Annotated in this window: 42 protein-coding genes and 1 riboswitch; of the genes, 6 read left to right on the top strand and 36 right to left on the bottom strand. The window is 73.3% G+C overall.

Annotation, left to right across the window (positions count from 1 at the left end; genetic code table 11):
- Positions 1-25: 25 nt before the first annotated feature.
- The 31 genes from ACI8AF_RS23150 to ACI8AF_RS23000 form a co-directional block, all read right to left on the bottom strand.
- Entirely contained in the window at positions 26-997 is a 972-nt protein-coding gene (locus tag ACI8AF_RS23150; RefSeq protein ID WP_456542116.1) for a ThuA domain-containing protein, read from the bottom strand.
- Positions 994-1,770 (bottom strand): TIM barrel protein, encoded by a 777-nt coding sequence (locus tag ACI8AF_RS23145; RefSeq protein ID WP_456542115.1) that lies wholly within the window; start codon positions 1,768-1,770, stop codon positions 994-996. The genes ACI8AF_RS23150 and ACI8AF_RS23145 overlap by 4 nt, the downstream gene beginning before the upstream one ends.
- Position 1,771: 1 nt before the next feature.
- Complete coding sequence (locus ACI8AF_RS23140; protein ID WP_456542114.1) at positions 1,772-2,824, bottom strand: sugar phosphate isomerase/epimerase family protein; 1,053 nt, start codon at positions 2,822-2,824, stop codon at positions 1,772-1,774.
- Positions 2,821-3,234 carry a C-glycoside deglycosidase beta subunit domain-containing protein gene (locus ACI8AF_RS23135; protein WP_456542113.1) on the bottom strand — a complete coding sequence of 138 codons (414 nt, stop codon included), beginning with the start codon at positions 3,232-3,234 and terminating at the stop codon, positions 2,821-2,823. Before ACI8AF_RS23135 ends, ACI8AF_RS23140 begins: the two co-directional genes overlap by 4 nt.
- Entirely contained in the window at positions 3,234-4,121 is an 888-nt protein-coding gene (locus tag ACI8AF_RS23130; RefSeq protein ID WP_456542112.1) for a ThuA domain-containing protein, read from the bottom strand. The genes ACI8AF_RS23135 and ACI8AF_RS23130 overlap by 1 nt, the downstream gene beginning before the upstream one ends.
- A gap of 124 nt (positions 4,122-4,245) precedes the next feature.
- The gene (locus tag ACI8AF_RS23125; protein WP_456542111.1) at positions 4,246-5,250 is read right to left on the bottom strand and encodes a Gfo/Idh/MocA family protein; all 1,005 of its coding nucleotides are present in this window, start codon (positions 5,248-5,250) and stop codon (positions 4,246-4,248) included.
- Between the two features lie 43 nt (positions 5,251-5,293).
- Positions 5,294-6,031, bottom strand: a complete 738-nt coding sequence (locus ACI8AF_RS23120; protein WP_456542110.1) for an SDR family oxidoreductase — start codon at positions 6,029-6,031, stop codon at positions 5,294-5,296.
- A gap of 5 nt (positions 6,032-6,036) precedes the next feature.
- Positions 6,037-7,026 (bottom strand): sugar phosphate isomerase/epimerase family protein, encoded by a 990-nt coding sequence (locus ACI8AF_RS23115; RefSeq protein WP_456542109.1) that lies wholly within the window; start codon positions 7,024-7,026, stop codon positions 6,037-6,039.
- Positions 7,023-7,970, bottom strand: coding sequence for a sugar phosphate isomerase/epimerase family protein (locus tag ACI8AF_RS23110; RefSeq protein WP_456542108.1), 948 nt, complete (start codon positions 7,968-7,970; stop codon positions 7,023-7,025). Before ACI8AF_RS23110 ends, ACI8AF_RS23115 begins: the two co-directional genes overlap by 4 nt.
- Positions 7,967-8,941, bottom strand: coding sequence for a sugar phosphate isomerase/epimerase family protein (locus ACI8AF_RS23105; RefSeq protein WP_456542107.1), 975 nt, complete (start codon positions 8,939-8,941; stop codon positions 7,967-7,969). The genes ACI8AF_RS23110 and ACI8AF_RS23105 overlap by 4 nt, the downstream gene beginning before the upstream one ends.
- Positions 8,938-9,903, bottom strand: a complete 966-nt coding sequence (locus ACI8AF_RS23100; protein WP_456542106.1) for a sugar phosphate isomerase/epimerase family protein — start codon at positions 9,901-9,903, stop codon at positions 8,938-8,940. The genes ACI8AF_RS23105 and ACI8AF_RS23100 overlap by 4 nt, the downstream gene beginning before the upstream one ends.
- Positions 9,904-10,002: 99 nt before the next feature.
- Complete coding sequence (locus ACI8AF_RS23095; RefSeq protein ID WP_456542105.1) at positions 10,003-11,412, bottom strand: MFS transporter; 1,410 nt, start codon at positions 11,410-11,412, stop codon at positions 10,003-10,005.
- Complete coding sequence (locus ACI8AF_RS23090; RefSeq protein ID WP_456542104.1) at positions 11,413-12,195, bottom strand: nuclear transport factor 2 family protein; 783 nt, start codon at positions 12,193-12,195, stop codon at positions 11,413-11,415.
- 105 nt (positions 12,196-12,300) lie between these two features.
- Positions 12,301-13,605: a C-glycoside deglycosidase beta subunit domain-containing protein gene (locus tag ACI8AF_RS23085; RefSeq protein ID WP_456542103.1), complete on the bottom strand. Its 1,305-nt coding sequence runs from the start codon at positions 13,603-13,605 to the stop codon at positions 12,301-12,303.
- Positions 13,602-15,113 carry a GMC oxidoreductase gene (locus ACI8AF_RS23080; RefSeq protein ID WP_456542102.1) on the bottom strand — a complete coding sequence of 504 codons (1,512 nt, stop codon included), beginning with the start codon at positions 15,111-15,113 and terminating at the stop codon, positions 13,602-13,604. The genes ACI8AF_RS23085 and ACI8AF_RS23080 overlap by 4 nt, the downstream gene beginning before the upstream one ends.
- Positions 15,110-16,615: a GMC oxidoreductase gene (locus ACI8AF_RS23075; protein WP_456542101.1), complete on the bottom strand. Its 1,506-nt coding sequence runs from the start codon at positions 16,613-16,615 to the stop codon at positions 15,110-15,112. Before ACI8AF_RS23075 ends, ACI8AF_RS23080 begins: the two co-directional genes overlap by 4 nt.
- On the bottom strand, positions 16,612-17,628 hold the full coding sequence (locus ACI8AF_RS23070; RefSeq protein WP_456542100.1) for a sugar phosphate isomerase/epimerase family protein: 1,017 nt from the start codon (positions 17,626-17,628) through the stop codon (positions 16,612-16,614). Before ACI8AF_RS23070 ends, ACI8AF_RS23075 begins: the two co-directional genes overlap by 4 nt.
- Positions 17,625-18,035, bottom strand: coding sequence for a C-glycoside deglycosidase beta subunit domain-containing protein (locus tag ACI8AF_RS23065; RefSeq protein ID WP_456542099.1), 411 nt, complete (start codon positions 18,033-18,035; stop codon positions 17,625-17,627). Before ACI8AF_RS23065 ends, ACI8AF_RS23070 begins: the two co-directional genes overlap by 4 nt.
- Before the next feature lie 11 nt (positions 18,036-18,046).
- Positions 18,047-18,433: a C-glycoside deglycosidase beta subunit domain-containing protein gene (locus ACI8AF_RS23060; RefSeq protein ID WP_456542098.1), complete on the bottom strand. Its 387-nt coding sequence runs from the start codon at positions 18,431-18,433 to the stop codon at positions 18,047-18,049.
- A complete protein-coding gene (locus ACI8AF_RS23055) occupies positions 18,433-19,431 on the bottom strand; it encodes a sugar phosphate isomerase/epimerase family protein (protein WP_456542097.1) in 999 nt (332 codons plus the stop codon). The genes ACI8AF_RS23060 and ACI8AF_RS23055 overlap by 1 nt, the downstream gene beginning before the upstream one ends.
- Positions 19,432-19,441: 10 nt before the next feature.
- Positions 19,442-20,656: an ABC transporter ATP-binding protein gene (locus tag ACI8AF_RS23050; protein ID WP_456542096.1), complete on the bottom strand. Its 1,215-nt coding sequence runs from the start codon at positions 20,654-20,656 to the stop codon at positions 19,442-19,444.
- A gap of 9 nt (positions 20,657-20,665) precedes the next feature.
- Positions 20,666-21,544 (bottom strand): redoxin domain-containing protein, encoded by an 879-nt coding sequence (locus tag ACI8AF_RS23045; RefSeq protein ID WP_456542095.1) that lies wholly within the window; start codon positions 21,542-21,544, stop codon positions 20,666-20,668.
- Positions 21,541-21,918 carry a C-glycoside deglycosidase beta subunit domain-containing protein gene (locus ACI8AF_RS23040; RefSeq protein ID WP_456542117.1) on the bottom strand — a complete coding sequence of 126 codons (378 nt, stop codon included), beginning with the start codon at positions 21,916-21,918 and terminating at the stop codon, positions 21,541-21,543. Before ACI8AF_RS23040 ends, ACI8AF_RS23045 begins: the two co-directional genes overlap by 4 nt.
- A gap of 2 nt (positions 21,919-21,920) precedes the next feature.
- Complete coding sequence (locus tag ACI8AF_RS23035; protein ID WP_456542094.1) at positions 21,921-22,913, bottom strand: hypothetical protein; 993 nt, start codon at positions 22,911-22,913, stop codon at positions 21,921-21,923.
- 1 nt (position 22,914) lies between these two features.
- A complete protein-coding gene (locus ACI8AF_RS23030; protein WP_456542093.1) occupies positions 22,915-23,991 on the bottom strand; it encodes a Gfo/Idh/MocA family protein in 1,077 nt (358 codons plus the stop codon).
- A 190-nt stretch (positions 23,992-24,181) separates the two neighbouring features.
- A complete protein-coding gene (locus tag ACI8AF_RS23025) occupies positions 24,182-25,015 on the bottom strand; it encodes a carbohydrate ABC transporter permease (RefSeq protein ID WP_456542092.1) in 834 nt (277 codons plus the stop codon).
- A gap of 28 nt (positions 25,016-25,043) precedes the next feature.
- Entirely contained in the window at positions 25,044-25,985 is a 942-nt protein-coding gene (locus ACI8AF_RS23020; RefSeq protein WP_456542091.1) for a carbohydrate ABC transporter permease, read from the bottom strand.
- A gap of 43 nt (positions 25,986-26,028) precedes the next feature.
- Positions 26,029-27,333: an ABC transporter substrate-binding protein gene (locus ACI8AF_RS23015; protein WP_456542090.1), complete on the bottom strand. Its 1,305-nt coding sequence runs from the start codon at positions 27,331-27,333 to the stop codon at positions 26,029-26,031.
- 272 nt (positions 27,334-27,605) lie between these two features.
- Entirely contained in the window at positions 27,606-28,874 is a 1,269-nt protein-coding gene (locus ACI8AF_RS23010) for an ROK family transcriptional regulator (RefSeq protein ID WP_456542089.1), read from the bottom strand.
- 99 nt (positions 28,875-28,973) lie between these two features.
- The gene (locus ACI8AF_RS23005) at positions 28,974-30,221 is read right to left on the bottom strand and encodes an ROK family transcriptional regulator (protein WP_456542088.1); all 1,248 of its coding nucleotides are present in this window, start codon (positions 30,219-30,221) and stop codon (positions 28,974-28,976) included.
- A gap of 54 nt (positions 30,222-30,275) precedes the next feature.
- A complete protein-coding gene (locus ACI8AF_RS23000; protein ID WP_456542087.1) occupies positions 30,276-31,733 on the bottom strand; it encodes an MFS transporter in 1,458 nt (485 codons plus the stop codon).
- Between the two features lie 61 nt (positions 31,734-31,794).
- On the opposite strand from ACI8AF_RS23000, the gene ACI8AF_RS22995 reads away from it, so the two are divergent.
- Positions 31,795-32,484 carry an alpha/beta fold hydrolase gene (locus ACI8AF_RS22995; protein WP_456542086.1) on the top strand — a complete coding sequence of 230 codons (690 nt, stop codon included), beginning with the start codon at positions 31,795-31,797 and terminating at the stop codon, positions 32,482-32,484.
- Here ACI8AF_RS22995 and ACI8AF_RS22990 read toward each other — a convergent pair.
- On the bottom strand, positions 32,463-33,101 hold the full coding sequence (locus tag ACI8AF_RS22990) for a TetR/AcrR family transcriptional regulator (RefSeq protein ID WP_456542085.1): 639 nt from the start codon (positions 33,099-33,101) through the stop codon (positions 32,463-32,465). The genes ACI8AF_RS22995 and ACI8AF_RS22990 overlap by 22 nt on opposite strands.
- A gap of 105 nt (positions 33,102-33,206) precedes the next feature.
- Between ACI8AF_RS22990 and ACI8AF_RS22985 the strand changes: the two genes are divergently transcribed.
- Entirely contained in the window at positions 33,207-34,412 is a 1,206-nt protein-coding gene (locus ACI8AF_RS22985; RefSeq protein WP_456542084.1) for an FAD-dependent oxidoreductase, read from the top strand.
- A 210-nt stretch (positions 34,413-34,622) separates the two neighbouring features.
- Positions 34,623-34,772, top strand: a riboswitch (cyclic di-AMP (ydaO/yuaA leader).
- A gap of 189 nt (positions 34,773-34,961) precedes the next feature.
- Positions 34,962-35,735: a hypothetical protein gene (locus tag ACI8AF_RS22980; RefSeq protein ID WP_456542083.1), complete on the top strand. Its 774-nt coding sequence runs from the start codon at positions 34,962-34,964 to the stop codon at positions 35,733-35,735.
- A gap of 324 nt (positions 35,736-36,059) precedes the next feature.
- Here the strand turns inward: ACI8AF_RS22980 and xylB are convergent, their stop codons facing one another.
- Together xylB and xylA are read right to left on the bottom strand one after the other, a co-directional pair.
- Positions 36,060-37,463, bottom strand: coding sequence for a xylulokinase (gene xylB / locus ACI8AF_RS22975; protein ID WP_456542082.1), 1,404 nt, complete (start codon positions 37,461-37,463; stop codon positions 36,060-36,062).
- Positions 37,463-38,629: a xylose isomerase gene (gene xylA, locus ACI8AF_RS22970; protein ID WP_456542081.1), complete on the bottom strand. Its 1,167-nt coding sequence runs from the start codon at positions 38,627-38,629 to the stop codon at positions 37,463-37,465. Before xylA ends, xylB begins: the two co-directional genes overlap by 1 nt.
- Before the next feature lie 80 nt (positions 38,630-38,709).
- On the opposite strand from xylA, the gene ACI8AF_RS22965 reads away from it, so the two are divergent.
- Positions 38,710-39,903 carry an ROK family protein gene (locus tag ACI8AF_RS22965; RefSeq protein WP_456542080.1) on the top strand — a complete coding sequence of 398 codons (1,194 nt, stop codon included), beginning with the start codon at positions 38,710-38,712 and terminating at the stop codon, positions 39,901-39,903.
- Between the two features lie 278 nt (positions 39,904-40,181).
- Here the strand turns inward: ACI8AF_RS22965 and ACI8AF_RS22960 are convergent, their stop codons facing one another.
- Both ACI8AF_RS22960 and ACI8AF_RS22955 read right to left on the bottom strand, forming a co-directional pair.
- The gene (locus tag ACI8AF_RS22960; protein WP_456542079.1) at positions 40,182-40,772 is read right to left on the bottom strand and encodes a dihydrofolate reductase family protein; all 591 of its coding nucleotides are present in this window, start codon (positions 40,770-40,772) and stop codon (positions 40,182-40,184) included.
- Between the two features lie 252 nt (positions 40,773-41,024).
- Entirely contained in the window at positions 41,025-41,207 is a 183-nt protein-coding gene (locus tag ACI8AF_RS22955; protein ID WP_456542078.1) for a hypothetical protein, read from the bottom strand.
- A 152-nt stretch (positions 41,208-41,359) separates the two neighbouring features.
- On the opposite strand from ACI8AF_RS22955, the gene ACI8AF_RS22950 reads away from it, so the two are divergent.
- Both ACI8AF_RS22950 and ACI8AF_RS22945 read left to right on the top strand, forming a co-directional pair.
- A complete protein-coding gene (locus tag ACI8AF_RS22950) occupies positions 41,360-41,581 on the top strand; it encodes a hypothetical protein (protein WP_456542077.1) in 222 nt (73 codons plus the stop codon).
- Between the two features lie 218 nt (positions 41,582-41,799).
- Complete coding sequence (locus ACI8AF_RS22945) at positions 41,800-42,420, top strand: TasA family protein (RefSeq protein WP_456542076.1); 621 nt, start codon at positions 41,800-41,802, stop codon at positions 42,418-42,420.
- The last annotated feature ends 306 nt before the right edge of the window (positions 42,421-42,726 follow it).

Here is a 42,726-nt window from a genome sequence, read left to right as displayed (position 1 = left end):
TTTTTAGATTATCGTGCCCTGGAGGTCAACGTCCGGGGCGTTGGGATGGGGCTGGGGGTGGGGCTGCAGGGGGCTGGGGCGGGGCGGCCGCGCCCGCGGCCGGCACGGAACGGTCGAACCGGGCGGTGTCGCCGGCGTAGTAGGGCCAGACCCGCCACCGCGCGGCGCCGGTCCGCTCCGGCGGGCCGAGGGTCACCTCGCCGGTGGCCGCCCACTCCACCCCGCGGACGAGCAGCGTCATGAACGGCAGCTTGCGGAAGGTGTCCCAGTCGTGCCCCAGGGTCACGCAGAAGCTGCGCCCGGCGCCCCACTCGTTGACCCAGGCCAGCGGCTGGTCGGTGTTCATGCCGTGCAGCGCCTCGAGCCCGCCCTCGGGGACGACCACCGGCGTGTGCGCGTTCGGCCAGCCCGCCCGGCGGTAGTCCTCCACGTCGTCGAAGACGGTGAGCAGCACCTGCGCCGAGGGGTCCATCCGCGCGCCGGTGAGGACGTCGTCGTTCACCACCGACCACTGCGCCTCGAGGCCCGCCGTGACCGGGTGCCGCGGCTCCGCCGTCCGGACGACGACCTCGCCCTGCGGGCGCGGGCGCAGCCCGCTCTCGCGGGACAGCGTCGCCCCGCGCATGCGGTCGAACTCCTCGGGCCAGCCCCACTCCGGCTCCTGCACCGACGAGCCGTGGAACCAGACCACGCCCTTGCCCTCGTCGCGCACGAAGCGCAGCAGCGCCTGCTCCGTCGTCGGGCCGAAGCCCTCGGCGACCGAGTGGTAGTCGTCGCGGCCCTCGTACATGACCAGGACGACGTCGAACCGGTCGAGCAGCTCATCGCCGATGCCGCGGAACTCCTCGAGCACCCGCACGCGGAACCGGCCGGTGGACTCCAGCAGCGTCGTCAGCAGGTTCGTGTGGTGGCGGAAGCTGCGGAACTCGTTGTCGTGCTCGACGCTGACCTTGCCTGTCGCGATGAGGACGTCGAGCTTCCCCGTGGGTTCCGTCATGCGTCCGCCGCGACCGACCGGATGTACTCGACCGACTTCACCGTCTCGACGGTCGGGAAGTACTCCAGGCCGATCGGGCCGTCGTAGCCCGACGCCCGGAGGACGGCGAGCTGCGCCGGCCAGTCGACCGACCCGCTGCCCGGCTCGCCCCGGCCCGGCGCGTCGGCGAGCTGCACGTACTTCACGAAGCCCGCCGCGTCGGCCAGCTCGGTCGCCGGGTCCTCGCCCTGGGCGATCGAGTGGTAGAGGTCGTAGAGGATGCCGAACCGCTCCGACCCGATGGCGCGGGCCACGTGCACGGCGTCCTCGGTGCGGTCGGTGAGCGCGCCGGGGTGGTCCACGCGCGAGTTGACGGGCTCGAGGACGAAGTCGACACCCGAGTCGCTGTGCCGCTCCACCGCCTCCCCGTACATGTCGATGATCACCTGGTGGTTCCGCTGCCGGTTCATCCCGGGGAAGCCCACACCCGAGGCGAGCACGATCCGCGGGCAGCCGAGCAGCTTCGCGTGCTCCACGGCGGTGTCCAGCCCCTCGTGAGCCGGCGTGAGATCGGTGCCCGGGAAGGTGAAGCCCATCCGCGGCCCGGCCAGCAGCGAGGTCAGCTGCACGCCGGTGTCGGCGAGCGCCTTGCCCAGCGAGTCGAGGTCCTTGTCGGTGGAGAACCACATCTCGACGGCGTCGAAGCCGGCGTCCGCGGCGGCGCGCACCCGGTCGCCGGCGTCGGCGCCGGCCTCGGTGAAGAGCAGTTCGATGTTGGCGGAGAGCTGGTACACGTCAGTCCTTCTGGCTGAGGGCGGCCGTGATCGACCGGCGGATGAGGGCGTGCTGCTTGCGGACGAGATCGACCGGGTCGGCCTCGTCGAGGTCGGCGAAGGCGTGGCCCTCCCACTCGCTGGAGAAGAAGCCCGAGTACCCGCCGCGGACGAACTCGGCGACGATGGCCGGGTAGTCGATCGCCGGCTCGTCGCCGTTCTCGTCGATGTCGTAGAACTTCGCGTGCACGTGGACGATCTGCGGCATGATGTCGGCCCACTCGGCGGGGTCGACGTGCCCGTGCATGTTGAACGCCAGGCGGGCGAACGAGCCGAGCGACTCCGGGGCGATGCCACGGGAGTGCAGGTACTCGACGAACTCCCCGTGCCGGGCGTTGATGTCGGCGTCGGTGGCCCAGATCTGCTGCAGGCGGTCGAGCTCTTCCGCGCCGAGGCCCATGCGCCCGAGCTTGCGCAGGATGGTCGGCGACATCGCGTGCATGGTGGCGCTGAAGTCGGCGACGAAGCCCAGCCGCGGCGAGCCGATCTGCTCGTACGTCTCGCGGATCTCGAGCACCTTGGGCGAGTTGGGCCCGAGCGGGGCGTGCAGCTCCCAGCCCATCGTGAGGTCGAGCTCCTCGGCCAGGGGCAGCAGCCGGCGGATCAGCTCCGGCTCGGCGCTCTGGATCCGCACCAGCGGGAAGCCGAGGGCGTGCGCGCTGCGGAACTGGGTGGCGGTGAACTCGTACTCCTCGTCCGGGGTCATGTCCCGGTCGCGGCGCCGCCCCATGTCGAGGTTGCAGCCGAACGAGCTCGGCACGAAGCCGTGCCGGTCGAACGCGTCCCGCCACGACCGCACGAACTCCGGGGTCACCTCGGGATAGGTGCGGATCGTCTGCGACGCGACGATCTCGATGCCCGGGCCGATGCCGGCGGAGTCGACGACGTCGAGCAGGCCGGGCAGGTCGTAGCGGCCGGCGGCCCACTCGCTGGTCAGCGAGTAGAGCGTGAGGCCGAGCTTGATGCCGGCGCCCTCGACGGCGGGCGCGGCGGCGGGTGCGGTCTGCGTGGTCATCGGGCGGCTCCTGCGTGCGCGACCAGCCTGCGCCGGTTGCTCGCGTGGTTGGTGACGTAGACCTGCGGGGCGATCTGCATGTAGGGCAGCCGGAGGTCGACGGTCACCTCGACGTCCACCCCGGCCCCCTCGGCCGGCGGCTCGTCCAGCGGCACCACCACGACGAGCCGGTCCTGGATGAACCAGAGGACGTCCCACTGGCCGGCGAGCTCGTCGACCCGGTAGGTCCGCTGCCCCAGCTCCACCCGCAGGTCGTCGGCCGGGACCTCGCGCCCCTCCACCGAGACCGCGATCGAGCTGACGCTCGACAGCCACAGGCTGCGGTACCAGGGCACGGTGAGCGCGATGCCGAGGCCTTCGGGCCGCCGGATCAGGCTGTCGTCGGACAGGACGGTGTCGCCGGTGGCCATCAGAGGGCCGCCTTCCGTTGCTCGTACATGTCGCGGACCATCGGTTCGAGGGTGGTGGGCCACCAGTCGCCGCCGGGCACGGGTTCGCCGAAGCCCTCGGGCAGGCCGAGGGTGACCTTCCCGGTGGCGGCCCACTCGCAGCCGCGGGCGAACAGGCCGCGGAACGAGGGGTGCGACACCGCCTCGGGGCCGTGCCCGATCCCGCTGGCGAACACCCGGCCCTCGCCGTAGCGGTTCGTCCAGACCAGCGCGTGCTCCTCGCCCATGCCGGGGAGCGCGTCCCACTCCGACGGCACCTGGGTGTAGCGGAGCGGGTTGTCCCAGCCCGTGACCAGCACCTCGACGTCGGCGTCGGGCGCCCACTGGAGGTTGACGTAGAGGTCGTCGTCGTAGTGCGGCACGAACTCCGGCATGCCGGAGGTGATCGGGTGGTCGGGCTGGACGACGTGCAGCCGGAAGTCGTCGATCGGCGCCCGGCGGCTGCAGTGCTCGCGCATGACGCCGCCGGCCATGGTCTCGAAGTCGTCGTCCCAGCCGGCGCCCATCTGCAGCGAGGCGTGGTAGACGACGACGCCCCTGCCGGCGGCGACGAAGTCGTAGAGCGCCTGCTCGGCACGGCTGCCCCAGCGCTGCTCCGGGGCGCGGCTCCACGGCTCGAACCGGCCGAAGTAGTTGAGGACGACGAGGTCGTAGGGCTCGAGCGTCTCCGGCCCCGCACCGCGGAACTCCTCGGTGATCCGGACGTCGAACAGCCCGGTCTCCTTGAGCAGGTCGCGCAGCATCGGCGAGATGGTCCGCCAGTCGTGGTGGATGTCGGTGTGACCGGTGACGACGAGCGCCTTGAGCTTGTCGTCACCGCCGAGCTGACGCTGGCCGATGTCCGGCACGGGCGATCTCCTTGGGTTGGCCATTTTTTGCTTGTTTCGTGCAGAAACATCCTGGCGCCTGGTGACGCCGGGCACAAAGCGTTCCTGTCGATGCCGGGGATCGGCCGGAGTGATAGCCCCGCGATCACGTCTCGCCGCGCCGGTCCCGCTCGTCGGCGAGGCGTTGCCGGAGCTGCTCCAGGACCTCGAGCACCTCGACCGTGGCGGCCACGGGGTGCGCGGGGTGCTCGATCTCGCCGGTGAGGATGCACTCGTCGACCGCTCGGAACATCGGTACGTAGCCGGCGCCCTCCTTCGGGAAGGTCAGTTCCTCGACCGTCGGCGGCGACGGCGGCCGCCCGGTCGCGACCGTCAGCGTGGTCGGCGAGAAGAGGGGCTCACCGAAGTCGATGGCGCCCCTCGTGCCCCCGATCCAGCCCCGGGGCGGAACGAAGAACGTGATCGACGTGACGAACTGGGCGAACGCACCGGAGGCGAACTCGAGGGTGCACGCCTCGTGCAGGTCGACCCCGTCCCGCATGGTCCCCGTGGCGGTGACCACCTCGGGCCTCCCGAGGAACGTGTGCGCCAGCGTGACCGCATAGACGCCGAGGTCGTACAGGGCGCCGCCGCCGAGGGCCGCGTCCCAGAACCTCGGCGGCCCGTCAGCGGGTACCGGATAGCCGAGACCGGACTGGACGAAGCGGGGCTCGCCGATCGTCCCCGACCGGACGATCTCCCGGGCACGCTGCAGGGCGGGGCTGAACTTCGTCCACATCGCCTCCATCAGGAACACGCCGTTCGCGGCAGCGATGCGGCCCAGTTCCCGCGCCTCGTCGGCGGTCATGGTCAGCGGCTTCTCGCACAGCACGTGCTTGCCGGCCAGGAGCGCCTCTCGTGCGTACGCGAAGTGCGTGCTGTGCGGCGTCCCGATGTAGACGGCGTCGACGTCGGCCGAGGCGCACATGCCGGAGTGGCTGCCGAACGCGTGCGCGAGGCCGAGGTCGGCCGCGAACGCGTCGGCCCGCTGCTGGTCGCGCGACGCGACGGCGACCACCTCGGCCGTCTCGCACAGGCGGAGGTCGCCGACCGTCCGCCGGCCGATGCCACCGGTGCCGACGAGACCCCACCGGACCTGGTTCGAGCTCACCGCCTGCTCCTCCCCCTCGCCACTCGGGGCGACGGCCGGACGATCACCCCCGGTACGTTCCGCCGAACCTGCTCGGCACCAGGTCGGCCCGCTCCGCTCCGGAGCGGATCACCTCGAGGACGACCTCGGCGACCAGCTCGGGAGGCTGCGGCTGCAGCTCGGGAGGAACCGGCGCCGGGCGATCCGCAGTCGGTCGCCCGTCGGCCCGCGACGAGTCGTGGAACTCGGTGGCGGTGATGAACGGGTAGACGGTGGTGACGGCGATCCCCGCGTCGGCCAGCTCGAGCCGGGCGACGCCGGAGAGCATGTTCAACGCGGCCTTGGATGCCGCGTAGGCACCGGCTCCGGGACGGACCACCAGCGTCGTGCCGGAACTGATGTTGACGATGCTGCCGCCCCCCTGGCGCCGCATGATCGGGACGACCAGCTGCATGGCGACCAGGGGCGCGACGACGTTCAGCTCCAGCACGGCCCGGAAGTCGGCCGGGTCGACCTCCTCCAGCGGGACGTGCAGCCCCTGACCCGCGTTGTTGACCAGCGCGTCGAGGCGGCCGTAGGTGTCGACCGCCGTCTGCACCGCCTGCGCGAGCTGCCCGGCATCCGTGACGTCGCAGGGCACGGCACGCGCGTCGGGCAGCTGCTCGGCGAGGTCCTCGATCCGTTCCTCGCGACGAGCGGCGAGCACCACGCGGGCGCCTGCGGCGGCGGCCGCCCGCGCCGTGGCGGCGCCGATCCCCGACGATGCGCCGGTCACCAGGACGACGGAGTTCTCGAGCTCCACCAGCCTCAGCCCCGCACCGTGTCGAGCGGCTGCTCGAGCATCGGGCGCAACTCGCGCTGCAGCAGGTAGCCGCCGAGCAGCGCACTGGCGGCAGGGTGCGGGCTCTGCTGGCTCTCGAAGGCGATCCAGCCCTCGTACCCGGCGGCGCGCAGCGCCCGGGTGACGGCCGGGAAGTCGACCAGGCCGTCGTCGTGCCCGGGCTCGGCGAACCAGCGCGGGACCTCCCGGGCGCCGCCACGGACCCGGACGGTCCAGTAGGCGTGCGGCTGCAGGTACTCCTCGGCGTCGTCGACGGCCAGGGCGTCCTGGAACTGCACGTGCCAGATCCGGTCGCCGTTCCGCTCGATCACGGCCAGCGGGTCGATGCCGCCGACGGCGAGCTCGCCGGTGTCGAGCGCGAGCCCGACCAGCGCGGGGTCCGTGCGGTCGAGCAGTCGGGGTACGTGGTCGCGGCGCAACGCGGAGAGGAAGTCCACGTGCAGCGCCGTCCGGACGCCGTGCTCGGCCGTGGCCCGGCCGACCGCCTCCCAGCAGGCGGCGAGCCGCCCGAGGGCGTCGTCGTCCAACGGGTCGACGTCCCCGGCGGGCGGGGCGGCGGGGACGAGCAGCACCGATCCGCCGAGCTCGGCGAGCGCACCGGCGAACCAGCGGGCCTTCTCGACGATGGCGGGCACGTCGTCCGCCGAGAGCGGCGAGAGCGGGCCGGTCAGGTGCTCCATCGAGCGCTGGCTCGGGTCGTAGGCCCAGCTCGACACCGCGTCCAGCGCGCAGGAGGCGAGGAACTCGCGGAAGCCGGCCAGCGAGCCGAAGTTGGCCTCGACCTGCTGCGGGTTGCCGAACGGTTCCCAGCGGCCGGTGCCGTAGGAGAGCTCGACGCCCTCGAAGCCGGCGATCGAGATCGTCTTCAGCGCCCGCTCGTGCTCCTCGCGGCGGACGAAGTCGTCGAACTGCGGCTTCCACTGGTTGAGCGCGTAGGAGAATCGGATCCCGCTCACGAGTAGATCCGTTCCAGCACGTTGACCGCGTACCAGCGGCTGATGGCGGTGCTCTCTGAGTAGTCTCCGCCCTGCTTGTTGGCCTTGTCGTGCTCGACGGTGATCCAGCCGCGGAACTCGTTGTCGCGGACCGCCGTCATCATCGCCTCGAAGTCGACGAGGCCGTGCGGCGTGCCCATCTCGTAGAACCACTTGCCGGTGGTCGGCGCCATGATCTCGGAGTCCGGCCGGTGCCGGTGGTCGTCTCCGGTGGCCCGGTTGCGGGTGTCCTTGAAGTGGAAGCCGCTGACCCGGTGCGCGTGCCGCCGGTAGAGCGCCACCGGGTCGAGCCCGGCGATGCAGTGCTGCGCGGTGTCGACGAACAGCGAGACGTGCTGCGGGTCGGTGTAGGAGTAGAAGGTCTCGATGTCCGGCTCGCTCTGGATGCCGCAGAAGAACTCGTGGTGGCAGGTCAGCCGCACGCCGTAGCCCGCGGTGATCTCGCCGACCTTGTTCCAGCACTCCGCGGTGTACTTGAGCTTGTCCTCGGTGATCGGCTCCATGTCGTAGTACAGGGTCGCCGGCATCACGATGATGCTGTCCAGCTGGATCTCCGACCAGCGGCCCATCGTCACCCGGAAGTCCTCGAGGATGTTCTCGTGCGTCTCCGGGAGGTGGGGCGCGTAGCTGCGGACGTCGTAGTCGGCGGCGTGGAACGTGTTCACGATCCGCTCCAACCCGTGGTCCTGGACCATCTCCTGGTACTTCGCCGGGCCGCCGTAGTCGCCGTACATCTGCCAGATGCGGAAGTCGAAGGTGTCGATCGCGTCGAACCCGGTCGCCTTGACCTGCTTGAGGAACGCCGACATCGTCCTGTGCGAGTGCCACTGGTCGACCGGGCCGGCCGGGCCGTTGCTGCGCCAGTGGTCCATGTACGACCACTTGATGTTCCGCTGAGCGCTCATGACTTCGGGATCCCGAGCTCGTGCTGCAGATACCAGCTGTTGAGCATGGCGAGCTCGGCCGGGTTGCCGCCGTGGTCGCTCTCGACCACGACCCAGCCCGGGTGGTTCCGCTCCCGCAGCGCGGCCACGAAGCCGGGGACGTCGACCAGGCCGCCCTCGGTGCCGAGCTCGAAGAACCAGCGCTCGATCCGGCGCCCGGCCCCGCCCTTGAGCATCGTCGACTCCGCACCCGGCATCCGGTACTCCTCGCCGGTGTCGGCGTAGCGGGTGTCCTTGAGGTGCACGTGGGTGACCCGCTCGGCGTTCTCGCGGTAGAACGCGACCGGGTCGATGCCGCCGACGGTCAGCTCGGCGGTGTCGAGCGCGAACCCGACGGTCGCCGGGTCCGTCGCGGCGAGCAGCCCGCGCAGCTCGTCGGCCGAGTGGATCGCGCCGAGGCAGTCGTAGTGCAGGGCGAGACCGATGCCGGCGGCCGAGGCCAGCTCGCCGATCCGGTTCCAGACCTCGCCGATCAGCTTGATCCCGTCGGCGTCGAGCGGCGGGGACATCCAGGCCGACCCGACCGGGCGGACGACGAGCTGCTCGGCGCCCACCCCGGCCACGAAGTCGACGAGCGGGCGGGACCACTCGACGATCGCGTCGTGGTCGGCCGGGTTCGCCGTCGACCGGAACGCGTACCCCTCCTCCTCCTCGGCGGGCTGCTGCGGGTCCCAGAACATGCTGGAGACGCCCTGCACCCGGGCCCGGCGCAGGAACTCGAGGAACCCCTGGTGCGAACCGTGGTTGAGCAGGATGACCTCGGGCCGGGCGATGTTGTCCCAGCGGCCGGTCCCCGACGCCAGCTCGACGTGGTCGAAACCGCAGGCGGAGACGGTCTTCAGCGCCCGCTGCTGCTCCTCGTGCCGGACGAAGACGTCGAGCCGGAAGTTCCACTGGTTGAGCGCGTACGACCAGCGCAGGCTGTCCTTCATCGCGCGGCCACCTCCGCCTCGGCCTCGGCCTGTGCCTCCGCGAGGACGTTGTCGATGTACCACTTGGCGACGGCGGTGGCCTCGGCGTAGCTGCCGCCGCCGAGCTCGGCCTTGTCGTGCTCCACGGTGAGCCAGCCGTCGTAGCCGGAGCGCACGATCTCCTTCATCAGGGTCGGGAAGTCGACCAGCCCGCCCTCGCCCATCTCGTAGAACCAGCGGGTCACCCGGGGCGCCATCAGCTCGGGGTCCGGCGGCGTGCGGTAGGCCTCGTGCTCGTCGACGTTCTTCGTGTCCTTGAAGTGGAAGCCGGTGCAGCGGTCGGAGTAGTCCCGGAACATCTGCACCGGGTCGACGCCGGCGATCGTGTGCTGCGCCGTGTCGCAGAAGAAGTAGACGTACTCGGGGTCGGTGTACCGGAAGAACGTGTCCAGCTGCTCACGGGTCCGGATCGCGCCCCAGAACTCGAAGTGGCAGGTCGTCTTCATGCCCTGCTCGAGGGTCAGCTTCCCGACGCGGTTCCAGAGGTCGGCGACCACCTTGATGGTGTCGTCGGTGACCGGCTCGGTCTGGTAGTAGGTCGAGGTCGGCATGACGATGAAGTTCTCGACGCCGGTCAGGCCCTCGCACATGCGCAGCGTGTTCGTGCAGTCGGCGACGATCCGGTCGTGCGTCTCCCGGACGTGCGGCGCGGTGTACCTCGTCGCGGACGGGTACGCGGAGAAGATCCCGGTGATCTTCTCGAACCCGTTGTCCTGCAGGAACCGCTCGAAGCCGGGCACCGAGCCGTACATCCCCCCGAGCGCGTGCAGGTAGAAGAAGAAGGTGTCGAAGCCCGTGAACCCGAGGGCCGACAGCTGCTTGACGTACCGGTCCATGTAGGCGCGGTTGAACTGCGGGGGCTGGGGCCCCTGCGGCGTCTCCGTCACCCAGTGGTCCATGTAGGACCACTTCGTCCACACCACGTGGTGTCCCCTCGATCGAACTATTTTTGCGTAATCCGTGCAGAAACATCCTGCTGCGTCGTGACCGCCGGCACAAACGGTTCCGGCCGATGTGCCGCATCAGCGGCGCTGATGACCCGCCCGCGGCAGCGCGAAGGCCGCCAGGCACGCGGCCAGCTGGAGCCCCGCGCCGGTGAGCAGGCCGACGGCGAACCCGTCGGTCGCGGTGTCGCCCACGGCGGCCGAGGCAGCGACGGCCACCAGCGCCGCCAGGCCGACGGCGCCGCCCACCTGCCGCGACGTCGAGAGCAGGCCCGACGCCAGTCCCGCCCGGTCCGGACCCAGCCCGGTCGTCGCCGTGACGGTCAACGGCAGCCCGGCCGCGCCGAAGCCGGCCATGGCCAGCGTCATCGGCACCACCACGTCCCACCAGTAGGCACCACCGCCGTCGATGCGCGACAGCCAGACGAGCGACACCGCGGCGAGCAGGGTGCCGAGCTGGAACAGATGGCGCGGGCCCAGTCGCTCGATCGCCCGGGAGCTCAGCCGGGCCCCGACGGCGATCCCGACCGCCCCCGGGGCCAGCACGAGGCCGGCGGTCAGGGGGTCGAGGTCCAGGACCTGCTGCAGGTAGAGGACGAGGAAGAACATCATCGCCGGCAGCACACCGCCGGTGACCGCGGTCAGGGAGTTGGCCACGGTCACCGGCCGGACCCGGAAGACCGACAGCGGGACGACCGGCTCGGCCACCCGGCGCTCGGCGACCACGAACAGCAGGCCGAGCACCACCGCACCGGCGAGACAGGACAGCGCCGGGCCCGACGTCCAGCCCCGCTCCTCGCCGAGGATCACCGCCGAGACCAGCAGCGCCGTCGCGGCGGTGACCGACACCGAGCCGGGCAGGTCCAGGCGACCGCGGACGTGGTCCGGCGACCGGCCGGTCAGCCCCCACGCCGCGACGACGGCGAGCACCGCGCCGAGCGGGACGTTGACGAACAGCACCCACCGCCAGCTCAGCAGGCCGGTCAGCAGACCGCCGATGACGCCGCCGAGCGCGCTGCCGGAAGCGGCCGCGGCGGTGAGCAGGCTCAGTGCCCGGGCGCGGGCCCGCGCGTCGGTGAAGCCGGTGGTGACGAGGCTGAGGGTCGTGGGCACGAGGACCGCTCCCCCGAGCCCCTGCGCGAACCGCGCGGCGACCAGCTGCCAGCCCTCCTGGGCCAGCCCGCCGGCGAGGCTCGCGACGGAGAACAGCAGCAGCCCGCCGAGGAAGGCGCGCCTGCGCCCGAAGAGGTCGCCGAGCCGCCCACCGAGCAGCAGGAAGCCGGCGAAGGTGAGCGTGTAGCTGCTCACCACCCACTGCAGCCCGGTCGCCGACAGCCCGAGGCTCTCCTGCATCGGCGGCAGCGCGACGTTGACGATCGAGGTGTCGAGGACGGCGATGAACTGCGCGGCACAGGCGATCGCCAGCAGTGCGCCCGGCCGCCGCGGCGGCGCCTGGACGGACGCCGCCGCGGTGTCGGTGACCTCCATTCAGCGGAAGGTGTCCTCGAACTCCGTGTAGGGCTGCGGTGGCTCGGGCTCGAGCGTCTGGACCCCGTCGTTCGCGTACGGGTGGTAGTCCGTCGTCGTCACCGGCTCGTCGACCGGGGGCAGGAAGACCGGGACGCCGTCGTCGCCGAACCAGGCCAACTGCGAGTCGTGGCTCTCCTGGTTGTCCTTGGCGAAGGAGATCCAGTCCCGGTTGAACGGGGCGCGGGCGACCTCGTAGCAACGGAAGTGCCAGATCCGCCACTCGCCGTCCTGCTTGACGAAGTCGACGCCGTACTTGCACCACACCCAGTGCGCCCAGACCGGCTTGCCGTCGACCTCACCGCCCGAGAGGACCCACGGCGGAACGCCCTTCGCGACCTCCGGGTCCATGAGTCCGGACTCCAGGCCGGCCATGATCCAGATGCCCTTGGCGGTCCGGCCGTCGGCGCCGACCTCGACGACCGGCGTGGTGGTGTAGTGGAACAGCAGCTTGCCGACCGGCCGGGGCCGCCCACGGTGGTAGGCGGTCACCGACTCGTAGGTCGTGTAGAGACCGACGTTGTTGTAGCGCGACCAGATGTCCGGCGTGCCGGGCTTCACCCAGAGCTCGTCGATGATGCGCTGGTCCTCGTACGCGTTGTGGTAGTGCATGTAGCGGTTGAAGACGTTCTCGACGGCGCCGCGGTCGTGCGCGCGCGTCGCCGCGCGCTCCGCGACGGCGAGCCGCTCCTCCAGTGCTGCCAGGCGCCGCTCGAGCGCCTGGGTCTCCTCGATCGTGGTCATGCCGGTTCCTTGCTCCTCTGTCGGATCGGATGGGGTGGGCTCACGAGGAGCGGGGCGGCCCGCGGAACGGCCTCGGCGTGATCAGCCGGCAGGAGGTGGGCACGGTCAGCCGTGATCCTCCGCCAGCGAGCGCAGCAGGGCGTGCTGGCGGCGGACCTGGTCGCGGCCGCGGCCGGGCTCGCGCCGGCCCTCGTACTCGCTGGACAGCCAGCCGTTCCAGCCGGCGTCCTGCAGGGTCGGGACGATGTCGCCCCACGGCACGTGGAGGTCGTGCAGGTCGTCGTCGATCTCGAAGAACTTGGCCTGGATGAAGTGGGTGTGCGGCAGCACCTCGACCAGGTCGGCCATGGGCACCCGCAGCGGGCGCAGCGGCGGCGGGACGTCGTCCTCGTCGTCCGTCCCGAGGCTCTCGGCGTTCTCCAGGACGGCGGCCGTCTGGAAGATGCCCGTGTCGATGAGCAGCTTGAAGTGCTCGGTGCCGGTCTTCTCGATGAAGTCGACGTAGCCCTGGGTCACCGGGTGCTTGATCGGCGTCGGCGAGTGGATCTCCGGGCAGATGACGACGTCGAGCTCGGCGGCCAGGTCGAGCGAGCGCTCGACGACCTGCTCCCAGATCGGGTGCGGGTCGAGGTCCCAGGAGGTGACGCCGAACTTCGGCCGCACCGACGTGAAGCCCAGCTGCTTCGCCAGCCGCAGGTCCAGCTGCAGCTGCTCGGCGCCCTCCTCGGCGGTCAGGTCGCGGCCGTGGAAGCGGGTGGTGTCCACCCAGGAGCCGAAGTTGGTCGGCGTCAGGCCGTACTTCTCGACCAGCCCGTGCCACGAGTCGACGAAGGCGGCGTCCGGGGTCGGGTAGTTCGGCAGGTTGCCCTCGCCGAGGATCTCGATGCCGGTGGCCCCGAGGTCGGCGATGTCGGCGAAGACGTCCTCCAGCGTCATGGAGGTGTAGACGTCGCCGGTGTAGCTGTAGGTGGAGACGCCGTACTTCAGGCCCCCCTCCGGGGCCGGCGGCACGATCACGCCCGAGCCCTGCGCGGTGAACTGCGAGCGCTCGATCATCGGCGGGAAGTACGAGCGGCGCAGGAAGACCGTCACCTCGAGGTGGTGCACGCCCACCGACAGGCCGCCGGGCTTCGGCACCGTGATGGTGGCCGGCTCGTCGAGCTGCCAGCGCAGGTCGGTCGACGCGCGCAGCTCGTCGAGGGTGACGGTGCGGCCCTGCAGCGTCCACAGCGGCACGTGGTCGGGGATCCGCTCGCCGTCGATCACGACCTCGATGCCGTCGAGCAGGCTGGCCGGGCCGCCGCGGTAGTTGGGGTTGCGCAGCCGGAACTGGAAGCCGGTGACCCGGCCGCCGTCGGCGACGTTGCGGAAGCCACGGCCCTGGATGATCGGGAACTCGAGCACGGTCATGCCCCTTCGCGGAGGTCGGTGGCCAGCGCCGTGGCCCCGCGGACGGCGAGGGCGACGCTGGTGAGGGTGGGGTTCATCGAGTTGGCGGTCGGGATGAGGCCGTTGCCGGCGAGCACCAGGCCGGGGACACCCCACACCCGCGAGAACGGGTCGCAGACGCTGGTGCCGTCGTCGGCCACGCCCATCCGGACGGTGCCCATGTAGTGCAGCGAGCTGCCGGCGGGCATCACCTTCGGCATGCCGTCGACGAACTCGCCGAGCGCGGCGGCCGCGCGGGCCTGGTGCTTGCGCGCCCGCTCGAAGTCCGCCTCCTCGACGTCGGTGAGCGCGTAGGCGATCCGGATGCCCGGCAGGCCGTTCTCGTCGGGCTGGTCGTCGTCGAAGGTCAGCCGGTCCTCGGGGCGCGGGCGCTTGCGGATGCCCCAGCCCATGCCGACGTAGCCGGCCGGGTTGTCGCGGAACCGGCTGCCCTCGGGCAGCGGCGCGGGCGAGACGGGGCTGTACATCATCTGCGCGGAGTAGGGGTGCCCGTGCTCCTCGTCGAACGGGATCGCCACGATCGCCCGGATGGGGTCGACCGCCGCGCCCGGCTCCGGCTCGGGCAGCACGTCGGGACGCACCGCGACGACGCCGAACAGCAGCGGGTGCTCGGTCAGGTACCGGCCCAGCGCCTCGGGCCGGATGCCGGAGGCCCAGAGCAGCTGAGGGGTGCGCAGCGCGTCGGCCGCCAGGACGACAACGTCGGCCCGGACCTCCTCCTCCGCGCCGGTGCGCAGGTCGCGCAGGACGGCGCCGACCGCCCGGTCGCCGTCCCGCAGCACCCGCACGCACAGCGTCTCCGGCCGCAGGGTGAACCGGTCGGCGTGCGCGCCCTCGGCCAGGGGACCCAGCACGACGTCGGTGCCGCTCCACCGCAGCGAGCCGTCGGCCCGCGGGTCGGCGGCCACCGGGAGCGGGCGGACGACGAGGCCGTCGGGCGCGAACTCGTCGCGGATCCGCTCGAGGATCGCCGTCGCCTGCGGGGAGTCGTCGAACGAGGGCCGGTGGACGTGCAGGAGTGCCTCGGCGGCCTGGACGTGCTGCTCCCACTCGCCGTCGTCGATGAACGGCACCTTCTCCGGGCCGGTGGGCCGCGGCGTGGCGCAGGTCCAGTGCACGCCCTGCCCGCCGACGCAGGTGGCGCCGGCCGCGGCCGGCATGCCGGCCGAACCCTCGGCGGCCCGGCCGATGAGGTGGGTGCCCTGGCGGGCGGTGATCGTGCCCTCGACGACGACGCCACCGGGGATGCCGGAGACGCCGCTCTCGGTGGCCCGGCCCTGCGACGCCAGCCGGGCGGCGGCCTGCTGGTCCGGGTCGGGGACGTTCTTCACGTTCATACCGGGCGGCGTGGTCACGACCGGGCCGGCCTCGACCATGAGCACCGACGCGTCGGGCACCTGCTCGAGGAGCAGCCGGGCGTAGGTGGCGCCGGTCGGCCCGCTGCCGACGATCAGGACACGGGGGGTCATGCGGAGGCCTCCTGGGGGACGGCGCCGTGCTCGGCGACGAGGGCGCGGGCGGTGAGGACGCCGAGCGCGACGGCGGTGAGGGTGGGGTTGCACGCGGTGGCGGTCGGGATGACGTTGTTGCCGCCGACGTAGAGGTTCGCCGTCCCCCAGACCCGGCCGGTCGGGTCGCAGACGCTGGTGCCGTCGTCGGCCGCGCCCATCCGGGTGGTGCCGAGGTAGTGCAGCGAGCTGCCGGCCGGCATGACGAACGGGTCGCCGAGCGGGCGGCCCAGCGCCTGCGCGGCCTCGGCGATCTCGGTCTTCGCGGCGGCGATCGACGCCTCGTCGGCGGCGCTGAGGGCGTAGTCGATGCGGATGGCCGGCAGGCCGTGCTCGTCGGCGGCGTCCTCGTCGAACCAGACCCGGTTCTCGGGCGAGAGCTCCTTCTTGCAGAACCAGCCGAGCCCGACGACCTGGCCGGGGCGCACGGTCACGCCCGGGTCGAGGGGTACCGGCGAGGCGTCCATCTGCATGACCTGGCCGTGGAACGGGCGGTCGGCGGCGTAGGGCACCCAGGAGACCCCGGAGACGGGCACGATCGCGCCGCCGCCGGGCGCCGCCGAGGCGGTCACCGGGAGGTCGGCGTCGACCGGGGCGTCGGCGGGCACGAACTTCTCGTCGAGCACCGACGCGGCCATGATCTGCGGGTGCTCGGTCAGGTACCGGCCGAGCGCCTCGGGGCGGACGCCGGAGGCCCACAGCAGCTGCGGGGTGCGGAAGGCGTCGGCCGCCACCACCACGGCCCGCGCGGTGACGGTCGACCGCTCCCCCGTGGTCAGGTCGACGACCTCGACGCCGGTGGCGCGATCGCCGTCGAGCAGGACCCGGCGGGCCAGCGTGCCGGCCCGCAAGGTCACGTGCGGCCGCTCCCACAGGTCGCCGGCGATGATCGCCGGGCCGGTCCAGTGCAGCGCGCCGTCCTCGCCCACGGTGACGGCGACCGGCATCGCGCCCACCGGGCGCCGGCTCGGCCGGTCGAACAGCTCGCCGAGGACCTGCTGCACGGCGCCGATCAGCGGCGCCCGGTCGAAGGCGTGCGTGGTGACGGCGAGCAGCTGCTCGGCGCGGCCGAGCGCCTCGTCGAGGACGGACGGGTCGACGCAGTCCGGCACCTCGTCGTCCACCGGCCGCGGGCACGCGGCGGTCCAGTGCGCGCCCATCCCGCCGACGTTGGTGGACATCGCGGCGTTGGGCATGCTCTCCGCCCCGACCAGCACGGTGCCGGGCCGGGCCGGCGTGCCGCCGGGCTGCGGGCCGGGACCCGTGGCGAGAGCCGCCAGCGCGGCGTCGCGCGCCTCGACGTCGGCGATGTTCTTCACGTGCCCGCCGGCCACCTCGCCGACGACCTGGCCGGCCTCGAGCACCAGCACCCGCAGCCCGGCGTCGGCGTCGGCCAGCTCGCGCGCCACCGCCGTCCCGACCGGGCCGGAGCCGACGACGACGACGTCGTAGGTCTCGCTCACCGGGCCACCGCCGGCTGCGACTCGAGCAGGCGCTTGAGCATGTCGTGCTGGGCGCGGACCTGGTCGAAGGCGTTGTACCGGTCGCTGTAGGCGTGCGCCTCGTACTCGCTGGAGATGAAGCCGGCGTAGCCCTGCTCGACCAGCACGCGGGCGACCGCGGGCCAGTCGATCGACGGGTCCTGCCCGTTCTCGATGCCGTAGAACTTCCCGTGCACGTGCACGACGTGCGGGAAGAACTCGGCCCAGCGCTCGGGCGCCATGCGCCCGTGCATGGTGAACAGCATCTTGAGGTTGCCCACCTGGGCCGGGGTGGCGCCGGCCTCGGCGGCGCGGCGCTCCAGCTCGGGGAACTTCTCGGCGGTCGGGCCGGGCTCGGCCCACAGCTGCTCGGTGAGCGCGGTCAGCTCCGGGGCGATGCCGGCGGCGCGGTGCGCGTCGTGCACCGCGCCCGGGACCGCCCGCATGCTCGAGCTCATGTCGGGGATGAACCCCAGCCACTCGGTGTCGAGGCGGGTGAAGGTCTCCTTCAGCGCGGCGACCGGCGCGGCCTCGACGGTCAGCGGGGCGTGGATCTCCACGCCGATCTTCACGCCGAGCTCCTCGGCCAGCGGGAGCAGCCGCTCGAGGGTGGCCGGTGAGGTCTCGACGCCCACCCGCGTCACCGGGAACCCGAGCGCGGCGGCACCGCGCACCTGGACGGCGACGTACTCGTAGGACTCGTCGTCGCTCAGCAGACGGCCCGGGTACAGGCCGAGGTCGTTGTTGATCGCCAGGCACGACGGGGTGAGCCCCGAGCGCTCGATCACCGAGCGCACCTCGCGGACCTGCTCGTCGGACGGCCGGGGCCAGCCCCGCAGCGACTGGAAGGCCACCATCTCCAGACCCGGGCCGAGGTCGCGGGCGGCGACCTCCTCCACGAGAGAGGCGAGGTCGCGGCCGGGCCTGCGCTGCTCGAGGGTGAGGCTGAACAGGGTGGTGCCGAGGCGCGGCAGCCCCGGGGCGGTGTCGGTCACGGTCGTGCTCCCGCGGCGGTGAGGGTCTTGTCGGTCGCGCTGGGCGCCACCAGCGGCACCCGGTCGGGGCCGGTGAGGATGTAGGGGATCGAGAGGCCGAGCAGCAGCTGCACGCGGTGCTCGCGCCCGGGCTCGGTCGGCACCCGCGTGTGCAGCACCACCGGGTCGGTCGTGAACCAGTACTCGTCGCCCTTGCCCGCCAGCTCGGCGAACTCGTGTCGGTGCCCGTTGACGGTCACCGCCAGGGTCGCCGGGTCGATCCGCTCGCCGTCGACGGTGAGGTCGACGCGGGCGAGCGAGGGCAGCGGCAGCGCCCGGTACCAGTGCGAGTAGACGGCGATGTCCAGGCCGTCGGGGGTGGCGGTGAGCGAGTCGGCGCGCACCACCTGGTCGTCCAGGGGTCCCATCGGTGTTCCTCTCAGGCGGCGAGCGTGAGCCGCTTGCTGTCCCGGCCGCCGCCGGGTACGGGCATGTACGAGATGCGCAGCCGGACGACGACCGTGACGTCGTGCGGGCCGGGTGCGAGAGGCTCGTCGGTCTCAAAGGCGAGCTGCGCCCGCTCGCCCATCTCCCAGCGGTCGTCGGTGACGGTCGGCAGCTCGGCGAAGGTGTAGGTGTGGCCGTGCACCGTGAAGGTGGTGCGCCCCGCCGGCACGGGCCGGCCGTCGAGCACCAGGTCGACGGCCTCGACCATCGACAGGGTGAGGCCGCGGTAGTACGGCATCCGGACCTCGACGACGCCGCCGGTGCGGCCGTCGTCCAGGGCGCGGAAGCCCTCCTCGCAGACGATGTACTTGTCGAACATCAGGCGTCCTCTCCCAGGAGGCGGGCGAACATCGCGTGCTGGCGGCGGACCTGCTCGACGGAGTCGACGGGGAAGGCGTCCTGGATGTGCCGGTTGCCCTCGTACTCGCTGGACAGGTAGCCGTCGAAGCCGCCCTCGACCAGCACCGGGACGATCTCGTCGTAGGGGATCGAGTACTCGTACTCCCGCCCTGTCGCCCCATCGAGGGCCATCTCGTAGAACTTCGCCTGGATGTGCCCGATCAGGGGCATGTGCTCGAGCATCGCCTCGGGCTCGGACCAGATGTAGTGCGTCGCCTGGCGGGCCAGCCCGAAGTCGACGGGGCCGCCGCCGCGGTAATTCACGACGTCCATCAGCGCGTGGCTGTCGCCGTGGTCGTCGTAGGTCCTGACGATCAGGTCGACCAGCTCGGGCTTGGCGCCGTCGCGCAGCGCGCGCTCGGCCACCACGCGCGGGAACCGCCGCACGTAGGTGCCCATGTCGGGCATCAGGCCCAGCGCCGGCGAACCGGTCCGGTACATGACCTCGAGGTGCTGCAGGATCCACGGGTGCTGGTAGTGGAACGGCGCGTGCACCTCCAGCAGCAGCCGCACGCCGGCGTCCTCGGCGTACGGGGCCGCGGCCTCCATCACCTCCGGCGGGGTGTTGATGATCGCGCGGACCACCGTCGCCCCCAGCCGGACGGCGATGTCGACGTCGCGGCGCACCGAGGCGACCTGCTCCTCCAGCGTCAGCCAGCGGTGCGGGTGCAGCTTGGTGTCGAGGAACAGGTCGGTGGCGACCGGCGTCGCCCCGTAGGTCTCCATCCAGCCGGACCACGACTCGACGAACTCGTCGGAGACGTGCGGGAAGCCCGGGATCATCTGCTCGGGGATGATCTCGATGCCGCGGGCGCCGAAGGCCGCGGCCTCCCGGATGCAGTCCTCGACCGACATCGTGCGGAGGAAGTACTCCTCCTGGAACGAGTAGAGGCTGACGCCCCGCTGCACGCTGCTCACGCCGTCCTCCTCAGGCGGTCGCGACCGCGAGCCGCGGCGCGGTCGGGGCGAGGGCCTGGCCGGTCGCCGGGTCGAAGAAGTGCAGGGCCGACGGCGGGACGGCGAACTGCGCCCGCGTGCCCTCGCGGACCCCGGCGCCGCCGTGCAGCCGGGCGAGGACCACGCTGCCCCGGCCGAGCCGGCGCAGATCCTCGGCGGCGGCCGCGTCGATGTCCTTCGCGATCTCGACGGTGGCGTCGTTGACCACCGGCTCGGCGTCCACCCGCAGGTGCACCAGCTTCTCCGGCGGGATGTTCTCGACCACCTCGACGTCGGCCGCCAGCCGCGGCCAGCTCGGGTCGGCGTCCGCCGCGTCGCGCAGCGCCTCGGGCCGGAAGCCGAGGGCGACCGGGGTGGCGTCGGCCCCGGCGAGGGCTGGGGGCACGGCCGGGACGGCGAGCCGCTGGGAGCCGACGGCGAGCTCGTACCCACCGGGCACCCGCAGCACGGTGGCCGAGACGACGTTCATCGGCGGCGAGCCGATGAACTCGGCGACGAACAGGTTGGCCGGCGAGTCGTAGAGCTCGTCGGGGGTGCCCAGCTGCTGCAGCACGCCCTTGCGCAGGACGGCGATCCGGTCGCCCATCGTCATGGCCTCGACCTGGTCGTGGGTGACGTAGAGCGTGGTGACGCCGTACTCGCGCTGCAGCCCGCGGATCTCGGCCCGCATCTGGCCGCGCAGCTTGGCGTCGAGATTGGACAGCGGCTCGTCCATGAGGAACGCCTGCGGGGTGCGCACGATCGCCCGGCCCATGGCCACGCGCTGCCGCTGGCCGCCGGAGAGCGCCTTGGGCCTGCGGTGCAGCAGCTCGGTGAGCCCGAGCGCCTCGGCCGCGCGCTCGACGCGCCCCTTCGTCTCCTCCTGGGGCACGCCGGCGCAGGTGAGCGGGAAGGCGATGTTGTCGCGCACCGACATGTGCGGGTAGAGCGCGTAGCTCTGGAAGACCATCGCGATGTCGCGCTGCGAGGGGTGCACGTCGGTGACGTCGCGGTCGCCGATCAGCAGCCGGCCCTCGGAGATCTCCTCCAGGCCGGCGGCCATGCGCAGCGCCGTCGTCTTGCCGCAGCCCGACGGGCCGACGAGGACGAGGAACTCGCCGTCGGCGACGGCCAGGTCGAGCTCGTCGACGGCCAGGGTCCCGTCCGGGTAGCGCTTCGTGATGCGGTCGAAGGTGATCGATGCCATGACAGCTCCTCAGACGGTGTGCTTGCGGAAGTCGACCCAGCCCGGCAGCTCCCACGGCCGGACCAGGGCCTCGCGCAGGCGGGCGGCCAGGTCGCCGGCGTCGGGCAGCGGGGCGCTGCGGCCGTCGCCGCGGGTGTAGACGCGGCAGGTGAGCGCCGGGGGCGCGTCGGACGGGAAGAGGTCGCGCCCGCCGACCCGGAAGGTGGGTGACCCGGGGAAGCCGAGCCGCTGCGCGTCGGCCCGGGTGCGGACCTCGCGGCGGGCGACGTGCACCTCTCCCCTGCCGAGCTCGGCGAGGGTCTCCTCGAGCAGCTCGGCGGCCTGGCCGTGCGTGGGGCAGCCCTCCCACCAGAGCAGCTCGACCCGCCACTTGATCGAGCAGCCGGCCGGCGGCGTGCTCGGGCGGGCGACCTCGCGACCGGCGAGGACGTCGTCGAGCGCCGCGCGCACCCAGCCCGCGCGCTGCGCGGGGTCGTCGTGGTCGCCGTCCGGGGCGCCGTGGTAGCGGACGACGCCGGCGCGGTCGACGACGAACACCTCGGGCGTGGCCGTCGTGCCGTAGGCGCGGGCGGCGGACTGCTCGGCATCGCGGAGGAACGGCCCGGCGAGCTCGCCGGCGGCGATCCGCGCCCGCATGCCGTCGACGCCGTCCTCGGGGTGGTCGGCCTCGTCGTTGCTGACGACCTGCAGCACGGCGACGTCGCGGCCGGCGTGGTCGCGGGCGAGGTCCTGGATGCGGTCGTGCCAGGCCCGGGCGTACGGGCAGCCGTTGGCGGTGAAGACGACGACGGTCGCCGCGTGCGCGCCGGGGTCGAGCCGGTGGACGGCGCCGTCCGGGTCGGGCAGCGCGAGCGGCGGGGCGGGGTCGCCGACGGTGAGACGGGTCATCGGACGGTGCCTTCCGTTCGGACGGTCGCGCGCTGCACGAGCGGCACGCCGGGGGCCTGCTGGATGTAGGGGATGCGGACGGCGAGGTCGACCTCGACCGCGTGCGCGTCCCCCGGGACGGCACCCGCGTCGAGGACGACGTCGAGGGCGTCGCGCAGGTCCCACCAGGCGCCGGTGCCGGCCGCCTCGGCGACCGGGCCGGTGAAGCCACCGGTGGCCACCTGCCGGACCGCGACGGGGGCGCCGTCGACCCGCACGTCGACCGACTCGAGGCAGGACAGCGGCAGCGAGCGGTACCAGGGCAGGCGCAGGGCGAGCCCCAGCCGGCCGTCGCGGGCCGAGAGCGCGTCGGGGCGCAGGGTCCCCTCGGTCATCGTCACGCGGTCACCGCCGTCTTCTCGCGGAGCTCGCGGAGCAGGGCGACGTGCGCCGCGGTGAGGGCGACGGCGTCGACGTCGGCGCGGTCGAGCAGCTCGTGGCCGCCCCACTCGCTGACCAGGGCGCCGTCGTAGCCGGCCGCGTCGAGAGCGGCCAGCCACGCGCCGTGCGACTCCCGGATCGCGTCGACGTCGGCGTCCCAGTACTTGGCGTGCGCGTGCCGGACGAGCGGCAGGACGTCCTGCCAGGCGGCCACGGTCGACCGGCCGCAGCGGCCGAGGACGCCGGCGACGAGGGTGGTCAGCTCCGCCTGCCGCGGGTGCCCGGCGACGGCCGCGAGCGCGGCGCCGATGCGGGGGCCGATCGGCCCGTCGGCCGCCCAGGCGCGGTGCACGGCGGCGACGCCGTCCGCGTCGAGGCCGAGGCGGGCCAGGGCGGTGTCGAGGGCGGCCGGCAGGGCCGGGGTGGTCAGGCTGGCGTCGATCGTCAGCCCCAGGTAGGGGGTGCCGGTCGCGGCCTGCAGCTCGGCGAGCTCGCTGACGGCGGGGTCGTCGGGCGGCGTGTTCCCCTGCACCTCGAAGGTGAGGACCACGCCCAGCCGCGCCGCCTCGGCGGCGACCCGGCGCAGCAGGCCGCTCTCCATGCCGAGCGTCGCCCGCACGACCGGGAAGCCGAGCCGGGCGGCGGCGGCCAGCTGCGGGGCGATGTCGTCGAAGGCCTCGGCGGCGGACATCGGCCGGTCCGGCCTGCGCCAGGTGTCGGTGTAGACGCCGAGCGCGACGGGGACCAGGCCGAGCCGGTCCAGCGCGTCGCGGAAGGCCCGCTCGTCGTCGGCGGACACGGCCGGGAAGCCGCGCCACGCCTGGTGCCCGATCACCTCGACCGCCGGGCCGCCGCCGGCGGCGGCGAGCCGCTCCAGCAGCGGGACGAGCCCGGCGCCGGCGCGGAACTCCGGCGTGAGCGAGAACAACGCCGTCCCCAGGATGGTCACGTCAGGCCACCCGGACCCAGCTGCTGGTCCGCGAGGACTGGAGCACGGCGGCGGTGATCCGTGCGGCGCGCAGGCCGTCGGCGAAGGTGGGCAGGCCGTCGACCGTCTCGCCGGCCAGCGCGGCGTAGCTGTCGGCGACGAAGGCGTCGAAGCAGTCCTGGTAGCCCTGCGGGTGCCCGGAGGGGACGGTCGCGTAGCGAGCGGCGGCCGGCCCCTCGCTGGTGCCGCGCAGCAGCTGCCGGTTGACCTCGCGGCCGCCGATCCACAGCGAGTCCGGGTTCTCCTGGTCGAAGCACAGCGACTCGGCGGCGCCGTCGACGGAGAACCACAGCCGGTTCTTCCGCCCCGGGCTGATCTGGCTGACCGTCAGGTTGCCGAACGCTCCGTGGTCGGTCTCGAACAGCACCACCGCGGCGTCCTCCGTGCTGACGGCCCGCCCCCCGCGCTCCGGCACCGCGGTGACCGTGCGCGCGGCGAGCCGCGCGATGCGGTGGCCGGAGACGAACTCCACCAGGTCGCACCAGTGCACGCCGATGTCGGCGAACGCGCGGGACGCGCCACCGGCCGCGGCGTCGACGCGCCAGTTGTCGTCGGTGTCCTCGGCGAGCCAGTCCTGCAGGTAGGAGCCGTGCAGCAGGCGCACCGGGCCGGCGGTGCCGTCGGCCACGCGGGCGCGGGCCTCGCGCACCGTCGGGTAGAAGCGGTAGACGAACGGCACGGTCGCCGTCACCCCGGCCTCGGCGGCCAGGACGACGAGCTCCTCGGCCTCGGCCGGGTCCACGGCGAGCGGCTTCTCGCACACGACGTGCTTGCCGGCCGCGAGCGCCGCGCGCACCAGCGGCGCGTGGGTGGCGTTGGGGGTGCAGACGTGCACGACGTCGACGTCGTCGGCCGCCAGCAGGTCCTCGACCGTGTCGGCGGGGAACTCGGCCCCGATGCGCTGCGCACCTTCCCGGGAGGATTCCGGCGACGAGCCCACGAGGCGGGACACCACTCCCCCGGCGCGGCGGACGGCCCGGGCGTGGACGGTGCCCATGAACCCGACGCCGATGATGCCGGCCCGTACGCGATCGGCCATCGGAACCCCCTGAGATCGGTGCGGCGCCCCGCCGCGTGACTGCAACCACATACTTCTGCCGACAGCCGGATGAAGTCAACCGCCGGGAGGAACAAGCCTGGTGATGCCGCCCATCGACGTCACCGATTCCGCAGTGAGCGGGCAGCCCTCGGCAACCGACATGGCGATGTCGGTTGCCGAGGAGCGGGTGCTACTTGATGCCGCCGGCGAAGCCCTGGATGAACCGCTTCTGGGCGAAGAGGTAGAAGGCGAGGATCGGCACCATCGAGATGATCACGATCGCGAAGATCTTGTTCCACGCCGAGACGAGCGAGCCGACGTAGTAGTACATCGAGACGGGCAGCGTCTGGTTGTCCGAGCCGCCCAGGAAGATGAGCGACGAGAAGAAGTCGTTCCAGACGATGAGCCCGGTGAGGATGGCGACGGTCCCGGTGGCCGGGGCCATGAGCGGGAGGACCACCCGGAAGAAGACCTTGCCGGGACCGGCACCGTCGAGGGCTGCGGCCTCCTCGTAGTCGCGCGGGAGGTTGCGGAAGAACCCGGCGTAGAGGAAGACCGCCAACGGCATGAGCGTCCCCACGTAGAGGATGACCATCCCCCACATCGTGCCGACCAGGCCGAGTTGCCGGGCGCCGATGTAGAGCGGGATGAGGCCGAGCTGGGTGGGCAGGATGATCGCGACGAGGAAGAGGTAGAAGGCCACCGTGCCCCAGCGCCGGGTCGTCCTGGCGAGCACGTAGGCGGCGAGCGACCCGAAGGCCACCAGGCCGATGATGCTGCCGACGGTGATCACCACGCTGTGCAGCAGCGCCAGGAGGATGTTGTTGTCGCCGCCCTCGGTCAGCACCTCGACGAAGTTCTCGACGGTCGGGCGGTTCGGCAGCGCGGAGGTGCCGGTGGTCAGCAGCTCCTCGCTGGGCTTGAACGCCGTGACGACGAGGAAGTAGAACGGCAGCAGGGTCAGTAGCGCGACGACCCAGACGATCCCCTCGCGCAGGGCGGTGGCCTTCGTGTAGCGGAACATCGGTCGGTTCTCCTAGCGGTCGGCGCCCTTACGAACGGTCCTTGGTGGCCACCTGCTGCAGCACCGAGAAGACGAGCATGATCAAGGTCAGGAGGAGCGCGAGCGCGGCACCGAAGCCGAAGTTGCTCAGCGCGAACGTCTCCTTGTAGACCTGGGTGGCCAGGGTCTCGGTCGCTCCGGCGGGACCACCGCCGGTCAGGGCGAGGACCTGGTCGAAGACGCGCAGGCCCTGGATGAGCATGAGGGTCGACGCGATCGCGATCGACGGCCGGATGGACGGCACCGTGATGTGCCGGAACCGCCGCCAGGTACCGGCCCCGTCGAGGGCGGCGGCCTCCTCGATCTCGGCCGGCACGGTGGCCAGACCGGCGAGGTAGATGACCATGACCATGCCGGTCGTCTGCCAGGCCATGACGACCAGCACGCACCAGAGCGCGAGGGTCGGGTCGGCCAGCCACGTCCTCGGCTCCATGCCCAACCAGCCGATGACCCCGTTGAGCGGGCCGTTGTACTCGAAGATGAACTTCCAGACGTAGCTCACCGCCAGCGGGCTCAGGACGACCGGCAGGAAGAACAGCGCCCGGAGGAGGTAGCGGGTCTTCAGGGTGCGGTTGAGCGCCAGGGCCAGGAGCAGGCCGACCACGTTGGTGAGGATCAGGAAGCCGAAGGCGAGGAAGAGCGTGTTCCGGAGCGACCCGATCATCGCCGGGTCGTCGAAGATCCGCTGGAAGTTCTCGAGGCCGACGAAGTCGAAGTCACCGATCCCCGTCCAGTCGGTGAAGGCGTAGAAGGCGCCGCCGGCGGTGGCGATGTAGTGGATCAGCAGCACCATGGCGATGGCGGGGAGCGCCCACCACCAGCGGCCGTAGGAGATGAGCGGCCGGCTGCGCCGGGGGCGGGAGGAGGTCCCACCCCCGGCGGCCGCTGTGCCCTCTCGGACGACGGGGCCGGTCGGAATCGTGGCAGTCATCGTTTCGTCCCTTGGATCGGTCCGAGAGCTGTGCCGCTCGGTCTTACTGGTCCCAGGCCTGGTCGACCGATTCGAGCACGGACTGGATGTCCCCCTGCCCCGCGATGAGGCCCTGCGTCCCCGTGGCCAGCGCGTCGTACACGGAGGGGTTCGGCCACGCCAGGTTCGGCAGCGGCGCGTAGTCGCCGGCCTCCAGGAGGTCCCGCACCGGCTCGAAGACCGGGTTGAGGTCGTCGTCCACCCCGGTGATTGCCACACCGCCCTGGATCTCGGTGAAGGTGGCGGCGTTCTCCGGCTGCGCGAGCCAGTCGAGGAAGTCCTGCCCGGCCTGCTTCTGGGCGTCCTCGGCGTCGGCGTTGATGCTCAGCGCGTAGTTCGAGCTGGCCAGGAGGTACGGCTGGCCACCGTCGGCCGGCGGGAAGGCCTGGACCTCGAGGGCCAGCCCCGGCGTGGCGGTGTTCAGCTCGTTGGCCGCGCTACCGGGCAGGAAGCCGCCCAGCGACGTGCCCTGGGTGATGTTCTGCGTGATGGTGTCGAAGCCACCCCCGGCGGCGCCCGGCTGGAAGCAGCCGGCCTCGTTCATGTCGACGATGGCCTGCAGGGTCTCCTGCCAGCCCTCGCTGTCGGCGAACGAGACGTCGCCCGCGGCCCGCTGCTCGTTCCAGTCCGGCGTCTCGGCGTAGACCCGGGTCGCGGAGATGGCCATGGCCATCAGGCCGGGGTTGGGCGGCACCGAACCGGCGACCACGAACAGCGACTTGCCCTCGTCGGCGAGCGGTCCGCAGGAGTCGAGCAGTGCGTCGAAGTCCGCGGGCACGTCCACGCCGGCATCGGAGGCGGCGCCCGAGTTCCAGGTCATCCCGACGGGGATGAGGTTGGTCGGCTGGGCGTAGATCTCGCCGTCGATGCCGTAGAGCGCCTCGCTGCCCTCCGGGACCAGCGCCGCGGACGTCTCGTCCAGCGGCTCGATGTAGCCGGCCTCGGCCAGCGGGAGCACCGCGTTCGCGTTGCCCGAGCCGGGCGAGAACATCATCACGTCCGGCGCGTTGCCGCCCTGCAGCTGGGTCCGGATCGTCACGCCGTAGCTGTCCGGCGGCAGGCCCTGCGCCTCGACCTCGATGCCGGTCTCCTCGGTGTACTTCTCCGCGAGGACCGTCCACGGGTTCTCGGCTCCACCGCTGGCGTTCTCGAACGCGAACGTGAAGCTGTCGGCCGCACCGCCGGAGCCGCCGTCGGAGCCGCCGTCGTCGTCGCCCCCGCCGCACGCGGCGAGCGTCAGAGCGCTGATCGTGGGCACGGCGACGAGGACGCCGAGGCGGCGGAGCCTTCCGTGACCTTGCTGGGTCATGTGGATCCCTTTCGGAACGGACCGGCGACCGTGCCGGTTCGAGAACGGTGGAACCTCGGGCGCCGCCGTGGATCGGGTGGCGGCGGTCACCGTGATGGCAACCACATACTTCTGCCTGTAATCGGAGGAAGTCAACGGGCCGGGAACCTAACAGTGCTGATGGTCGGCATCAGCCCGAGTGATGGCCGTCTCACCAGCCCTTTCGCGTCCCGTGGCGGCCCCGCGATCACCGGACTGGGCAGTCCGCATCGCCGTCGCCGGACGCCGACCGGTCACGTGGCGGCGTCCGGGGGTAGGGCGGCGACCTCCGGGTGCCCGGCCGGCGTCGAGTGGGGCAGCCAGTGCGCCAGCCGCTCGGGGGCGAACACCGCGTCGAGCACGAGGTGCACCGCGCCGGCCAGGCCGGCGGCCCCGCCGAGGGCCGAGGGCTCGATGCGCAGGGTGCGGGTCGCCAGCGGCAGGGAGCGCCGGTAGACCGACTCACGGACGGCGGCGAGCACGTGGTCACCGGCGTGCGCCACCCCGCCGCCCAGCACGACCAGACCCGGGTTGTAGAAGCTGACCAGCGTGGCGAGGGTCGCCCCGACCAGCCGTCCGGCCCGGGCGAGCATCGTGCGGGCGGCCGGGTCGCCGCGGTCGGCGGCCCGGGTGACGTCGGCCGCGGTGAGCGTCCCGGTCGCGGCGAGGACCTCGGCCATGGCCGGGCTGCCGCCCGACTCGGCGAGCCGCCGACCGTCGCGGGCCAGCGCCGCGCCCCCGGCGACCGCCTCGAGGCACCCCACGTTGCCGCAGCGGCAGACGACGTTCTCGGCCTCGGCGACCGCGACGTGCCCGATGTCGCCGGCGCACCCGTTGACCCCGCGGTGCAGGCGCCCTCCGGAGACCAGGCCCGCGCCGATGCCGGTGCCGATCTTCACGTAGAGGACGTCGCCGGTCTCGGCGGCCACCGGGTTGGTGCGCAGCTCGCCGAGGGCGAGCAGGTTCACGTCGTTGTCCACCCACACCGGGGCGGCGAACCGGCCGGCGAGCCGCTCGCGGATCGGGTAGCCGTCCCAGCCCGGCATGATGGGCGGCGCGACCGGCAGGCCGGTGGCGAACTCGACCGGTCCCGGGACGCCGACGCCGACGCCCCACAGGGGCACCGGCTCCGGCAGGCCGGCCAGCAGCGCCTCGACGAGCTCCTCGACCCGGCCCAGGACGACGTCGGGCCCGTCGGCGATGTCGACCGGCTCGTCGACGCGGGTCAGCACGGTGCCGGCGAGGTCGGCGAGGCCGACCACCATGCCGGTGGCGCCGATGTCGGCGCCGGCCACCACCCCCGCCTCGGTGCGCAGCCGCAGGCGGCGCGGTGCCCGGCCCCCGGTCGACGGCCCCAGGCCGTCCTGGGCGACGAGGCCGGCGGCCTCCAGCTCGGCCACCCGCTGGGCGACCACGCTGCGCCCGAGGCCGACCCGCTGGACGAGCTGCGGTTGGGTGATCCCGGCACGGCTGCGGACGGCGTCGAGCACCGCGACCAGCCCGTCGATGCGCTCAGCGGGCATCGCGCCGCTCCGGTGGGACGGCGGTGGGCGCGCTCACACTTCCGAGACTAGCGGCTTCTGCCGACCGCCGACAGAAGTTGCCGCAAGTTGCGTCAGAAGTCAGGCGGAGAGGCTTGGCTCCCCCGCGGGTGGGCTGTCCAGCAGCGCGGGCAGGTGGTCGCGGGAGAAGAGCTCGTCGATCGCGAACTGGACCGCGCCGGTGACGCCCGCGATGTCCTGGTCGACGGCGGACGGCTCGATGCGCAGGTCGCGGGTCGCCGCCGGCAGCGAGCGGCGGTAGATCTCCTCGCGGATCGCCGCCAGCACGTGCGCCCGCGCCCGGGCGATGCCGCCACCGACGATGACCAGGTCGGGGTTGAACACGTTGACCAGGGTGGCCAGGCTGCCGCCGAGGACGGCCGCCGACCGGTTGAGCAGGGCCCGCGACGCGGGATCCCCCTTCTCTGCCGCCTGGGTGACGTCGATCGGCCGGATGGTGCCGGTCTCCGCGAGCACCGCGGCCAGGGCCGGGCTCTGGCGGGTCTGCGCCAGCAGCCGCCCGTCGCGCGTGAGGGCCCCGCCGCCGGCGACGGCCTCGAGGCAGCCGATCTTGCCGCAGCGGCAGACGACCTCGCCGGCCTCGGGCACGGGCACGTGGCCGATGGCGCCGGCCAGGCCGTGCGCGCCGCGGTAGATCCGGCCGTCCACCACGACGGCCGCCCCGATGGCGTGGCCGCCGCCCAGGTAGACCATGTGCTCCGAGGCGGCGGCGACCGGGTTGACCCGGCGCTCGCCGAGGGCGCTGAGGTTGACCCGGTTGTCCAGCCAGACCGGCGCCGACCAGCGCGCGGTCAGCCGGTCGCGCGTCGGGTACTTCGTCCACTCCGGCATGGTCGGCAGCGTGGCGGGCTCACCGCTGGCGTAGGCGACCGGTCCGGGCATGCCGACGCCCACGGACCACAGGCTGCCCGCCGAGCCGGTCTCCTCCAGGAGCGTGTCGGCCAGGCGCTCCACGTGGGGGACGACGACCTCTGGCCCGTCGGCGATGTCGATCTCCTCCTGCCGCGTGGTCAGCAGGTTGCCGGCCAGGTCGGCCACGCCCACGACGAGCTCGTTGGTGGCGATGTCCACGCCGAGGACGCGCCCCGCCTCCTTGCGCAGCCGCAGCCGGCGCGGCGCCCGGCCCCCGGTGGACGGGCCGAGCCCGTCGGAGGCGACGAGGCCCGCCGCCTCCAGTTCGCCGACCCGCTGGGCCACCACGCTGCGGCCGAGGCCGACCCGCTCGACGAGCACGGGCTGGGTGATGCCCTCGTCGGCGCGGACGGCGTCGAGCACGGCGGCCAGCCCGGTGAACCGCTCACTCGGCATGGAGGAACCTCACAGGCCGATTGTCCTGGACTCGCGGCGCCGGGCAAGGGCCGGTCACCCCGCGGAGCGGTGCACCCGCCGGTCGACCACGACGTCCACGACCGCCAGGAGGAACGCGGCCATCACGAACGCACCCGCCACGAGCAGGCCGTGCACGAACGCGTCGGCGAAGTCGCCGCGGGTGGCGGCCACCCGGGCGAAGAAGACCGAGCCCACGGCCGCGATGCCGACGGCCGCCCCGATCCGCTGCCCGACCTGGAGCAGGCCGCCGGCCGTGCCGGCGCGCTCCACCGGCACCTGCGACAGGGTCAGCGCCTGGTTCGGCGAGATCACCAGGCCGGCGCCGAGGCCGCCGACGAGCAGCGGGGCGAGGGTGGCCCAGCCGGTGCCGTCCTCCGGGACGAGGTGGACGGCGAGCAGCGCGCCGGCGAAGCCGACGGCGACGAGCAGCAGCCCGGCCGCGACGAGGACACGGCCGAACCGGTGCACGACCCGGCCGCCGAGCGCCGCGGTCAGCGCCGACCCGACGGCGAACGGCGTGATCGCCAGGCCGGCCTGCAGGGCGCTGTAGCCCAGCCCGGTCTGCAGGTAGAGCGTGAAGACGAAGAACAGCGGCGTGAAGCCGGCGAAGAACAGCGAGACCATCGACAGGCCGAAGGAGTACGACCGCAGCCGGAACAGCGCCAGCTCGACCAGCGGCTCCTTGCCGCGCCGCGTGTACCGGACCTCCCAGAGCACGAACGCGGCCAGGAGCGCGACCGCGACCGGGACGAGCAGCCACGTGGCGGAGCCCTCCCACTGCCGCTCCTGCACCAGGGGCAGGAGCAGCGCGACGATCCCGGCGCCGAGGAGCACGACGCCGAGCGGGTCGTAGTCGTGCCGCTGCCGCTCCCCCGGCTCGGGCCTCGGCAGCAGCCGCCAGGCGAGCGGGATGGCGGCCAGGCCGATCGGCAGGTTGATGAAGAACACCCAGCGCCAGCCGTGGTCGGTGCCGGACGCGGCGATCAGCACGCCGCCGAGCAGCGGCCCGACGGCGGTGGAGACACCGACGACGGTGCCGAACAGGCCGAACGCCGTCCCGCGCTCGCGGCCGCTGAACAGCTGCTGGATCAGCGCGCTGATCTGCGGGGTGAGCAGGCCGCCGGCCAGGCCCTGCGCCAGCCGGGCGACCACGAGGAACAGGCTGCTCGGCGCCAGCCCGCAGGCCAGCGAGGCCAGGCTGAACAGGGCGAGGGCCGCCACGAACACCGTGCGCCGGCCGCGGACGTCGCCGATGCGCCCGGCCGGCACGAGCAGCAGGCCGAAGGTGAGCGCGTAGCCGGAGACGACCCACTGCAGCTCGCTCTCCGACGCCTGCAGGCCCTCCCGGATCGACGGCAGCGCCACGTTGACGATCGAGACGTCGAGCAGCACCATGAACCCGCCGACCAGGCAGACGGCGAGGGCCCTCCACCGCCGCGGCTCCGGCTGCTGCTCCTGCCGGGCCTCCGGCTGCTCCTGCGTACGCGTCACCGGCGGCGGCTACCCGGCGGTTGTGCCGCGCAACCGAGGGTCGGCGCGCCATGCTGGTGGCGTGGACGACAGCGCGGCGCCCCGGGTGGTCCTCGTGCACGGCCTCTGGCACGGCGCCTGGTGCTGGGACGCCGTCCGTGCCGCCCTCGACCGGCGCGGGGTGGACAGCGTGGCCGTCGAGCTGCCGCTGACCGACCTGGCCGCCGACGTGCGGGCGACCCGCGACGCGCTGGACGTCGCCGGCCGGCCGGTGGTGCTGGTCGGGCACTCCTACGGCGGTGCCGTGATCACCGCCGCCGGGGTGCACCCGTCGGTGCGCGAACTGGTCTACCTGGCCGCGTTCCAGCTCGACGAGGGCGAGTCGGTCACCCGGTCCGCGGCGTTCGGCGGGCTGCCCGACACCCGCCTGGGCGAGGCGATGCGGGTGGACGGCGACCAGGTCACCCTCGACCCCGACCTCGGTGTGCGGCTGCTCTACGGCGACGCCCCGCCGGACGTCGCCGCCCGGCTGCGGCCCGTGGGTCGCAGCGTCTTCCGCGGTGTGCCGGACGCGATCGCCTGGCGGACGGCGCCGTCGACCTACGTCGTCTGCAGCGGAGACGAGGCGGTGCACCCCGAGCGGCAGCGGGCGATGGCGCGGCGCGCGACGCGCACCGCGGAGTGGGCGTGCGGGCACAGCCCGGCCGCGACGCAGCCCGACGCCGTTGCCGACCTGGTCGCGGAGCGCGTCTACGCCCGGCCCAGCAGGTAGCGCACCGCGGTCTCGCCCAGGTCGGCGACGAACTCGTCGTCGTCCACCGGTGCGGGCGTGGCGAACCCCGGCCCGTACGCCACGCGGATGATCGACGTCGCGAACACCGTCCCGAACACCGACCGGACGGCGGCCTCCGGGTCGTCGTGCCGGATCGCCTCCCGGGCGCCGAGCACGACGCGGGCGAAGCCCTCCCCCAGTTCCTGGCTGTAGCGGGAGCCCCGCCGCCGCACCTCGGGGTGGGCGGCGGAGATCAGGACGACGGACCGCAGGAACCGCTGGTGCCGGAAGGTGATCCCGACCATCTCCGCCACCGCCCCGCGGACCAGGTCGGCGGGCGGGAACCCGGCCCACCGGCCCTCGTCGGCGAAGACGTCCTGCTCGGCCCGCAGCCGGGCGATGCCGTGCTCGTAGACGGCGAGGAAGAGCGCGTCCTTGCTCGACGTGCGGGCGTAGATCGCCGTCGGCGCGACCCGGGCGCGGTCGCAGACCGCCGCGATGGTGAAGGCGTCGTGGCCACCGTCCTCCAGCACCGCCACACCCGCGTCGAGCACGCGGTGCCACGCCTCGCGGCTGCGCCGCTGCTTCGGCGGGCGCACCTCCAGGTCGGCGTCCACGGCCCCATCCTCCCCGACGCGCCTGGACAGAACAGTGACGACCGCTACAGTCCTGGGTAACTGTAGTGCCCGCTACGATTCTGGACGACCGCGCCGAGGTGCTCCGTGACCCCTCCCTCACCCTCCCCTCGTGGCCGCGTCGCCGTCCTCGGCGCCGGTCCGGCCGGCATGGCCGCCGCGCTCGGCGCGCTCGGGGCCGGACACGACGTCGTGGTCTACGAGCGCTACCGGGAGGCCCGGCCGGCGGGCAACATCCTCAACCTGTGGCCACCGCCGCTGAAGGCGCTGCGCGCGCTCGGGGTGGACACTCACGACCTCGGCGCACCCACGCACTCGGAGTTCCGCAACGCACGCGGCCGCGTGCGCGTCGACGTCAAGCTGGACGAGGACGTCCAGCAGGCGTTCGGCGGCGGGTTCATCGGGCTGCTGCGACCGGAGCTCTACGAGCGGATGCTGGCCGCCATCCCCGACGGCGTCATCCGCTTCGACGCGCGGGTCGACCGGATCGAGCAGGACGACCGCGCGGTGACGCTGCACTTCGCCGACGGCTCGACCGCCGAGCACGACGTCCTGGTCGGCGCCGACGGCATCGACTCCCTCGTCCGCCGCACCCTCTGGGGCGACGCCCCCAAGCGCGAGCACCGGCTGCACATCTTCGGCGGCTTCACCTTCGCCGAGGTCGACGGCACCGTCCCGAACAAGTGCGTCCTCCAGCACAGCCGGACGACCCAGGGCAGCTGGACGTCGATCCGGCACAAGGGCCGCGACGGTCACCAGTGGTGGGTGCTCACCGCCACCGACCCCGACGCCCCTGCGCCGGCCGACCTCAAGGCGGCCGCCGCCGCGCTGGGCATGGAGTTCCAGGCCCCGCTGCCGGGGCTGATCGACGCGACCCGGCCGGAGGACGTGCAGCGCTGGGTGCTGCGCGACCGGCCGGCGCTGAAGCAGTGGTCGAAGGGGCGGGCCACCCTGGTCGGCGACGCCGCCCACCCGACGTCCCCGTACGCCGCGTACGGCGCCGGCATGTCGATCGAGGACGGCTACTTCCTCGGTGTCGCGCTGCGCGGGGTCGACCTCACCGACGCCGCCGCCGTCGCGCGGGCGCTGCAGTCCTACGAGGAGCCGCGCAAGCCGCACACCGCCACGCAGGTGCAGATGGCCTGGGTGCTCGGCAAGGTCTTCCACCACGCCCCCGCGCCGTTGCGGCCGCTGCGCGACTTCGTCTTCGACCACACGCCGTTCCTCCAGAAGGTCGCCGGCGACTCCAACCCCCGCGAGATCAACGAGCAGCTCGCCCTGATCGAGGGCTGACGCCGTCCGCGGGAGAAGTTTTTCCGGGCCCCTGCGCGTCGCCTGCCGTGCCGCGGTGACCAGCGCGGACCCCGCAGCACGCCGGCGCCCGACCCCCCCGATCCGGCCGGATCCGTCTGCCGCCGAGTGGTCGCGGGTCCGGCACGGTCCTACGGTTCGGACGTCCGGTCGGTCGCTCATCCCCGCCGGGGAGTCCGACCGGGTGCCGCCGAGTCACGTCCGCCACGGTGGGCGCGAGCCGGGGACCCACCGCACCAGTGGGGTGAATCCCACCCGCCGGGCCCAGCCCGGACCGGGTGGGTAGGGCGCATCCCCGCCCGAACCCGTCAGCTAACCCGGTAGGCGGCCACGGGAAGAACGGAGAACCACCCCACGGTGCGCCCACGGGCCCCTTCCGCGCCCGCGAGCACCCCTTCCTGCGGTTCCTCGCAGCGCACCTGAGCCGGCACGAACTCCGCACGGCGCCCTCCTCCAGGCCAGCCCGGCCTCCGACCGGACCGCACGGCCACTTCCGGCCGCTCGGCGCTCCGGTGGGTGCCGTGCGCCCACGTGGGCCGCACCGCGGCCCGGTACCAGGAGCACATCTCCATGCACCTCAGCACCGACCCCACCACCCGATCCGCCCGCCGCCAGGCCAGGGGCCCCCACGGCGCGGCGCCCCGGCGCCGGACGGTCCGCGGCCTCGCTGTCTGCACCCTCGCCCTGTCCTTCACCCTGGCAGGACCGGCGGTCGCCCAGGCCGGCGACCGCTGGGACCGCTCCGGCGGCGACGGCGACTGGAACCGCTGGTCGCAGAGCTGGTCCGGCCACTGGTCCGGGGGCGGGTCCGGGTCGGCCGCGCCCGCGCCGGCGGCACCGGCCCCGGCGGCGCCCGCCCCCGCGGCGCCGGCACCGGCCGCACCGGCGCCGGCCGCACCGGCTCCGGCCGCACCGGCTCCGGTGCCCGCGCCGTCCGGCTTCGCGCCGGCCGCCCTGTCCGGCGCGCCGACCGGCAGCTCCACCGCCTACAGCGCCTGGGCCGCGCACGTGCGTCCCGTGATCGCCGAGGTCGTGCAGCAGTGCGGGGTGTCCACCGTCCTGACCCGTCCCGGCCACTCGCCCACCCAGGCGCTGGCCGCCGACTTCATGGTCTACAGCGACCGGGCCAAGGGCGACGCGGTGGCGGCGTACGTGATCGCCAACGCCGCCCGGATGAACGTCGAGTACGTGATCTGGCAGCAGCGGATCCACCTCATCGGCGGCTCCGGGTGGCAGGCCATGGCCGACCGCGGCTCGCCCACCGCCAACCACATGGACCACGTCCACGTCGCCTTCCGGCCGTGACCTGACGAGGGAGGCCTGACGAGAAGGCACTCCGTGCACGGGCGCGCGGCGTGTGCGCGCGTGTCCCGTGCACGGAGTGCCTTCTCGACGAGACGGGCGACCTGCTGGTCGGGAGGACCCAGGGGGCACTACACGGCCCCGGCGCGGGGGCTTCACGGCCACGCCGGGGCCGGTTCGACCCCTGGACTGCCCGCTACCCTGCGTGTCGAAACGCTGCGTGCAGCGTGTCGGCGACGTTTGGCGGGCGGGGCGCACCCGAGAGCACGCCCCGGGGCCCCGCCCGCCGTCAGCATGCGACAGCCGGATCCGTTCCGCAACAGATGTCTAGGACGTCTGGCGGACCGCCGTCAGTCCGCGGACCTCGGCGTACCGCTCGCGCACGAACGGCACGGGGTCGGCCTCGTGCACCTCGGTGCCCGGTGCGGGCCACCGGGGTGGGGTGCTCCCGCCGGCGAGCACCCAGGCCGCCTGCCGGGCAGCGCCGTCGGCGACGTATTCCGACGCCGGCGGGACCAGCACCGGCACACCGAGGACGGCGGGGGCGATCCGGCGCACCGCCTCCGACTGCGCGCCGCCGCCCACGAGGAACACCCGGCGCACCGGCGTGCCCCCCGCCGCGACGGCGTCGAGCCCGTCGGCCAGCCCGCAGAGCAGCCCCTCCACCGCCGCCCGCGCGAGGTGCGCCCGGTCGGCGGTGGCCTGGGTGAGCCCATGCAGCGCGCCGGTGGCGTCGGGCCGGTTCGGCGTCCGCTCCCCCTCCAGGTACGGCACCAGCACCAGCCCGCCGGCCCCGGCGGGCGCGGACAGCGCCAGCCGGGACAGCTCGCCGTGGTCGACCCCGAGCAGCCGGGCGGTCGCGTCGAGCACCTGGGCCGCGTTCAGCGTGGCGATCAGCGGCAGGAAGTGGCCGGTCGCGTCGGCGAAGCCGGCCACCGTGCCGCTGGGGTCGGCCACCGGCTCGGTGGTCACCATGTCGACGACGCCGGAGGTGCCGATCGAGCAGACGACGTCGCCCGGCTCGGCGGCCAGGCCCAGCGCGGCCGCGGCGTTGTCCCCGGACCCGGGTCCGAGCGCCGCACCGCCGGTCGCCGTCGTCCCGGCGCGCTCGGCCGGGCCGAGCACCCGCGGCACCACGGCGCCGTGCCCGAGACCGCGCTCGAGCAGGTCGGGCCGGTACTCCCCCGTCGCCGCCGACCAGTACCCCGTGCCGCTGGCGTCGCCGCGGTCGGTGACCAGCCCGTCGAGGCCCGGCTTGCCGGCCAGCAGCCAGGTGAGCCAGTCGTGCGGCAGGCAGACCGCCGCGGTCCGGGCGGCGTTCTCCGGCTCGTGCTCGGCCATCCACCGCAGCTTGGTCACGGTGAACGAGGCCACCGGGACCAGCCCGACGGCGTCGGCCCACGCCGCCGCGCCGCCGAGCTCGGCGGTCAGGTCGAGCGCGGCCTGCGCCGAGCGGGTGTCGTTCCACAGCAGCGCCGGGCGGACCACCTCGCCGTCCTCGTCGAGGCAGACCATGCCGTGCTGCTGGCCGCCCACGGCGATCGCCGCGACGTCGTCGAGGCCACCGGCGTCCGCGAGCGCCGCGAGGAGCGCGCCCTCCCACGCCGCCGGGTGCACCTCGGTGCCCGGCGGGTGGGGGGCGCGCCCCTCGCGGACCAGCGCGCCGGTCTCCGCGTCGCGGACGACGACCTTGCACGCCTGGGTCGACGAGTCGACCCCCGCGACCAGCATCAGCGCGCGCCGGTCAGGTGCTCCACCGCCAGCTGCGACAGGCGGACCGCGCCGGCGCCCCGCGCGGCTGCGGCGTCGACGTCGAAGTCCTCGAAGGCGGAGCGGTCGGCCAGCAGGTCCTCGTAGGTCTCGCCCGCGCCCAGGGTCGGCTGCGCGAGCTCGGGCACGCGGGCGGCCTCGAGCGCCTCCTGCACCTCCGGGTCGGCGCGGAAGGCCGCCGCGCGCTCCTTGAGGATCAGGTAGGTGCGCATGTTGGCCGCCGCCGACCGCCACACGCCGTCGAGGTCCTCGGTGCGCAGCGGCTTGTAGTCGAAGTGCCGCGGGCCGTCGTAGCCGCTGTTCTCGAGGAGGTCGACGGTGGCGAAGGCCGAGAGCAGGTCGCCGTGGCCGAACACCAGGTCCTGGTCGTACTTGATGCCGTGCTGGCCGTTGAGGTCGATGTGGAAGAGCTTGCCCTGCCAGAGCGCCTGGGCGATGCCGTGCGTGTAGTTCAGACCGGCCATCTGCTCGTGCCCGACCTCGGGGTTGAGGCCCACCAGGTCGGCGTGCTCGAGGGTGGAGATGAAGCCCAGCGCGTGGCCGATGGTGGGCAGGAAGATGTCGCCGCGCGGCTCGTTCGGCTTGGGCTCCAGGGCGAAGCGCAGCCCGTAGCCGCGGTCGATCGAGTACTGGGCCAGGGTGTCGATGCCCTCGCGGTAGCGGTCCAGCGCCGCCCGCAGGTCCTTGGCGCTGTCGACCTCGGCGCCCTCCCGGCCGCCCCACAGCACGTAGACCTGCGCGCCCAGCTCGGCGGCGAGGTCCATGTTGCGCATGACCTTGCGCAGCGCGTAGCGGCGGATGTCGCGGTCGTTGGCGGTGAGCGCGCCCTCCTTGAACACCGGGTGGGTGAACAGGTTGGTCGTCGCCATCGGGACGACGATGCCGGTCTCCTCGAGCGCGGCCTTGAAGCGCTCGATGGTCTTGGCGCGCTCCGAGTCGTCGGAGCCGAACGGGATCAGGTCGTCGTCGTGGAACGTCACGCCGAAGGCGCCGAGCTCGGCGAGCTTGTGCACGGTCTCCACCGGGTCGATCGCCGGGCGGGTGGCGTCGCCGAACGGGTCGCGCGCCTGCCAGCCGACGGTCCAGAGGCCGAAGGAGAACTTGTCGTCACGGGTGGGGGTGGTCATCGCGGGATCTCTCCTCCGAGCGGGCGAGCGGTTTTGTTTCACGCTGGAACATAATCCACGTCACAGCTAGTCTCAAGTGCGTGACGGAGCAGACGTCGCGCCGAGCCTCCCCGTGGTCGTCGCCGCGCACGGCGAACCTCGGCGTCGTCCTGCGCACCGTCTGCGCCGCACCTGGTCCGCTGTCCCGTGCGGCCGTCGCCGCGGCCACCGGGATGACCCGCGCGACCGCCGCGCGGCTGGTCGACGAGCTGCTCGCCGGGGGCCTGCTCGACGAGGGCGAGCGCATCGCCCCGGTCTCCCGGGGCCGCCCGGCGACCCCGCTGCTGCCCGGCTCGTCGTGGGCCGCGCTCGGGCTGCAGGTCGATGCCGGCCTGCTGGCGGCCCGGGTGGTCGACCTGCGCGGCCGGGTGGTCGCCGAGCGGGTGGAGGACGGCGACTTCGTGGGCAGCGACCCGGTGGCGACGCTGACCCGGCTGGGCGCGCTGACCACCGGCCTGCTCGCCAGGTCCTCTGCCGGGCTGCGGCTGGTGGGGGCCGGGCTCGCCCTGCCGGGCATCGTCGACGCCGACGTCGGCGTGCTGCTGCGGGCGCCGAACCTCGGCTGGTCCGACCTGCGGCCGGCAGAGGTGCTCGACCTGCCCGCCGACCTCGTCCCGGTGCTCGGCAACGAGGCCGACCTGGCCGCGCGCACGGTCGCGGAGTCGGCGCCCGGCCGCGCCGGCGCGCACCGCGACTTCGTCTACCTCTCGGGGCAGATCGGCATCGGTGGCGCGGCGGTGCTGGGCGGGCAGGTCATGGCCGGCACGTCGGGCTGGGCCGGGGAGATGGGGCACGTCTGCGTCGACCCCGACGGCCCGGCGTGCCGGTGCGGCTCGACCGGGTGCCTCGAGCAGTACGCCGGCCGGTCGGCGCTGCTGGCGGCTGCGGGGCTGCCCCGCGACGCCGAGCCCGGCGACCTCCTCGACCGGGCCGCCGACGGCGACCCCGCGGTCCGCCGCGCGGTCGACGACGCCGCGCGGGCACTGGGTGTCGCGCTGGCCGGCGTGGTCAACGTGCTCGACATCCCGACCGTCGTCCTGGGCGGGCACCTCGGCGAGCTGGGCGAGCTGCTCTGCCCCCGGCTGGAGGAGCACCTCGCCCGGCGGGTGCTCTCCGCCCGCTGGCGCCGTCCCCGGGTCGACGCCGTGGTGGCCGCACCCGCCGCCGGTGCGACGGGCGCCGCGCTGCGCGCGCTGGGCGACGTCGTCGCCGATCCAGCCGCCTGGTTGACCTGAGCTCCGGTTCCGCCGCCGCGCGCCGGGGCACCTGGCGACGGTGTTCTTCCTCTTCTCCAGCCGCCTGGGCTGTCTCGGCTCGCTGGTCGTCTCCGCCCTGCTGACCCTCGTGCTCCTGCTCGCCTTCGACGTGATCTGACCGCGCCGGCCGGCCGTGTCGACAGGTCGACATGTCGCCGTCGACCGGACCACATGTCGGCTCGCGGGCTTGCCGTGAAGCCGACTTGTCGCCCCCGGGGCTCACCCCGGGCTGCCCGGGGTGTTCTCCGCGCACCGGCTCAGGTCGGTCGACGGCGCACCTGATAGCGCAGGTGGAGCACCCGGTTGCCCTGGATCACCACGTCGGGACCCTCCAGCAGGTGCTGCGCGCCGACCGACCCGAAGTAGCGCTTGCCGGACCCGAACACGACGGGTGCGACGTCCATGCGCACCTCGTCGACCAGGCCCGCGGCGAGCACCTGTCCACCGACGTCGCCGGCGGCGACCTCGACGATGCGGTCCCCCGCGAGCTCCTGCGCCTTGGCCACGGCCGCCTCGACGCCGTCGACGAAGTGGAACGGCGCCTCGGGGTCCCAGCCCTCGGGCTTCGGCCGGTGCGTCACGACGACCACGTGGTCGATCCCGCCCGGAGGCTGCCCGTCCCAGCCGTCCGCCATGTCGAAGACGTGGCGGCCGGCGATCGTCGCCCCGATCTGGTCCCAGTAGGGCCGGGTGTAGTCGTAGGACGTCTGCGACACCTTCACCGCCCCGCTCTCGTCCAACGGGACGTCACCGCTGGACAACCAGTCGAACAGCGGTCCGGGCTGGTCGTTCTCGTCCGCGATGAAACCGTCCACCGACACCGAGGCGTACATGACCACCTTGCCCACGGGGCCCTCCTCTGCTCGGGGTGCCGTCACGATAGGCATGTCGTGAACTGCCGCTCCTGTCAGGAACCAGCGGCCGGCAGGGGCGGACCGTCCAGCGCGTGGCCGGGATGCTCGCGCAGGAACCGCCGCCGGACGTCGACGTACCGGACCGGAGTCAGCCCGGTGCCCGCACGTGGAGCACCGGAGGCCACCCTGTGTCCCGGAGCGGCCCACCAGGGGACCCGTTCGACGACCCGGGCCCGGCTGCTGCGCTCAGGAGTAGCTGAACAGCCGGGCGAGGTGCTCAGCGACGCTCAGGTACTCCTGCTGGGTGTGCAGCGCGCGCGGCACGTCACCGCCGGCGACCGCATCGGTGTCGATCAGCTCGTCGATCTGCCTGGCACGGTGACGGCAGGCGTTGATGATGAGATAGGCCATCTCGTCGCTGATGGACACTTCGCGCGTCATCGTCCCCCCACGCGGCGGGCGTGTCGTACACCCAGCAGGGCGCATGGAGCCGGTTCCGTCACGGCGGGGAGGGGGTGAGCGGCCAGCGCCCTGCCCGAGCGTCAGCCGGCCCTGGCCGTGTACCGGCACCGGCCGCGTCGATGGAGGAGATCGCCGCCGCCGCGGGCATCAGCCGGGCCACCCTGTTCCGGCGTTGTCCGAACCGACAGGTGCTGGTGTCAGCGGTGGCGCGCGCGGCGGCCGAGGCCTACGTCGCCGCCACCGACGGCGTCCGCCTCGGACTGCTCGCCGCGCGAGACGTCGAACGACTCGTGACCGAGACGGTCCTGAGCCCGGTGAGACGGCCGAACACACAGCGCTGACCGGTCGAGCCCTACCTGTCGCACCACCCGACCTGGAACCCGCAACGGCCTCACCAGTCGCCCCGAGCGGCCCACTGGCAGACGGAAGAAGCGGACCAGGACCAACGGTTTGCGCTCTTCTTGCGGATTCGTGGAGATGGCCGTGCGGTCGGGTCGCCAAGGTCGTCGCTGTCAGTAGGCGAACCTGCCGCGGCGATCCAGACCGGAGCACCCTTCAGATGAGCAGCAACCGCACTCGGAACACGGCCCGGAAGGTCCTGAGCTCGCTGGCGGCCGTGGGGGTCGCAGCCGCCGTCGCGGGGTTGGGCACCTTCGGCACCTTCACCGACAGCACTTCGGTGGACACCACCGTGCAGGCCGGAACGCTGTCGATCGACCTGGGCGCCCCCGGCGGCATCCCGCACACCATCCCGGTGAGCACCAGCGGCTTCATGCCCGGGGACTCGCTCACCCGGGCGATCACCCTGGAGAACGACGGCAACGTGACGCTCTCCTCGGTGAACCTCGCCACCACCACAGCCGGGTCGGCGAACGCCCTGACGACCGACCGGGTCAACGGTCTGCAGCTGACCCTGCAGCAGTGCTCGCGCGCCTGGACCAGAGGCGGGACCACCGAGTTGCCGGCCTACACCTGCGGCGGCACGCAGCAGACCCTGTACGCCGGACCGGTGATCAGCACGGCCGCGCTGCCCGTCGCGCAGTCCTTGAGCCCCGGCGGCGAGGACAACATGATCTTCACCCTCTCGCTGCCGACCACGGCCGGGAACGAGATGCAGGGACTGACCGCCACGCTGAACCTCGGGTTCACCGCCGTGCAGGCCGCCGGCACGGCACGCTGAACCGGCCCACGCGCCGTGGCGCCGCCCTACGGGTATGCCGGCCGGCGGTCCACGCCCACCAGGGACACAGCGGTTCGCCAGCCTGAACGGCGCGCACCGTTCGGGCGTCCCCGCACCGTTCCAAGGCCGCCTGATCCGAAAATCCCCTGGTGCTGGGTCAGGCGGCGGGGTTGAGGGTGACGCTGTAGCCGAGCGCTTGTAGCTCGCGGACGTGCTGGCGGACCTTGCGCTCGGGGTTGGTGCGGGCCGCGTAGAAGTCCGAGCCGAGGTCGACGAACTGCGCCTGCTCGTCGGAGAGCAATGCCC

The sequence above is a fragment of the Blastococcus sp. SYSU D00669 genome (assembly GCF_054050715.1).
Note: the sequence above shows the minus strand (reverse complement) of the source record. Positions and strands in the feature narration are given on the sequence as shown.

What these genes read in the sequence shown, in the direction of transcription:
- ACI8AF_RS23050 (WP_456542096.1), bottom strand. Translation starts at nt 20,656, where the DNA reads ATGGCATCGATCACCTTCGACCGCATCACGAAGCGCTACCCGGACGGG.
- ACI8AF_RS23110 (WP_456542108.1), bottom strand. Translation starts at nt 7,970, where the DNA reads ATGAGCGCTCAGCGGAACATCAAGTGGTCGTACATGGACCACTGGCGC.
- ACI8AF_RS23150 (WP_456542116.1), bottom strand. Translation starts at nt 997, where the DNA reads ATGACGGAACCCACGGGGAAGCTCGACGTCCTCATCGCGACAGGCAAG.
- ACI8AF_RS23010 (WP_456542089.1), bottom strand. Translation starts at nt 28,874, where the DNA reads ATGCCCGCTGAGCGCATCGACGGGCTGGTCGCGGTGCTCGACGCCGTC.
- ACI8AF_RS23045 (WP_456542095.1), bottom strand. Translation starts at nt 21,544, where the DNA reads ATGACCCGTCTCACCGTCGGCGACCCCGCCCCGCCGCTCGCGCTGCCC.
- xylA (WP_456542081.1), bottom strand. Translation starts at nt 38,629, where the DNA reads ATGACCACCCCCACCCGTGACGACAAGTTCTCCTTCGGCCTCTGGACC.
- ACI8AF_RS23085 (WP_456542103.1), bottom strand. Translation starts at nt 13,605, where the DNA reads ATGACCGTGCTCGAGTTCCCGATCATCCAGGGCCGTGGCTTCCGCAAC.
- ACI8AF_RS23090 (WP_456542104.1), bottom strand. Translation starts at nt 12,195, where the DNA reads ATGACCACGATCGAGGAGACCCAGGCGCTCGAGCGGCGCCTGGCAGCA.
- ACI8AF_RS23135 (WP_456542113.1), bottom strand. Translation starts at nt 3,234, where the DNA reads ATGGCCACCGGCGACACCGTCCTGTCCGACGACAGCCTGATCCGGCGG.
- ACI8AF_RS23020 (WP_456542091.1), bottom strand. Translation starts at nt 25,985, where the DNA reads ATGACTGCCACGATTCCGACCGGCCCCGTCGTCCGAGAGGGCACAGCG.
- ACI8AF_RS23015 (WP_456542090.1), bottom strand. Translation starts at nt 27,333, where the DNA reads ATGACCCAGCAAGGTCACGGAAGGCTCCGCCGCCTCGGCGTCCTCGTC.
- ACI8AF_RS23095 (WP_456542105.1), bottom strand. Translation starts at nt 11,412, where the DNA reads ATGGAGGTCACCGACACCGCGGCGGCGTCCGTCCAGGCGCCGCCGCGG.
- ACI8AF_RS23140 (WP_456542114.1), bottom strand. Translation starts at nt 2,824, where the DNA reads ATGACCACGCAGACCGCACCCGCCGCCGCGCCCGCCGTCGAGGGCGCC.
- ACI8AF_RS23105 (WP_456542107.1), bottom strand. Translation starts at nt 8,941, where the DNA reads ATGAAGGACAGCCTGCGCTGGTCGTACGCGCTCAACCAGTGGAACTTC.
- ACI8AF_RS23040 (WP_456542117.1), bottom strand. Translation starts at nt 21,918, where the DNA reads ATGACCGAGGGGACCCTGCGCCCCGACGCGCTCTCGGCCCGCGACGGC.
- ACI8AF_RS22945 (WP_456542076.1), top strand. Translation starts at nt 41,800, where the DNA reads ATGAGCAGCAACCGCACTCGGAACACGGCCCGGAAGGTCCTGAGCTCG.
- ACI8AF_RS23065 (WP_456542099.1), bottom strand. Translation starts at nt 18,035, where the DNA reads ATGGGACCCCTGGACGACCAGGTGGTGCGCGCCGACTCGCTCACCGCC.
- ACI8AF_RS22950 (WP_456542077.1), top strand. Translation starts at nt 41,360, where the DNA reads ATGGAGGAGATCGCCGCCGCCGCGGGCATCAGCCGGGCCACCCTGTTC.
- ACI8AF_RS23080 (WP_456542102.1), bottom strand. Translation starts at nt 15,113, where the DNA reads ATGACCCCCCGTGTCCTGATCGTCGGCAGCGGGCCGACCGGCGCCACC.
- ACI8AF_RS23060 (WP_456542098.1), bottom strand. Translation starts at nt 18,433, where the DNA reads ATGTTCGACAAGTACATCGTCTGCGAGGAGGGCTTCCGCGCCCTGGAC.
- xylB (WP_456542082.1), bottom strand. Translation starts at nt 37,463, where the DNA reads ATGCTGGTCGCGGGGGTCGACTCGTCGACCCAGGCGTGCAAGGTCGTC.
- ACI8AF_RS23030 (WP_456542093.1), bottom strand. Translation starts at nt 23,991, where the DNA reads ATGGCCGATCGCGTACGGGCCGGCATCATCGGCGTCGGGTTCATGGGC.
- ACI8AF_RS23005 (WP_456542088.1), bottom strand. Translation starts at nt 30,221, where the DNA reads ATGCCGAGTGAGCGGTTCACCGGGCTGGCCGCCGTGCTCGACGCCGTC.
- ACI8AF_RS23025 (WP_456542092.1), bottom strand. Translation starts at nt 25,015, where the DNA reads ATGTTCCGCTACACGAAGGCCACCGCCCTGCGCGAGGGGATCGTCTGG.